This window comes from Actinomadura sp. K4S16 (genome assembly GCF_008327685.1).
Classification (GTDB): Bacteria; Actinomycetota; Actinomycetes; order Streptosporangiales; family Streptosporangiaceae; genus Spirillospora.
This window is the reverse complement of the sequence record NZ_BDDE01000017.1, coordinates 1-57,671: the sequence shown is the minus strand read 5'-3', so window position 1 is coordinate 57,671 and position 57,671 is coordinate 1. Positions and strand designations below refer to the sequence as shown.

General features: G+C 70.1%; 46 protein-coding genes, 1 tRNA gene and 4 pseudogenes (1 of these 51 running past the window's edge). 26 read left to right on the top strand and 25 right to left on the bottom strand.

Features of this window, described 5'->3' with window-relative positions; translation table 11 throughout:
- From K4S16_RS26300 to K4S16_RS26290, 3 genes are all read left to right on the top strand, one after another.
- Positions 1-435 carry the 3' portion of a helix-turn-helix domain-containing protein gene (locus tag K4S16_RS26300; RefSeq protein ID WP_200842129.1) on the top strand. Its footprint begins 309 nt before the window's first position, so the window shows 435 of its 744 coding nt (coding positions 310-744); its start codon lies beyond the left edge, outside the window; the stop codon is at positions 433-435.
- Between the two features lie 257 nt (positions 436-692).
- Positions 693-1,094, top strand: a complete 402-nt coding sequence (locus K4S16_RS26295; RefSeq protein ID WP_149261717.1) for a hypothetical protein — start codon at positions 693-695, stop codon at positions 1,092-1,094.
- 21 nt (positions 1,095-1,115) lie between these two features.
- Complete coding sequence (locus K4S16_RS26290) at positions 1,116-1,559, top strand: carboxypeptidase-like regulatory domain-containing protein (RefSeq protein ID WP_149261716.1); 444 nt, start codon at positions 1,116-1,118, stop codon at positions 1,557-1,559.
- Between the two features lie 707 nt (positions 1,560-2,266).
- Here the strand turns inward: K4S16_RS26290 and K4S16_RS26280 are convergent.
- The 5 genes and pseudogenes from K4S16_RS26280 to K4S16_RS46970 all read right to left on the bottom strand — a co-directional run bounded on the left by K4S16_RS26280 (position 2,267) and on the right by K4S16_RS46970 (position 10,800).
- Positions 2,267-3,463 (bottom strand): VWA-like domain-containing protein, encoded by a 1,197-nt coding sequence (locus K4S16_RS26280; protein WP_235037089.1) that lies wholly within the window; start codon positions 3,461-3,463, stop codon positions 2,267-2,269.
- Between the two features lie 128 nt (positions 3,464-3,591).
- Positions 3,592-4,893 (bottom strand): AAA family ATPase, encoded by a 1,302-nt coding sequence (locus K4S16_RS26275; protein WP_149261715.1) that lies wholly within the window; start codon positions 4,891-4,893, stop codon positions 3,592-3,594.
- Between the two features lie 74 nt (positions 4,894-4,967).
- Positions 4,968-6,377: a hypothetical protein gene (locus tag K4S16_RS26270; protein WP_149261714.1), complete on the bottom strand. Its 1,410-nt coding sequence runs from the start codon at positions 6,375-6,377 to the stop codon at positions 4,968-4,970.
- A 1,094-nt stretch (positions 6,378-7,471) separates the two neighbouring features.
- Entirely contained in the window at positions 7,472-9,925 is a 2,454-nt protein-coding gene (locus K4S16_RS26265; RefSeq protein ID WP_160161036.1) for an ABC transporter permease, read from the bottom strand.
- Positions 9,912-10,800: pseudogene (locus K4S16_RS46970) on the bottom strand (ABC transporter ATP-binding protein). Before K4S16_RS46970 ends, K4S16_RS26265 begins: the two are co-directional and overlap by 14 nt.
- 339 nt (positions 10,801-11,139) lie before the next feature.
- Between K4S16_RS46970 and K4S16_RS26255 the strand changes: the two are divergent.
- From K4S16_RS26255 to K4S16_RS26215, 8 genes and pseudogenes are all read left to right on the top strand, one after another.
- Positions 11,140-11,430, top strand: a complete 291-nt coding sequence (locus K4S16_RS26255; RefSeq protein ID WP_149261712.1) for a hypothetical protein — start codon at positions 11,140-11,142, stop codon at positions 11,428-11,430.
- Positions 11,427-12,017 carry an RNA polymerase sigma factor gene (locus tag K4S16_RS26250; protein WP_160161035.1) on the top strand — a complete coding sequence of 197 codons (591 nt, stop codon included), beginning with the start codon at positions 11,427-11,429 and terminating at the stop codon, positions 12,015-12,017. The genes K4S16_RS26255 and K4S16_RS26250 overlap by 4 nt, the downstream gene beginning before the upstream one ends.
- Positions 12,018-12,388: 371 nt before the next feature.
- Positions 12,389-12,802 (top strand): annotated as a pseudogene (locus K4S16_RS26245) (heat shock protein transcriptional repressor HspR); the annotation flags it as partial.
- Between the two features lie 576 nt (positions 12,803-13,378).
- Positions 13,379-14,275 carry an RNA polymerase sigma-70 factor gene (locus K4S16_RS26240; protein ID WP_149261710.1) on the top strand — a complete coding sequence of 299 codons (897 nt, stop codon included), beginning with the start codon at positions 13,379-13,381 and terminating at the stop codon, positions 14,273-14,275.
- 69 nt (positions 14,276-14,344) lie between these two features.
- Positions 14,345-16,099, top strand: a complete 1,755-nt coding sequence (locus tag K4S16_RS26235; RefSeq protein ID WP_200842127.1) for an MFS transporter — start codon at positions 14,345-14,347, stop codon at positions 16,097-16,099.
- Between the two features lie 424 nt (positions 16,100-16,523).
- Positions 16,524-17,864 (top strand): cytochrome bc complex cytochrome b subunit, encoded by a 1,341-nt coding sequence (locus tag K4S16_RS26230; RefSeq protein ID WP_149261709.1) that lies wholly within the window; start codon positions 16,524-16,526, stop codon positions 17,862-17,864.
- 556 nt (positions 17,865-18,420) lie between these two features.
- Positions 18,421-18,975, top strand: a complete 555-nt coding sequence (locus K4S16_RS46820) for a sigma factor-like helix-turn-helix DNA-binding protein (RefSeq protein WP_200842126.1) — start codon at positions 18,421-18,423, stop codon at positions 18,973-18,975.
- A gap of 188 nt (positions 18,976-19,163) precedes the next feature.
- Positions 19,164-19,550, top strand: coding sequence for a DoxX family protein (locus K4S16_RS26215; RefSeq protein WP_149261708.1), 387 nt, complete (start codon positions 19,164-19,166; stop codon positions 19,548-19,550).
- A 20-nt stretch (positions 19,551-19,570) separates the two neighbouring features.
- Here K4S16_RS26215 and K4S16_RS44480 read toward each other — a convergent pair whose 3' ends face one another.
- The 3 genes from K4S16_RS44480 to K4S16_RS26205 form a co-directional block, all read right to left on the bottom strand.
- Entirely contained in the window at positions 19,571-19,735 is a 165-nt protein-coding gene (locus K4S16_RS44480; protein ID WP_160161034.1) for a hypothetical protein, read from the bottom strand.
- A 158-nt stretch (positions 19,736-19,893) separates the two neighbouring features.
- Positions 19,894-21,975, bottom strand: a complete 2,082-nt coding sequence (locus tag K4S16_RS26210; RefSeq protein WP_149261707.1) for a phosphocholine-specific phospholipase C — start codon at positions 21,973-21,975, stop codon at positions 19,894-19,896.
- A 477-nt stretch (positions 21,976-22,452) separates the two neighbouring features.
- Positions 22,453-23,052: a hypothetical protein gene (locus K4S16_RS26205; RefSeq protein WP_149261706.1), complete on the bottom strand. Its 600-nt coding sequence runs from the start codon at positions 23,050-23,052 to the stop codon at positions 22,453-22,455.
- 231 nt (positions 23,053-23,283) lie between these two features.
- Here K4S16_RS26205 and K4S16_RS46525 point away from each other — a divergent pair, with 231 nt between their 5' ends.
- A complete protein-coding gene (locus K4S16_RS46525; RefSeq protein WP_268843273.1) occupies positions 23,284-23,415 on the top strand; it encodes a hypothetical protein in 132 nt (43 codons plus the stop codon).
- A 582-nt stretch (positions 23,416-23,997) separates the two neighbouring features.
- Here the strand turns inward: K4S16_RS46525 and K4S16_RS26200 are convergent.
- Positions 23,998-24,480 (bottom strand): hypothetical protein, encoded by a 483-nt coding sequence (locus tag K4S16_RS26200; protein ID WP_149261705.1) that lies wholly within the window; start codon positions 24,478-24,480, stop codon positions 23,998-24,000.
- A gap of 169 nt (positions 24,481-24,649) precedes the next feature.
- Between K4S16_RS26200 and K4S16_RS26195 the strand changes: the two genes are divergently transcribed.
- Complete coding sequence (locus K4S16_RS26195; protein WP_200842125.1) at positions 24,650-26,539, top strand: N-6 DNA methylase; 1,890 nt, start codon at positions 24,650-24,652, stop codon at positions 26,537-26,539.
- Positions 26,540-26,642: 103 nt separating this feature from the next.
- Positions 26,643-28,052, top strand: a complete 1,410-nt coding sequence (locus K4S16_RS26190) for a serine/threonine-protein kinase (RefSeq protein ID WP_200842163.1) — start codon at positions 26,643-26,645, stop codon at positions 28,050-28,052.
- Positions 28,053-28,426: 374 nt separating this feature from the next.
- Here K4S16_RS26190 and K4S16_RS26185 read toward each other — a convergent pair whose 3' ends face one another.
- The 5 genes and pseudogenes from K4S16_RS26185 to K4S16_RS26165 form a co-directional block, all read right to left on the bottom strand.
- Positions 28,427-29,647, bottom strand: coding sequence for a hypothetical protein (locus K4S16_RS26185; protein WP_149261703.1), 1,221 nt, complete (start codon positions 29,645-29,647; stop codon positions 28,427-28,429).
- A gap of 136 nt (positions 29,648-29,783) precedes the next feature.
- Positions 29,784-30,086 (bottom strand): hypothetical protein, encoded by a 303-nt coding sequence (locus K4S16_RS45915; protein ID WP_235037088.1) that lies wholly within the window; start codon positions 30,084-30,086, stop codon positions 29,784-29,786.
- Positions 30,087-30,099: 13 nt separating this feature from the next.
- A pseudogene (locus tag K4S16_RS46965) lies at positions 30,100-30,378 on the bottom strand (sigma factor-like helix-turn-helix DNA-binding protein); the annotation flags it as partial.
- Between the two features lie 986 nt (positions 30,379-31,364).
- A complete protein-coding gene (locus K4S16_RS26170) occupies positions 31,365-32,042 on the bottom strand; it encodes a response regulator transcription factor (RefSeq protein ID WP_149261701.1) in 678 nt (225 codons plus the stop codon).
- Positions 32,039-33,271: a sensor histidine kinase gene (locus K4S16_RS26165; RefSeq protein WP_200842124.1), complete on the bottom strand. Its 1,233-nt coding sequence runs from the start codon at positions 33,269-33,271 to the stop codon at positions 32,039-32,041. The genes K4S16_RS26170 and K4S16_RS26165 overlap by 4 nt, the downstream gene beginning before the upstream one ends.
- A gap of 234 nt (positions 33,272-33,505) precedes the next feature.
- On the opposite strand from K4S16_RS26165, the gene K4S16_RS26160 reads away from it, so the two are divergent.
- Together K4S16_RS26160 and K4S16_RS26155 are read left to right on the top strand one after the other, a co-directional pair.
- The gene (locus K4S16_RS26160) at positions 33,506-35,665 is read left to right on the top strand and encodes an MMPL family transporter (protein WP_149261700.1); all 2,160 of its coding nucleotides are present in this window, start codon (positions 33,506-33,508) and stop codon (positions 35,663-35,665) included.
- A 140-nt stretch (positions 35,666-35,805) separates the two neighbouring features.
- Positions 35,806-35,922 (top strand): annotated as a pseudogene (locus K4S16_RS26155) (transposase); the annotation flags it as partial.
- 387 nt (positions 35,923-36,309) lie between these two features.
- Here K4S16_RS26155 and K4S16_RS26150 read toward each other — a convergent pair.
- The 3 genes from K4S16_RS26150 to K4S16_RS26140 all read right to left on the bottom strand — a co-directional run bounded on the left by K4S16_RS26150 (position 36,310) and on the right by K4S16_RS26140 (position 39,178).
- Positions 36,310-36,801 carry a nuclear transport factor 2 family protein gene (locus tag K4S16_RS26150; RefSeq protein ID WP_149261699.1) on the bottom strand — a complete coding sequence of 164 codons (492 nt, stop codon included), beginning with the start codon at positions 36,799-36,801 and terminating at the stop codon, positions 36,310-36,312.
- Between the two features lie 1,087 nt (positions 36,802-37,888).
- Positions 37,889-38,326 (bottom strand): nuclear transport factor 2 family protein, encoded by a 438-nt coding sequence (locus K4S16_RS26145; protein ID WP_149261698.1) that lies wholly within the window; start codon positions 38,324-38,326, stop codon positions 37,889-37,891.
- Positions 38,327-38,620: 294 nt separating this feature from the next.
- Complete coding sequence (locus K4S16_RS26140) at positions 38,621-39,178, bottom strand: helix-turn-helix transcriptional regulator (protein WP_149261697.1); 558 nt, start codon at positions 39,176-39,178, stop codon at positions 38,621-38,623.
- Between the two features lie 114 nt (positions 39,179-39,292).
- Between K4S16_RS26140 and K4S16_RS26135 the strand changes: the two genes are divergently transcribed.
- Complete coding sequence (locus tag K4S16_RS26135) at positions 39,293-39,523, top strand: hypothetical protein (RefSeq protein ID WP_160161031.1); 231 nt, start codon at positions 39,293-39,295, stop codon at positions 39,521-39,523.
- A 784-nt stretch (positions 39,524-40,307) separates the two neighbouring features.
- Here K4S16_RS26135 and K4S16_RS26130 read toward each other — a convergent pair.
- A tRNA-Lys gene (locus K4S16_RS26130) sits at positions 40,308-40,383 on the bottom strand.
- Between the two features lie 44 nt (positions 40,384-40,427).
- Entirely contained in the window at positions 40,428-41,732 is a 1,305-nt protein-coding gene (locus K4S16_RS26125; protein ID WP_235037087.1) for a cytochrome P450, read from the bottom strand.
- A 6-nt stretch (positions 41,733-41,738) separates the two neighbouring features.
- Here K4S16_RS26125 and K4S16_RS26120 point away from each other — a divergent pair, with 6 nt between their 5' ends.
- Both K4S16_RS26120 and K4S16_RS26115 read left to right on the top strand, forming a co-directional pair.
- Positions 41,739-42,137, top strand: coding sequence for a PaaI family thioesterase (locus K4S16_RS26120; protein WP_149261695.1), 399 nt, complete (start codon positions 41,739-41,741; stop codon positions 42,135-42,137).
- A 1-nt stretch (position 42,138) separates the two neighbouring features.
- On the top strand, positions 42,139-42,828 hold the full coding sequence (locus K4S16_RS26115; RefSeq protein WP_149261694.1) for a dienelactone hydrolase family protein: 690 nt from the start codon (positions 42,139-42,141) through the stop codon (positions 42,826-42,828).
- Positions 42,829-42,888: 60 nt separating this feature from the next.
- Here the strand turns inward: K4S16_RS26115 and K4S16_RS26110 are convergent, their stop codons facing one another.
- Positions 42,889-45,552 (bottom strand): helix-turn-helix transcriptional regulator, encoded by a 2,664-nt coding sequence (locus tag K4S16_RS26110; RefSeq protein WP_149261693.1) that lies wholly within the window; start codon positions 45,550-45,552, stop codon positions 42,889-42,891.
- Positions 45,553-45,654: 102 nt separating this feature from the next.
- Between K4S16_RS26110 and K4S16_RS26105 the strand changes: the two genes are divergently transcribed.
- The gene (locus K4S16_RS26105; RefSeq protein ID WP_200842123.1) at positions 45,655-46,725 is read left to right on the top strand and encodes an alkene reductase; all 1,071 of its coding nucleotides are present in this window, start codon (positions 45,655-45,657) and stop codon (positions 46,723-46,725) included.
- Between the two features lie 115 nt (positions 46,726-46,840).
- Here the strand turns inward: K4S16_RS26105 and K4S16_RS26100 are convergent, their stop codons facing one another.
- The gene (locus K4S16_RS26100) at positions 46,841-47,368 is read right to left on the bottom strand and encodes a C40 family peptidase (RefSeq protein ID WP_235037086.1); all 528 of its coding nucleotides are present in this window, start codon (positions 47,366-47,368) and stop codon (positions 46,841-46,843) included.
- 651 nt (positions 47,369-48,019) lie between these two features.
- Here K4S16_RS26100 and K4S16_RS26095 point away from each other — a divergent pair.
- Complete coding sequence (locus tag K4S16_RS26095; RefSeq protein WP_200842122.1) at positions 48,020-49,393, top strand: glycoside hydrolase family 1 protein; 1,374 nt, start codon at positions 48,020-48,022, stop codon at positions 49,391-49,393.
- Between the two features lie 30 nt (positions 49,394-49,423).
- On the opposite strand, the gene K4S16_RS26090 is transcribed toward K4S16_RS26095, so the two are convergent.
- Together K4S16_RS26090 and K4S16_RS26085 are read right to left on the bottom strand one after the other, a co-directional pair.
- Positions 49,424-50,443, bottom strand: coding sequence for a DNA topoisomerase IB (locus K4S16_RS26090; RefSeq protein WP_200842121.1), 1,020 nt, complete (start codon positions 50,441-50,443; stop codon positions 49,424-49,426).
- A 25-nt stretch (positions 50,444-50,468) separates the two neighbouring features.
- Entirely contained in the window at positions 50,469-51,317 is an 849-nt protein-coding gene (locus tag K4S16_RS26085) for an SDR family oxidoreductase (RefSeq protein ID WP_149261690.1), read from the bottom strand.
- Positions 51,318-51,478: 161 nt separating this feature from the next.
- Between K4S16_RS26085 and K4S16_RS26080 the strand changes: the two genes are divergently transcribed.
- The 3 genes from K4S16_RS26080 (at position 51,479) to K4S16_RS44475 (ending at position 54,297) form a co-directional block, all read left to right on the top strand.
- Positions 51,479-52,252 (top strand): SDR family oxidoreductase, encoded by a 774-nt coding sequence (locus tag K4S16_RS26080; RefSeq protein ID WP_149261689.1) that lies wholly within the window; start codon positions 51,479-51,481, stop codon positions 52,250-52,252.
- 8 nt (positions 52,253-52,260) lie between these two features.
- Entirely contained in the window at positions 52,261-53,025 is a 765-nt protein-coding gene (locus tag K4S16_RS26075; RefSeq protein WP_149261688.1) for a crotonase/enoyl-CoA hydratase family protein, read from the top strand.
- A gap of 195 nt (positions 53,026-53,220) precedes the next feature.
- Positions 53,221-54,297 carry a hypothetical protein gene (locus K4S16_RS44475; protein ID WP_160161030.1) on the top strand — a complete coding sequence of 359 codons (1,077 nt, stop codon included), beginning with the start codon at positions 53,221-53,223 and terminating at the stop codon, positions 54,295-54,297.
- Positions 54,298-54,360: 63 nt separating this feature from the next.
- On the opposite strand, the gene K4S16_RS26065 is transcribed toward K4S16_RS44475, so the two are convergent.
- Positions 54,361-54,810, bottom strand: a complete 450-nt coding sequence (locus K4S16_RS26065) for a PASTA domain-containing protein (RefSeq protein ID WP_149261687.1) — start codon at positions 54,808-54,810, stop codon at positions 54,361-54,363.
- A gap of 278 nt (positions 54,811-55,088) precedes the next feature.
- Positions 55,089-55,790, bottom strand: coding sequence for a hypothetical protein (locus tag K4S16_RS26060; RefSeq protein WP_149261686.1), 702 nt, complete (start codon positions 55,788-55,790; stop codon positions 55,089-55,091).
- A 401-nt stretch (positions 55,791-56,191) separates the two neighbouring features.
- On the opposite strand from K4S16_RS26060, the gene K4S16_RS26055 reads away from it, so the two are divergent.
- Both K4S16_RS26055 and K4S16_RS26050 read left to right on the top strand, forming a co-directional pair.
- Complete coding sequence (locus K4S16_RS26055) at positions 56,192-56,818, top strand: L,D-transpeptidase family protein (protein WP_149261685.1); 627 nt, start codon at positions 56,192-56,194, stop codon at positions 56,816-56,818.
- Between the two features lie 85 nt (positions 56,819-56,903).
- On the top strand, positions 56,904-57,671 hold a 768-nt coding region (locus K4S16_RS26050), incomplete at its 3' end, for a transposase (RefSeq protein ID WP_200842120.1).

The following is a 57,671-nucleotide window of genomic DNA, read 5'->3' as shown; positions in this document are numbered from 1 at the left end:
ACGATCACCGACCGCATCGTCCCGGCGACCGAGGTGTTCGGCCCGGACCTGCCCACGACGCTCGACGTGCCGACCGTGGAAGCCTTCCTGCTGAGACACCTGCCGGACGACGACCCCCGGGTGCGCCAGGCGGCGGCCGCGGTCGAGCTGATCGCCAAGGACAAGGCCGTGACCAGGGTCGAGCACCTCGCCGGCGAGCTGAAGCTGAGCGTGCGGGGGCTGCAACGGCTGTTCGCGGAGTACGTCGGCATCGTGCCCAAGTGGGTGATCCGCCGCTACCGCCTGCGCGAGGTGACCGCACGCATGGCCGCCGGCGGGGCGATCGACTGGGCCGCGCTGGCGGCAGACCTCGGCTACGCCGACCAGGGCCACTTCATCCGCGACTTCAAGGGCATGTTCGGCGAGCAACCGACCAGGTACGCGCAGCGGTATTAGGGTTCCGGGGCCGGGACCGCCCCTGCGATCTTGGAGACTCACATCGTCGGCTCTCAGCCGGTCCGGCGCGCATTCACCTCACCTGTATCCATGAACACGCCTGTGTCAGACGTTCACTCCTGAGGCCGGACCCAGCCCAGCGTTTCGCCTCGAAGAGATCCGAGCGACCTGCACGACCGCCTGGCCGAGGCCGAACGCGAAGGCCGGCTCGGCCATCACCCGCCGCGATGACACAGGTGGTCGCTAAGGTCCGGCGCATGGCTACTCGTCCCACCGAATACTGGCGCGAATCTGTCGCCGAAGAAGCCCGGCAGGTCGCCGCGGGTGAGCTCGACGCCGAGGATGCGTCGACAGCAGAGCTCTTCCCGGAAGACATGCTCATCCGCACTGACGAAGTCCTGCAGCCCTTTGAGCGCGAACTCGCCGCCCTGATCGATCCAACCGACGAGGAGATCTTCGCCGTCATCCAGCACGTGGTGCTCGCCCTCAACAAGGTGAACGAGGACTACGATGGCGCCGCTTACGAGACCGACGAACGCGAACAGCTATGCGAGTACATTGAAAATTCGCTCACTGACAACGGCATCGACGTTGACGCCTTCGCCGGACGCCATGGCCTGACCCGCCATGAGATCACAGACGAATGGCGCGACTGGTAACAGCGCACGGCCAAGGCGGCGTTGTTCACGGTGGCCGGCGGTGACGTCATCAAGACCGAGGTGCGGCTGGACGGGACGGGATCCATCGCCGGTACCGTCACCGACGCCCGCACCGGCAAGGCTGTCGAGGACGTGTGCGCCTGGGTGCTGCCTGCCGGCCCATCCGGCCCGGAAGCACGGGGCAGGAACTGCACCGACTCCGGCGGGCGCTACACCATCGACGGCCTCGGCCCCTACGACTGGCGTGTCCAGTACCCGGACTTCCGCGGCCGCTATGCGTGGCAATGGTCCGGTGACGCCCCCGACCGCTTCGCCGCCCGGCCGATCAGGGTCCAGGCCGGAGGCACGGTGACCGCCGATGCCCGGTTGCCGGAGAGCGGCAAGCTGAGCGGCAAGGTCATCGGCTCGGTGGTTCCCAACGAGTATGTGAGCTCGGTCGTCCATTCGTCCGTGTCGAACCGCTGACCCCCGTAATGCGCGGTGTTGGTCACGCGCGCATTGAGGACCGCGGTATCACCCTAGATCCGGGTCCTGGCCTCGCCGACGCCTGCGCTACGTCGCCAGGATTTACTGGCTAGGATCGATGCCTGGCCCAGCGGGAAGGCCTCCCTCCGGGGCGGCGCCTGACAGCCGACCCCCCAGCCGCCCCGCCGAGAAAGGAACCCAATGCCATCAGCAGCGCCGACGCTCGTTGAGATCCTCATCCTGATCGGAGTGGTCGCCGTCATCTTCTCGGCAGGCACGGTCTTCTTCAAGTACACCGCCAAGCGTCGCCAAGGAAAGTGACGCTCTGACTGGGACGCCATCGCCCTCTGGTCCCGGCGCTCCGGGGGGTGGGGCGATGACACCTTCTCAGATCAGGCGCCCGGCGTTATCGCTTTGTTTTCGAGGGAAGGTCTGCGCCGATTCTTTGGGGCCGCCCTTGAGCCGCCATGGGGACGAAGCGGGGAAGACGTGGTGGCGGACAAGCCTGGCACTCTCACGTTTGCCCTGGTCAGAGGTTGGGTCGCGTGGGACTCGAACCCACGCATGGCGTCCGTCCACAGAACCCACCCGTCCTCGACCACCGACCGCAACGGCTCGTACCAGTCTGAGGTGGACACGTCGGCGATGAACCCGCCTCCGAGCACCCGGCTCGCATCGGGGCTGAACATCGGCGTCATCGCGCTTCCTCAGCTGATCGTGACAACGCGGGCCCAGTGCGGCGGGTTGTTCGGGGCGTAGTCGGGGTCTTCCTCGTCCACCGCGCTCGCCTGGCGAGGAAAGAGACCCACCACGGTGCGGCAAGGGGGCTGCTCGGCGGGCCAGGGGGTCTGGCCGTCCGTCAGGGCGACGATCACGTCCGGGCGGGGCCGGGAGCGGAGCGCCCGGGTGAAACCCGAGCGCAGATCCGTTCCTCCGCCACCGATCAGCTCGAGGTTCTCAGCTCGGCAAAGTGGAACGGCGACCCCGGCCGCCGCGTCGCAGGAGATCACCGACACCAGGTCGCGCCGTCCGCCCACCGCCCGCGAGATCGCCACCACCTCCAGCAGCGCGCTGCCCAGTTCGGCGTCGCTGACCGATCCGGATGTGTCGATCACCACGCAGACCTGGGGCGGTTTACGGCGCAGGCTCGGCAGGAGCACGCCGGGGACGGCGGCCGCGCGCCGGGATGGACGCCGATAGCTGTGATCTTCTCCTGCCCCAGAGGCTCCCGCTGCCGAGTGGACCGCCGCCCCCAGCAACTGCCGCCACGGCTGAGGCGGATGGAACGCCTCGTCCGCCCAGCGGCGCCAGCCTTCCGGCGCGTCGCCCGGCCGGCCCTTGATTCCCTCGGCGACCCGGAAGCGCACCGCGTCCCGCTGCTGTCTGCTCAGGCCGTGTGCCCCGTCGGGCCCCAACTCCCACGGACGGCCCTGTCCGTCGGCTCCGCTGCCGCAGTCCAGCCAGGCCAGGTCCGGCGTGAGCCCGGATAGAGAGGTCGTCCGCAGGTACTCCTCCATGAGCATCCCGTCGGGCAGCCTCAGCATCGACGGCAGGACCGCCCCGGCGGGCAGGGGAAGACCGTCACCGTAGATGTCGTCGTTGATCTCGAAGTCGGCGGCGATGTTCCGCCGCAGCCGCTCGCCCGGCCCGTTCTGCCCGTGCTCTTTCGCGTACCGATCCCCCCGCCCGTGATGGTCTCGCAGCAGATGGGAGACCTCGTGCACCCAGACGCCTGCCAGCTCCTCCACCGGGGTGCGCGCGACGAAGCCGGGGGAGACATAGCAGCGCCAGTGCGCATCCACCGCCATCGTCGGCACTGAACGGTCCTCAACGACGTGCAGCGCGAAGAGCGCGCTCGCCAGATAGGGACGGACCCTTACCGCGTGCAGTCGAGCGGCCAGCAACTTCTCCAGGTCCAGCGGAAGGCCAGGCGGTCCATACGGCTCCTCGGAGCCGGCCGGGCGTGCCGGGACGGCGGCCCGCACTCGGCGCGGCGGTGCGGGCCGGGCCATCGGGAACTTCGAGGTCCTCGTCATCGGCCCACCCCCGCCGTACGCTCGGCATCAGCCGACCCCGTGGTACGCAGTACCGACTGATCGGCCCGCTGGGCGATACCGATCACTCCGGCCAGCCGTTCCACCGACTCCGGCACTTCCCAGTCGTCACGCCGCAGCGAGGCCAAGACCATTGCCGGTGCGACCAGCAGGTCAGCGGCACCGGTCTCCAGCGCCCGGACCAGTACCGTCCAGCCCGCCTCCCAGCGCTCCCGCTGTGGCCGTGCACCCACGGCGGCCACTACCGCCTCCAAGGTCGCCTGACGTAGATCTCCCCGCATCGGCAGCTCGGCGGATGCGGGATCGGCCAGCAGCGCCTCGGGGTCCGGCAGGTCCATCCGGTCCAGATGGGCGAGAAGTTCGAGCCCTGGCCCGTCCCCCACCGCGCCCCGTACCAGCAACGCCAGCACCTCCCGGGAGACGGACGCCGCCGTGCCGAAGGCCAGCAGTGTCAGCGCGGCCTCCCAGCTCCGGGGTGACGGCCAGGCGCCGCCGCGTCGTGTCTCAGTGCTCGGCAGCCGGTGGATCAGTGTCGGCCGTGCCCGCAGGAATCCGCAGACCGCCCGCCGGGCGTACGCCACCGCCTCCGGTAGCTCCTCCGGCACCAGCCGGGGCAGCTGTGCCCGGGGCCAGACCCCGCCCAGCCCGCGCACCACTGTGTCCTGGTCGTGGACCCAGTTCAGGTGCACGAATCGATTGGCCAGCGGCGGGCTCAGCTCCCATCCGTCCGCTGCTGATGCGCGCGGATTGGCGGCGGCCACGATCCGTATCGCCGGCGGCAGTTGCAACGCACCGACTCTGCGCTCCAGAACGACTCTGAGCAGCGCTGCCTGGACGGCCGGAGTGGCGGTGGAGAGTTCGTCCAGGAAGAGCAATCCCCGTCCGGTGCGTACGAGGTCCACTGCCCACTGCGGCGGCGCCATGGGCACTCCTTGCGTCGCCGCATCATCGCCGACGATGGGCAACCCGGAGAAGTCCGTCGGCTCGTGGACGCTGGCGATCACGGTCGTCAGCGGCAGGTCGAGCGACGCGGCGAGCTGCGTCAGAGCCGCGGTCTTGCCGATGCCCGGTTCGCCCCACAGCAGCACGGGCAGGTCGGCTGCCACGGCCAGGGTGAGCGCTTCGAGCTGCTCGGAGGGACGTGTCTCGGTTGTGGTGGCTCGCAGCAGGGCCAGGAGGTCGTCAGCGAGAACGAGTTGCGGGTCGGTTCCGGATGCGTCGGTGGACATCCCGGTCGTCAGGACCGAGCTGGGCGGAAGGGCGCTGGAGATCAAGAGCATCACCTGGGGGTAGTCGAAATGGACGGCATGGCCGGGCCAGGCCGTGCGGAATTCGCGGCGCGGGCGCGGGACGGTCAGCTTGCCCGTGCCGGACTGGTACGGAGTCGCGCCCGACTGCGTTGTGCGGGGCGCGTTGCGGGAGTGTGTACGGGGCGCAGCCCGGAGCGGAAGAGCCCGTCATCGAGACGGCGGGCCGCAGACGACTCCAGCGCCTCTCGCAGCGGCCCGTCGCGGAGGACTGCACCAGGACCGAGCAGGCCTTCGACCACGGCCAGCGCGCCGGAGACATCGCCGTGGCCGAGCCGCTCCCGGACGGCGGGCAGTGCCTGTGGGGCGCGGTGCACCGCGTCGATCGCGCGAAGGCACGGCAGCGCGGGGCCACCGAGTGCCACCAGCAACTCCTCCCGGCGCAGTTGTGCCGGGTCGTGGTCGACCGCCGTCAGTACCCCGTCCCGCAGCGCGATTCGGTGGACGTCGCCCCGGCACTCCACGCTGTGGGGGTCGCCGGGCTGATGCTCAGGGCTGGGCGCGGGTTCTGCTCCGTACGCCGACAGCGCTTTGGCCACAAGCGGATGCAGCCGATCGGCAGTGACGAGCCCGGCCCGCAGCAACGCCAGATCCGGAAGGATCCGGGCCGCCGCTTCCGGTAGCACCGGCAGCGCTGCGTACACCTGAGGCGGCAGTGCCTTTCGAAGCGACCGGAACGTCGGGACATGGTGGCCATCGGGGGAGACGAGTTCGAACGCCCTGCGGTCACGTGCGCCGAGCCGCACGGTGAAAATCCCGCTGGAGTCGCCCTCCGCCCCCAGCAACAACTCTGCCTCGGCGGCCCACCGTGCCGACGCCCACGGGTAATCGCTGACGTCGGAGGGATTGGGCCGGACCGGCCCGTTCAGCCGGGCGAGCGGGTGGGGACGGTCGGGGGGTGCCGGGACCGGCGCGGCGTCCGCACCGCAGCGCGACGTCAGTTCGCCGCACCGACTGGAGTCCCACAGATGCCGATGCAGGTCGAGCCGGAAACGCCGGGCGGGATGTGGGTGCGGATGGTGCCTCGGTGCGCAGCCACCGTGCTCGTCCCAGAGGGCCAGGGACATCCGTTGGCCGACGTCCGCCCAAGCCGGCGGTGTTCGCACCACCAACTGCACCGGCGTGGTGCCAGAACTGCCATAACGGCTGAGGGAGATCGTCAGCCCGGGCCGGAGCCGCCCGTGGGGAGCGATTCGGGGCATGTGCCAGCGAAGCAGATCCGGTGCCAGCCGACGCAGATCCGCTCTGAGGCGGGTGACGAACTCGGTGCCGTAGCGGTCGCGCACGGCGCGCAGACCGAAATCGATGTCGATCCGAGCGGAGGCGCAGGCCCCCGCCCAGTCACCGACCACACGCCGTGCGGTCGCAGTCTCGATCATGGACAGTGGTACGGCGTACTCACGCACGCGCTGCCACATCAGCAGACGGGCCGGAATGTTCGCGAAGTGGTGTGCCATCAGCACTCACCTTGCGCGAACGATTCCCCCGATCTGTAAGAGGAGTTGTTCTTCATCCCGGACATCATAAGCACCTGAATGTGGATCTGTCAGTCTGGCCGCTGCTCGATCGACTCCATAGAGCCGTCAATCCCTCAGAACATGCGTCCCCTGCCACCCGGTGCCGACCTCGAACACGCCGTCGGACGTCTCCCCGCCGACGTGGCCGGGCAGCGCCCCCCTGGGCTTCCGGATGGCCTGACTTCGCACCTGTCGTGAACGAGATGGGTTCTCCACAGGCGGCGGGGAGGTCGTGGATCTTGCCGGGCATCGCCCCCGAGGTCCACAGGCGTGCCGAGAGCAGCACGACGATCTCCTCGACACAGCGGCAGGCGGGGCCACCGACACCCGGCCCCCCGGCGAACTCGGCGAACGTCTCGTCCTCGCGCAGGTGCACCAGCACCGGCAGAGCCTGCTGGCCCGGGTTCAGCAGCCGCCACCGCGACCTGACCGTCCGGCGGCGGCGCCGGACGATCCCCGGCCACGTAGTTCAGCGTGAAATCCGTCAGCAGGCTCGATGGTGCCGCCTGCGCCGGGATGCGGGCCTGCGGATCCGGTGCCCGCCGCCGAACCGAAACCCGGCATGTGGCTCCGTACCAGTGCCGGGACCCACGTGCAGATCACCGCCACGGGGCGTATCTGAATCGCGTGCTCCAAAGGTGCAGTGCCTCCTGCTCAATGCTGAGACCGACGGCGGTTTTGTAGCCTGTGGAAATTTCAGCGTCTGGGCTTATCCCCGGGATGCGCAGTATGATCCGTCGGGTATCGCGCATGGGGAGCCCAGGCTGATATTCCGTAGTTGAGCGGGTGAGTCGCCTCGTCATGATCGACCCGGTGAGCAGCGCTCGGCCCCGCACGCGCGGAGATGGTCCGCCGATCAGCACGTTCACCCGCGTGCGAATGGGCCGACTTCTCGGACGTTCATCGCCGACTTGCGATGTCAGTCCCCTCGGTGCCGAGGGGGCCGTCCAGTTGACTGACACCTCTCTGCTCGCCGCCGCTCTGACACAGAGAGGTGCCGAAGACCGTACAGCCCCTTGCTGGTCACCGGTGCGTTACTCGCTTGTGGGTGTGGTCTCGAAGCGTGCGAGGGTGCGCCAGACGGCGACGAAGGCAGCGAGCGCGGCTGTCGCGGTGCATAGTGTGACGATCTGCCAGAGACTGGTCCAGGGCAATGCCAGAGGTGGATGGTCAATGATGCGGCTCAGCGTGACGTGCTGCAGTCCGAGCATCGCTCCCGCGGAGAGGATCGAGACCAAGGTGCCGACGACCACGGCCAGCACTGCCTCGCTGACGACGATGCTCACGATCTGCCGGTAGGTGGCCCCGGTGAGGCTGAGGGCACCCATCTCTCGCCGTCGCGCAGAGACGCTCGTCACGAGGGTGTTGACGAGGGCCAGAAGGGCGTAAGCCATCACGATGCCCAGGATGACGACGTTCGCGAGATGTGAGTCCTCCTTCTCGGCCTGGCTCGCTCGGGCCACGTACGTCGACACAGGCTCGATTCGCATGCCGGCAGCGCGCAGTTCTCTCAACTGCGGTGTCACGCTCTTGCCGGGGAGGGTGCGTAGGAACGCTGTGCCGGGCGTCATGCTTCCTGGGAGCCCGTGGGACACATAGGCCGCACCGCCTCCGAGCACTGAGTCGACAACGGCGGCGACGTGTACGGTGACGCGATGACCGTTGCCGGTCCACGCCACGAGGGGCTGACCGATCCGCAGGTCGGCGGAGGAGGCCAGGTCGTGGCTGACCACGATGGCATCGGCGGGCAGCGCGTCGAGGGAGCCTTGCCGCACTTGTGGTGTCACCACGTCGCCGAGGGCGCTGAGGTCGAGGCCTCGCGCGTCGACCGCGTCGAGGACTTCGCCGCCTTTCGTGGCCAGGGTGACGACCTCGTCGGTCACCTCGACGCTCCGGATGCCGCCGGCGTGGCGCAGGGTGGAGACGGCTGGGAGATTGAAGGTACTGCCGAAGTTCGGAGTGGCGACGAAGTCGGCCTCGACCGCGGCGGTGCGCTGGCGGGCGGCCGCGTCACGGCCGACATTCTGCATGCCTATCATCCCGCCGAACATGCCGACGGCGAGGACGACCGGCGTCACGATGGCAGCTACCCTGCGTCCGCCATTGAGGGTGCTCTGCCGCAGCACCAGCGCGAGCGCGCCGAAGCGCATCAGCGGCCAAGTCACCACCCGTGCCACAGGGCGGACCAGCGCCGGCGAAAGAATCGCGAGACCCGCCGCACAAAGGATCGGCACCTCGAAATAGGTTCCGGGATTCGCGGCGCTTGAGGGGCTGATCACGGCGAACACGAGCGCGACCGTGCCGGCGACGATCAGGATCAGGCCACCGAGTATCCACCGCACCGGTGACATAATGCGGGGCGAGGCCATCGTCTCCCGCAGGGCGTCGAGTGGCTGGGCACGAGACGCGCGCCATGAGGCGGCGGCGGAGCCGAGCACCGCCGCTCCGATGCCGACCAGGAACGCGATCATCAACGCCACGGGGTGGAAACCGACGTGGAACCACTCTGGAGCCAGTCGGTTGGCCACCATCCAGGACCGCAGCAGCAGGCTGGCGGGGATTCCGAGCAGGCACCCCAGCAGTGCCGCGGCGGCGCCGACCACCACGGTCTCCGCACGGACCATCCTTCGAATCCGCGCGGGCGAGGCGCCCACCAGACTCAGCAGCGCCAGTTCGCGCGACCGCTGCTCGACGACGAAGGCGAATGTCGCGATCAGGACGAACACCACGACCAAGACCGACAGCCCGGTGGTCATCTGCACTACGGACCGGGCTCTGCCGATACCGCCGACGGTGGCCGGATCCGCCAACCGCCGCAGGTCGCCGGCGAGCACTTCGGCGGTCTCGCTGGACACACGAGCGCGAACCGCGGAGGCCGGCGCCTGGACGGTCACCGCGTTCACAGCCGGGGACAGGCGAGCGGCCTCCGCGTCAGTGAAGAAGACCGCGTCCTCGAACGACTTGCGCCCGGCCGCGCCGACGACGGTGTACCACGCCGTTCCCAGCGGTGTCACCACCCTGACCTTTTCGCCCAGGGGAGTGGAGTCGGTGTCCTCGGCCGTCACGACGATCTGGTGGTCATCGACCGGCCGATGCCCGGAGAGCAGCTTGTAGGAGGCAAGGGACGACGAGGACCATCCGTGCCCTACAGCCTCCATCCCGGGCCCGGCCAGGCTTCGAACGGCGAAGCTGCGATCCACCACGGCCGGGCCGGCGAGCTTTGCCCGATCCACGGTCTCTCGGGGCAGGCCTGCCGGTGCCGGCAACGGCGTCCCGAGGCCGTCGACCGGGACGACGACGCTCTGAGCCGCCGCGAAACGCTGTGGCCCTGGTGAGGGTGTACTCGCGGTCGCCGCCAGGACATGGATGCTGGCGGCCGTGATCAGCGTTCCGACCGCCAGGGCCACGAACGCTCCCACGAAGCTCGACCAGCGCTGCCGCACGCTGGCCAGTCCCAGCTCCCAGGTCAGCCGGTCAACCCCGCGCACCGACGGCTCCTTCCCCGTCGGAACGGGTCGGCTCGTGGCCACCCCGACCATCAGCCCATCGACCGGACTCCAGCAGCGTCATCCGCGCGGCGATCTTCTCCGCGCTCGCACCGACCAGCTCGCCGGCGAGACGTCCGTCGGCGAGGAACGCCACCCGCTGGGCGTGTGCCGCGGCCACGGGGTCGTGCGTCACCATGATCACGGCCGTTCCGCTCTGCGCCACGGTGTCACGCAGCAGGCCGAGGACCTCCCGTGACGAACGGATGTCCAGGGCCCCGGTGGGCTCGTCCGCGAACAGGACCCGAGGGCGGGCGACCAGCGCACGCGCGACCGCCACCCGCTGCTGCTGACCGCCTGAAAGCTGTGTCGGCAGGTGGTCGGCGCGGTCGGCGAGTCCCACACGGTCCAGTGAGCGTTCCAACCTGGTCCGGGTCGGGCTTGCGGCCTGCCAGCCGTACCGGCAGCTCCACGTTCTGCTTCGCCGTCAGCGTCGGGATCAGGTTGAACGCTTGGAAGACGAACCCGGTGTGGTCACGCCGCAGCTCGGTCAGGGTCCGCCGTGGCAGACGCGACGGATCCTGGCCGGCCAACCACACCCGGCCGTCGTCCACACGGTCCAACCCGGCGGCACAGTGCAGCAACGTCGACTTGCCGGAGCCCGAGGGCCCCATGATCGCGGTGAACGTCCCGGGCGCGAAGCCGAGCGATACGCCGTCCAGCGCAGCCACCTCGGCATGACCGGCCCCGTAACGGCGAATCACGTTGTCCAGCCGCACCACTACTGGGAGGGCGTCCGCCGGGGCCAGGCCGCCGCGGTTCCGGCGTCTTCCTACAAGGCGCACTGCAACTCGTTTCTCCCGCGTGGTGGGTGCCATTCATCGAGCTCGACGTGTCGGCGAACTCGCGAAGCTCATGTTTCAAGTCTTGAGGTCGGCGACACGCCACGCCATTAGGGAGCACCCCGAGCGATCCCCGATCTTCTCGGTCGTCCTTCTAAGGGTTGTCCCACAACAGCGGGACGCGTGGCCGGTCACGATGCACGAGGCCGACCTGAGCCGACATGGTCGGCAGGGACGGCAGGGTCGTGGCCGGCACCGGCCCAGGCGGCCTATCGGGTCCGCTGCGGGACTGCTCGGGCCGTCAGTGCGGGACCTCTTGATTCTGTGTTCAGCGCGTCGGCCGAACGGTTTTGTGGTTCTGTCCGACGTAAGGGTGTGACGGTACTGAAGCCCGCCGGTGGCGGGGCATGGTGGACAACGATGGTGGGCGGCGGGATGGCTGGGCTCATCTCTTGGCGGGCGGCCGGGATGGTGCTGGTGGTCTTGGCCGTGAGCGGGATCACCCGGATCTTCATCGAGTGGCAGCGGCGTCGGACCTTCACGGCGTTGGCGGCTGACGCGCCGCACGGCACCGTGATCGTGCAGCAGGACGGCCCTGACGGACAGATGATGAGGGTCACATTGGGCGGGCGGTCTCGTCTCCGGCCATCCGAGGACAGTGGGTGACGGCCCCGATCCCCCCAGAGGTCGCTGATCAAGTGGGGGAACTGTACGTCGAGACCGCATCGGATCTGCTCGGGTATGCCCGCACATTGCCGCAGGTGGATCGGGCGCACGCCGAGGACCTGGTGCACATGGCGTTTCAGGAGGCCGCGCTGTGCTGGCGCAAGCTCGCCGGACGGGACCTCGAAGGTCGACGGCGGTGGCTGTTCACGGTGCTGCGGAACAAGGCGATCGACGAATGGCGTAAGAACAGACGTCAGCACCCCAGTGCCGACCTCGCCGGGTTCGGCCGGCCGGCAGCGGAACCGTTCAATCAGGTTCTGTCCGCGTTGGCGTTGCAGAGGTGCTGGCTGGCCATCGAGCAGATGCCGCCGATGCGGCAGAAGGTCGCCTTCCTGCGTTGGAGCGAGGAGTGGAGTACCGGTGAGATCGCCGAGTGGTTAGGGATCGCTCCTGCTTCGGTGCGCGGGCACCTCAAGGTCGCGCGAGACGGACTGGTCGAGCAGGTGGGGTCCGACATCCCCTTCTTGGACGATCCTGAAGACATCGACGATAGTGGGGACGATCTTGGGAAGGAGGCGGCGTCGTGAGGAAGGAGAACCTCGATCTTCGTGCCGATGACGGAGCCGCTCTCGACGAAATCGAACTCTACGCTGAGCTGCTGTCAGCGGTGGCCCGGGCCGAGAGGCCACTGACGGTCGAAGAGATCGACTCGGTCCTGGGCGTCCATGCGCAACACCCGGAATCGGTGGAGCGCGGGACAGTTTCCGCAGCCGGCCGGGCAGGGAACCATGCCGGGGACCGCGCGGGAGGCCGTGTGGAGAGCCTGCGGCGGAGCCCTGGGACTGAGCGCGACATCGCCGTCGCGCCGGCAGATGTGTACCGGCAGGCACAGCAGCAGGCCGCTGCCGAGCGGTCGTCGCATGACCTGGGTGCCGGGCTCGAAAGACTCAACCGCTGGATGGGCCACCAGCCCGTGAGTGCCGGCGGTGCGGAAGCCGAATCACCCGGTTCGGACTCGCGGCCCTTCGGGGATGACATCCCTGTCTTCGTGATCTCGGTGGCGGCGCACTTGTCCGGCCTGCACCCTCAAGCGCTCCGCACCTACGACCGGATGGGGCTGGTCTGCCCCGTCCGAACGGCCGGGCGGGCCCGCCGCTACTCGATGCGCGACATCGTGATGCTCCGCGAGATCCAGAGGCTCTCGCAGGAGGAGGGCGTCAACCTGGCCGGCATCAAGCAGATCCTCGAACTGCAGCGCGAAACCGCATGGCTCCATGACGAGCTGGCTAGGCTGACCGCGCTGGTCGAGGAGCTGACCGACGAACTGGAATCCACCCGCGCCGTGGCCGCACGCCTTGCACAGCAGGGGCGCCGAGCATCTCGGGAGACCGCTCGATGATCTCGAGGCGCATGCGCTGGGCAGCGATCATGTTGCTCGTGCTCAGCCAGGACGTGAGGCGGCAGCGCGGGTAGCCGGGGGCACGGCCAGTTGCGGTTGTCGGTCAGGCCAGAGTTCGGGAGTCCAGGGCCGGCGGCGGGGCGGGTTCGGTCGCGATCCTGGATCGACCCCGACCCGTCCGCCCTGACGAACGGCCCGGTGTCAGATGCTTCACCGATGCCGGAACCGTACTTCGGCCAGCCGGTCGAACTCGCCGGGTACGGCGTGGATCCGCTGGTCGAGCCAATTGGACCTACCGCTCCCCGGCGATGGTCGCCACCGAGTTCGCCGCCATCGGCGGTGGCGGCATGCGGCCGTCGTCGGTCCTGTGAGCATCGAATCGCAGGCGGCTCGCTGTCACAGGCGTTCACCAGCCGGTGTCTTGATGTCGACTGCACTGACCCGTTGGGCCGGGCCCAATGGCCATCTCCGAAAGAGGACCGTGTCGTGGACGCACCGCGTGAGGGTCGTCGGCAGCCAGGGCCGCCGGATAAGGAGAAAGCTCGAGATGTGAGCGAGCACGCCACCGACCCGGAGACCGAGGCGTTCCTCGCCCACCGGAACATGCTGTTCACTGTCGCCTACGAGATGCTCGGATCGGCGGCCGACGCGGAGGACGTCCTGCAGGAGACCTGGCTGCGATGGGTGAAGGTCGACGTGGGGCAGGTGCGCGATCAGCGCGCCTACCTGGTCCAGATCACGACCCGCCAATCGATCAACCGATTGCGCAGCATGAAACGCCGCAAGGAGGCCTACGTCGGGCCCTGGCTGCCCGAACCGCTGCTCACCACGCCGGACGTGGCCGAGAACGTCGAGCTCGCCGAGAGCGTGTCCATGGCGCTGATGCTCGTTCTGGAGACGCTGTCGCCGACCGAACGGGCCGTGTTCGTGCTGCGCGAGGCCTTCGGGCTCGGCTATGACGAGATCGCGGCCGCCGTCGGGAAGACCTCCGCAGCCGTCCGGCAGATCGCGCACCGCGCGCGCAGGCACGTGGGCGCTCGCCGCCCCCGCGAAGCGGTGTCCCCACGCCAGGCCCGGGCGGCCGTGGAAGCGTTCCGGCGGGCGTTGGTCACTCGGGACCTGCAGGCGCTGTTCGATGTGCTCGCCCCCCAGGTCGTGGCCATCAGCGACGGCGGTGGCGTGAAGCAGGCCGCGCCTTATCCGATCGTCGGTGCCGAGAAGGTGGCCCGTTTCATCATTGGGGGCCTGACCAAGACCGATGCCGCTCTCACTGTTGGGCCGACCGTGGTCAACGGCAACCCGGCACTGATTCTGCGTGTGGACGGCGAGTTCGATGGTGTCTTGGCGGTGCGCGTCGAGGACGTCCGCATCACCGGTCTCTACTACGTCCGCAACCCCGACAAGCTGACCCATGTAGAGACCGAGACCCCACTGACCCTGCGATGAACACGGTCGCGGAGCAGGAGCGGGCGCCTCACTGAGGCACCGTCCCTCGGCTGATGCTGCGCCGATCAGGTGACCCGGCAGGCTTCGGTCATCGCCCCCATCCCAGGCGACGGCCATCCGAGGGGTCTGCTCGGCACGGCGGTCGGGTTCCACTTCCCCTTCAGTCGGCGACAGACCGGCCGATCCTGCTTCGGCGTTGATGCCGCATGCCTAATTCGAGAGGAATCCATGAGTACGAAACCTTCACGGGCCGCGCTCTCCGACGGCGGCGGGGACGTGCCGGACGCGCGTCGGCTGCGCGTGATCCTGATCGCCGTCTCGATGGCGCTGATGGCCGTCATTGCTTCGGTGTCCGGGCTGACCGTCGCCCAGACGCAGATGGCCGTCGACTTCGACACCTCGCAGAACACGGTCCTGTGGATCATCAACGTCTACACCCTCACCCTGGCCGCACTACTGCTGCCGCTCGGCGCGATCGGTGACCGCCTGGGCCGCAAGCCCACGCTGATCGCCGGGCTGGCCGTCTTCGGCATCGCGAGCATCGCGGCGGGCCTGGCCCCGACCGCCGAAGTCATGATCGCCGCGCGTGCGGCCGGCGGTGTCGGCGCAGCGACGATCATGCCCATCACCCTGGCCGTCATCACCTCCACCTTCCCCGAGGAGCAGCGCGGGAAGGCGATCGGCGTGTGGACCGGGGTCGCCGGAGGAGGCGGCATCCTGGGCATGTTCCTGTCCGCTCTTCTGGTCGACGTTGCCGACTGGCGCTGGATGTTCGTCCTGCCCGTGGCCCTGGTCGTCATGGCCCAGGCCATGACGTTGAAGTCGGTTCCCAACTCCCGCGAACGCTCCGCTCACGCCTTCGACACCGTCGGCGCAATGGTGTCCGTCGTCGCCGTGGCCGCCCTCACCTTCGTCCTGCAAGAGGGACCCCATCGCGGCTGGACCGCACCCGCGACGCTGATCGGCCTCGCTGCCGGCCTCATCGCCGCGGCCGGTTTCGTGTCCTGGGAGCTGCGCCGCCGGGACGCCTCGCTGCTGGACGTGCGCCTGTTCGGTGAGCGCGGCCTGGCCGGCGGCTCGATCACGCTCCTGGTGGTCTTCGGCGTCCAGTCGGGCATCTTCGTTGTCCTCTTCCCGTTCTTCCAGGCCGTGCTCGGCTGGTCGGCGCTGCTGTCCGCGGCGGCGCTGATGCCCATGGCGGCCGCGATGATGACGGCCTCCGGCCTGGCCCCCAGGGTGGCCGCGCGGGTCGGCTCCCGCCTGACCATGAGCTCGGGAATCGCTTTGACCGGCGTCGGTCTGGCGCTCCTGGCCCTGCTCGTCTCCATCGACGGCGGCTACCTGTCGATCTTGCCCGGCATCGTCGTCATGGGCGTCGGTATGGCCCTCTCCATGGTGCCCTCCACCGAAGCGATCACCCGTTCCCTGCCCCAGGAGAAACAAGGCGTCGCCTCCGCCCTCAACGACGTCACCCGCGAATTCGGCACCGCACTCGGCGTCGCCATGCTCGGTGCGATCCTGACGGCCGGCTACCGCAACGCCATCGACGACAGGCTGGACGGCATCCCGCGGGGGACCGCCGGCACCGCACGCGAGGGCATCGCCAACGCACTCCAGGCCTCGAACAGCGCAGGCTCGCAGGCTCAGACCCTGGTCGACGCCGCTAAGCAGTCCTACCTCGACGGATGGCAGCAGTCCATGTGGGCAGGTGTCGCCCTCATGGGCCTGCTGCTCGTCTACATTACCCTCCGCGGCCCAAAGAACGCCGCCCCCGCGGCCACACCGGATGAGGCAGAGCACACCGAGACCGTCGCCGCCCAGTGACCGCACGAGCGGCCGCTGTCATCCCGAATCCGCAGTTAGCGTTCTTGCAGGTCAGGCATGGGTCTGTGATCCGTGGCGCCTCACTGTCGGAGCTCTGCGCCTTCCGCGTCGGTCGCTCCCCTGGCCTGCTTCTCAGGGGTGTTGAATGATCAGGAACGCTCGGAAATGCGTCCTTTCGGCGGTGGTTCGGCGGGGATGATGGCCGCCGTCGCGCTGGCGCTTCCGATGCCGCGGTCACGCCTCCGGCCGCCATGCCACCAAGATCCGCAACTCGACTCACCGGCCGTTGGCCGCCGTCGGCGAATGCGCGGGGGTGTCTTCCTGTCGGTTATGTCACATCTACCGGTTTTCTCTCTTCGGACGTCACATCTGCCGATCTCGGAGCGTCGCATGTGTACCAGAACCAGATCGGGGAGTGAAGCCGATGCACGGACAAGCCCGCTGGGTGGAACGGTGGTCATGGCGGGCACGGACCGATCATTGGTCGTTCCTGTTCGCCCAGCTCGCCATTTGCTCGTTCCTGGTGCTCATCGTCACGGGCGCGTTCCTGACCTTTTTCTTCGACCCCGACATGACGCAGGTCACTTATAACGGCTCGTACGGGCCGCTGCGGGGCGTCCCGGTCAGCGAGGCGTACGCGTCGACGCTGGACATCAGCCTCGACGTGCGCGGCGGACTGCTCATGCGGCAGATTCACCACTGGGCCGCGCTGGTCTTCGTCGCCGCGATCACCCTGCAGCTGCTGAGGCTGTTCTTCACCGGCGCGTTCCGCCGCCCACGCGGCCTCAACTGGCTGATCTGGGTGACCGTGCTGGTGCTGGGCATGGTGACGGCCTGGACCGGCACGATTCTGCCGGACGACATGCTGTCCGGCGGCAGCCTCGGGCTCCTCCAAGGCGTGACCCAAGCGATTCCGCTGGTCGGCACCGGCCTCACGTTCTTGATCTTCGGCGACGAGTTCCCGGGCGAAAAGATCATTCCTCGGCTCTACTGGCTGCACATCCTCGTGCTGCCAGCGGTCCTGGCCGCCCTGTTCGTCCTCCGCCACAGGCTCGTCCGCGAGCACGGCCACACCCGTTTTCCCGGAGCCTTCTCGGGACGCGCGTCGCGCGGCTCAGCGGTGGCGCTTCTGCTGACCACTGGCGGAGTTCTCGCGCTGCTCGGCACGTTCGCGCAGATCAACCCGGTCTGGCAGTACGGCCCGTACCGGCCAGGGGACATCACCGCCGGAGCGGTGCCCGGCTGGTACATGGGCTTCCTGGACGGGGCCGTGCGGATCATGCCGGGCTGGGAACTCAGCGTGGCCGGCCACCCGATCACCCTCGCGGTGCTCGTGCCCGCGCTTCTCATGCCGGGGGCGTTCTTCACCGTCCTGGCGGCCTATCCCTGGATCGAACGGCGGCTTACCGGCGATCGCGGCATTCGCCACGTTCTGGACCGTCCCCGCGACGCGGCGACCCGTACGGCAGTGGGCGCGGCCGGCATCGCCTTCTATGGATTGCTGTGGGCCGCGGCCGCCAACGACCAGATCGCACACAACTTCCACCTGTCCTTGTACGACGTCACCTGGTTCTTCCGGGTGGCCGTCTTCACCGGACCGCCGCTCGCCTACGCCGTCACCCGGTCGATCTGCCTCGGGCTGGCCTACAGGGATCAGAAGGAGTCCGAGCACGGCCGCGAGACCGGACGGATCCTGATGAGTCCGGACGGCGGTTTCAGCGAGATTCACGAAGCCCCAGAAAGGCCCCTCGAAATGACACATTGACCAAGAGGGGAACCTCCCGAAGCCGTAACGACTCCGCGAGCACGTCGCTCTGATGTTCCGGGGCGCCCCCGACCGTCCTGCCACCGACTCCGGCAACGACGGGGGCGCCGTCGATCCCTGGGACATCATCACCAGCTGCAACTGGGCTACCTGAACATCAGACCGCGTCCGGCACCGAGAGAGAGGGCCGGCTGCCGGATCGCCGTTGCCCCGGCCTCCGGTCGAACCGGAAGCTCCTTAGGAGCAGGTGAGACCTGGCCGGGGGCCGCCGTATGCGGCCTCGGGTCGGCCCCAGGCGGGCCTCAGGCATGACCCCCGGCGTCCACCAGGACGACTGTCCGCTCTGGTCAGGGGTGGTGGGTCGGGTGGGGCTCGAACCCACAACCTACGGATGAAAAGTCCGGAGCTCTCGTATCAGAGCAGCGCTCTCACTGTTGGACAGTGCCAGTCTGTCCACATCCAGCACCATCTCTATGTCGCTAGATGCCCCTCCGTGCCGCCTTGTTTCGAAACCGCCGAGCAGACAACGAGCACCAGAGCGCGTGGCTCCTTGGACATGGGCCGGGGGCTGGCGCGGCAGGACGCGGCCGCGATCGACAATCTGGCCGGCTGGCTGACCACCGTGGTCGGCCGGGTCTGCCTCGATGTGCTGCGTTCGCGCAGGACCCGGGCCGAGCTGTCTTACGAGGACCGGCTACCCGAGCTGGTGGTGACCGTGGACGGCGGGGCGGCACCCGAGGACGACGCGATGCTCGCCGAGTCGGTCGGGCTGGCACTGCTGGTGGTGCTCGACACCCTTACGCCCACCGAGCGGCTGGCGTTCGTCCTGCATGACATGTTCGCGGTGCCCTTCGTCGAGATCGGCGAGATCGTCGGCCGGTCCACCGACGCGACCAAGATGCTCGTCAGCCGGGCCCGCCGGAAGGTGCAGGGCACACCGCCGCCGGAGCAGGAGCCGAAGCGGCGGCGCGCCGTGGTCGACGCGTTCCTCACGCGGAGCGGGCCGCGCTGGAACTCACCGAGCAGGGCACCCGTCTCGCCGACTCCAGCGGCGTCACCGACGAGGCGTGGGCGAACGCGGCCAAGCACTTCGACGAGGACCAGCTCATAGCCCTGGTGGCCCTGATCTGCGTGATCAACGCCTTCAACCGGCTGAACGTGATCACCCGGACACCCGGCGGCGAATACCAGCCCGGACAGTTCGGCTGACCGGACGTTCAGGCACTCAGGCGGATCCGGGACGACCCCGGGTCCGCCCGTGGCCGCCACCCCCGGACGCTGTGCCAAAGGACAAGACTCATGAACACCGCACTGTGGATCGTCACCGGCCTGCTGACCGCCGTCTACCTGCTGTCCGGGTTCGGGAAGCTGTTCGTCCCGCGCGAGAAGATGGCGGCGATGGCCGACGCCGCGCGCTGGGTCCTCGACTTCAAGCCCGGCATCCTCAAGGCCATCGGAGCACTGGAGATACTCGGTGCCGTGGGCCTGATCCTGCCCGCCGTGCTCGACGTCGCGCCCGTACTCGTACCGCTGGCGGCCAGCGGCCTGGTACTGATCACGACCGGCGCCACGATCATGCGGATCCGCCGAGGCGAGACCAGAGCCGCGCTGGGAGACGCGGGGTACCTTGCCTTGGCCGCCTTCGTGGCGATCGGCCGCTTCGCGCTGGAACCCTTCACCGGCTGACCGGCCCGCAACCCGGGCGGTTACGCGGTGACCGGTTCGACCGAGGTGTGGCTGCCCGCCGAGGACTTCCCTCGCGGAGCGATCGTCACCGCCTCCGACGCTCCCGGCTCGTGGATGCAGACCTGGGACCCCGAGTCCCGGTCGCTGTCGATCTCCACACCGCGCACCGGCCGCGAGCACACCATGACGATCACCCCGGCCGCTGATCGATTCCAGTGCGGGGGCCGGAACGGCCGCTTCGGACGAAACCCCGGCAAGCGCCCGACGGCGCGCCCCGATGCGGGCGGAGCCCGCTCACCCGGGGGCAGCGAGTGCCGCCCCCGGGGCCCACGGCCTGCGCGGATCAGCCCGAGATGGACGGTCGGCCGTTCTCCAGGTGACCCATCAGACGGCGCCGGAACGTCTCGTCCTCGGCGGCTCTGATCTGCACGTCGTACCAGCCGTGATCAGTGGTCCAGCGGACGGTCGTCGCTCCGCCGCCGGGGACGGTCACCTCGCGGGTTGCGCCGCCGTAGGCGAGCGCGGTCAAGGAGAACGTCAGAGGGACGCCGCCGGGGTTCTCCACGGTGATCAAGAGTCGGCCGCCGGCGGCGCGGGACCTCACGTGGGCACGGGCCGCCGGGCCCGAGGCCGCGCCCGCGAACTCGCGCCGGAAGCCGTTCGGGCCCGTCAGTGTGAGGTGATAGCGGCCGTTCTTGACCGGGATCCGCTCGATGCGCTTCCCGGCCACGTCGAAATGGCGTGGTGTGCCGAACTCCCCGGCGTACGGGTAGAGAGCGAAGTGCGAGGCTCGTGTGCCCCTCTCGGTCATGGTGATGACGAGCGCGCCGTCGGCGAGGCGCGCGGAGGCGTCGGTCCGGTAGGGCAACGGCCGGGCCGGGCGTGTGCCCGGTTCGGGGACCGGACCTTTCTGGACGATCGGCGGCAGTGCGGGCCAGCGCAGATGGAACTTCGGCGGCGTGCCGGGTTTGGGCACCGGCCGCGGGCGGGCGGTGCCGTCGAAGTCGAAAGCCGAGGTGAGATCACCCGCGACGGTGCGGCGCCAGGCGCTGATATTAGGCTCGCGGACGCCCAGCCAGCGTTCCAGGAAGCGGATCGTCGAGGTGTGGTCGAAGACCTCCGAGCAAACGTAACCGCCGCTCGTCCAGGGCGACACGACGATCATCGGGACCCGAAAGCCCAGCCCGATCGGCTTGCCGTCGTAATACTCGTCGACTGCCTCCGCAGGAGGCAGGGGCGGGGGAACATGGTCGAAATAGCCGTCGTTCTCGTCGAAAAGAAGGAAGACCGCAGTAAACTCCCACACCTCCGGACGGGAGGCGATCGCGTCCAGCACCTGGTAGGTGATGCCCGCGCCCTGGATCGGGCTACCGGAGCCGGGATGCTCGGACTCCGCCGCCGAGGTGACGACGTAGGAGACCTCGGGGAGTTCCCCCGCGAGCACATCGGCCCTGAACGCCGCGCCCAGCGTGCCGCCGTCATTGCGGCGCAGGCCCCGTTCGAACAGGTCGCGCTCGGATGCCGGGAGTGCCGCGGCGCTCTCGTCCAATGAGTCCAGGAGGGCTTTCCGCGCATCAGGTGCGGCCGCGGCGACCGCGCCGTAGAACTCGGTCAGACTCTTATACGGGCCGACGGTCGCCAGAGCCCGGCGCATGATCTGCTTGAACGTGGTGAGGAACTCCAACGGGTTGTCGGTGAAGTTGTCCCACTCCTGGTACACCTTCCAGGTGCGTCCGGCCTTGGACAGCCGTTCGGCGTAGGAGGTCAGGGCGTAACCAGGATGGCCGGCCTCGTCGTAGGCGTCGTTCTCGACCGCGCGATGCCCGTTCGGCTCATAGCCGATGGTGCCGGTCCAGTGGAAGGTCCGGTTGGGATTGGTCGGCCCGAATACCGAACAATGGTAGGCGTCACAGACCGTGAAGGTGTCGGCCAGTTCGTACTGGAACGGCAGGTCACTGCGGTCGTAGTGGACCATCGTGGGCATCATCTTGGCCGCGATCCACGCGTTGTGCCAGCCGCCGCCGCGCGCTTTCTGGCCGCCCTCCCAGCCGTGGTCGAGCCCGGCGATGTAGTTCACGTCCGTGAACGGCCCGTGGCCGATCGCATCGCGGGCCAGGAACGGCTTCACGTGCCGCAGGAGACCGGGCTGCTCGAAGACTGGGCGGCCGTCGGGCAACTCGATCGCGTTGCGGTCCCCGTAGCCCCGGACGCCGCGCAGCGTCCCGAAGTAGTGGTCGAAGCTGCGGTTCTCCTGCATCAGGAAGACCACATGCTTGATCGCCTCGAGGCCCCCGGGCCTGACCGGACGGGCGAGCGCGGCGTGCACCGAGGGGGGTAGCAGCGAGGCGAACGTGGCACCGCCCACCACCCCGGCGCCGGAAGCGAGGAATCTGCGGCGGGAGGGGCCAGTGCTACTGGTACTCATGTCGACAAAGGGTGAGTTCCGCCGGTAACGGGACGATGGTGATCGGGTATCCACCAGGCAACAACATGAGAGCGATTCACGTATGTGACCGGCGCCCCTCGGCCGCAGGCGGCGGTGCGACGGCACCGCGAACGACGCGACCGGCGTTGCCCCCAGAGCACGGACACGGGCGGTCCGAGCACCCGCGCGTCTGCGCCTGCCATCTGCCCGAGGCGATCGAGTCGTTCGGCGGCACGGCTGACCCTGCCGGAGCCGTCCACCTCGTGCCGGTAATGGCGCATGAACGGCCAGGCCGTCCTGGGCCTGCGCTGGGCGGGGCGGCAGGCCGAGTAGGTGACGACCGGGAATCGGAGCGTGCCGCGCCGCCGCAGCCGCCCCAACGCCTGGCTCGCGAGGGGGTAGGTCGGCACAGTTGACGTCGTGGCGCTGCGGTGGCGGCGGGCGCCCGCCCCTGGGCGGGCGGCGCGTCCGTTGGTGTTATGTTCGCGAGCCCTCGCCCTGCCCTAGCACGGTCGTGGCGTGGTCTTCTGCGCGGGTGACGATATCCCGGTAGTCCGCAGGCCTGATCTTGCCATTCGGCGACAACGATAGGATGATCACGTAATTACCGCGTCTGCTGGTGAGTTGCAGGGCGCTACTGGTTGTTCCGCCGATTCGGTGGTCCCAGATCTGGATGCGTGTTGGTCCGCCGTCACGCCGATAGAATTCGTCGGCTCTCAGTGTGACATGGTGATTCTCTCCGTCGATTACGATGTCGTAGGCGTGGCATTCTTCTGGCGCCGGAGTCGCGACAAGCTGTTGGGCGTTCGCCTCCGTGAGCTTGATGACGGTCTCGGTCACGAGGAGGCCCCGGGCATCGTCGGTCCACATGGCCAGCGCTGCGGGCGAGAAGCGGGCCTGCTCGCCGAGCGCCTGGATACGGCCTGGCATCATCGTCCGGTCGGCGCAGGGCTCGGACGGCCACGTCTTACCGTTGACGATTCTGTCCGTGAGTTGCTGGTAGGTCCCCGAGATCGGTCCGTATCGGAACGACTCGCTCGACTGCGCCGCCGGGATCGGCAACAGCGCCCGCTTCATGCGATCCGTGTCGGCCGGCTCCGACGGCCGATTCGTCGGGGACGCGCTCCGATCGGGGGCCGACTCATTGTCGGTGGTACCGCATGCACACGCGACCACGAGAAGCGCCGCACAGGTGTAGAGGCGGAACAAGGGATGCGGCATCGAATGATCATAAGGGGAGCCGGCCGGCCTGCCCAGCCGGACCGGGGTGGCCGCAAAGTGTCCGAACACAGTGCGACCATCGGAGCCGTGCAGGAGTTTCCGGCCTTCCTGGAGCACGAAGGTGTCCTGCCGCGGCGGCCTACCGAGATCCGCCGCGCCGACGCTCCGCTGTCGTGGCGTGTCATCGAGGTGGTGAACGCCGCAGAGACGTGGTCATAGCGGCGCGGTCGGCGCGCAAGGCCCACCACCTACAGGTGTTCGGGCCGTTGCCATACGCGCCTGAACGGCACGGAAAGTTCGAGTTGATGGCAGTGGACTGCCTGAAGGTCCATAGAACCGACCGTGGTCCTCAGCGGCTTCCGGGGCTTGGAAGTGGCGACCACACCGGAACCGGGGTTCACCGAGCGGCACTGGGAGCACTGGTCGAGGCCGCGCCCGACCCGAGCGGCGGCCGCCGCTGACAGCCTGACCTTCGAGGTGCCGCCTGCGACGGGATGCGAGCCAATGGATTCACGCCTGCGGAGGTGCATCCTGACTGCTTTGGTGGCCCTGGCCGCCGGTGCTGTGGGGACATGACCGGCTAGGGCGGGCGAGGTGCCCCCGCTTTCGCGGTGCTACCAGGGCCGACGCGGGGCCCGGATCGAGCCGCCGAGCCGCCACCGAGCAGCCACGGGAACGAACCGGGCCGAGGTGCAGATCCCGATCCGGGAGCGGGGTAGGCGCCGGTACCGCAGGCTTGCCCGCCGACCGGGTCCGCTGCGCCCCGCTGAAGGAGTCGGGTGGGTTCGCCGCGCGTGGCGATCAGCAGGCCTTGACGACCTTGCCGCCGACCACCTGCTGGACGCGCTTGGTCGTGCCGTTGCTGAGCGTAGTGACCATCCAGTGCCGCCCCTCATCGGCGACGATGGTCGAGGAAGAGTTCATCTGGCAGATGACCTTCTTGACCTCCGTGAAGGCCTGGGGATCGTCGTAGAACTCGATGCTGATGTTGTCGGCGCCTCCGCAGATCACTTTCCCGCTGCCCAGCGACTCGGTCTTTGCGGGCTTGGCGCAGCCCAGGCGCGCCTTGCGGATCTTCTTGGCGATGTCCATCGGGTCCTGGTAGACGACTGCGGCGGCGGTGCTCTCAGGAGTTCCGGCGGGTCCGGCGCTCGTGGCCGCCGCGGACGCCGCGGCGCCGCCGTCCTTGGGCGCGGCGTCCCCCTCGTCTGCGTTGCACCCGGTCAGCATCAGGGCGGTCAGGGCGACGGTGGCGGCGAGAGGGATCGTCGAGCGGATTGACATGGCAGAACCTCCAAGAAGACATGTTCGTCACAGGTCGCGGACGCGGTCATCTGTGCGGCGCGTAGCCAAGTACAACATGCGTTAACCGAATAAACAACACCACTGGTTGTGTCGACATTCACGATCGACAGGTGTAGTGTTCGAGGTTGCCGGATGAGGAGGGGCGGACGTGCGCAAGGACGCCACCGTGACCGCGTCGGACATCGCCCGGCTCGCCCGGGTGAGCCGGGGAGCGGTGAGCAACTGGCGGCGCCGCCATCCCGACTTTCCGCAGCCCATCGGCGGCACTCCGACCAGCCCGGTGTTCTCGCTCGCCGAAGTCGAGACATGGCTTCGTCGGCAGGGCAAGCTCGCCGAGGTCCCGTCGGAGGAACGGGCATGGCAGCTCCTGTGCACGGTCGGCGACGAACGGGAGATCGGCGCCGTCCTGCGACAGGTGGGGGACTGGCAGCGCGCCGGCACGCCGATCACCGGGCTGAGCGACCGGGCGGCGGCGAAACGGCTGGGAGTCGACCAGCGGTCGGTGCCGCTGCTGAGGGCAGTGGACGAGTTGTCCGGCGAGTGGGACACCGCCCCTGCGTTCGAGTTCCTGGTCGAGCGCTACCTGGAGGTGAGGCTGCCCCGACTGACGTTGACGTCGCCGGAGCTCGCCGCGCTGATCGCAGGCCTGGTCGACCAGGACGCGCGGTCCGTGCTGGATCCGGCGTGCGGTACCGGTGAACTGCTGTCCGCGCTGTCGGCCGCGCGCGAAGGGGAACCGCGGCGGCTCTACGGGCAGGAACGCGACGAGGTGCTCGCACCGCTGGCTGAGAACCGGCTCGCCCTGCGCGGCATCCCGGCCGAGATCCGCGGCGGGGACTCGTTGCGGCACGATGCGTTCGTCGGCCTCACCGTTGACGCCGTGGTCTGCGACCCTCCGTTCAACGAGCGGTACTGGGGCTACGAGGATCTGGCCGCCGATCCGCGGTGGGAGTACGGGCTGCCGCCCCGCATGGAACCGGAAATGGCATGGATCCAGCACGCGCTCGCGCACCTCGTCCCCGGCGGGCTCGCGGTCCTGCTCGTGCCGCCCGCCGTGGCGGGGCGACGTTCGGGGCGGCGCATGCGCACGCAGTTGCTGCGCCGCGGCGCCCTCCAAGCCGTGGTCGCGCTTCCCGCCGGCCCCCATCTGTGGCTGCTGCGCAAGCCGGCGGGCGACCGGCCGACCGGCCTGCTCGTGATGGACGGCGCGGACGACGCGGAGATCTTCCGGACCTGGCGGGACTTCCAGGCGGGCCGCGACGTGGACCGGCCCGGGACGAGCCGGGTCGTGCCGATCATCGACCTGCTGGACGAGGAGGCCGACCTGACCCCGGCCCGGCATCTGGCCGCCTTCGAGGGGGACCGGACGGCCGAGCGGTTCGTCCAGACGCTCGACCGGCTGAGGGCGCTGCTCGACAGGATGTCCGGGCTTGTGCCCGAGCTCGAACCGGTGCGGCCGGACCGGGAGACGGCCGTCACCTCCGTCGCGGAGCTGGCCCGGATCGGCGCGTTGACCGTGCATCGGGCTCCGGCGCGCGGGGATGCGGGGAAGGCGGGCACGGAACGGCCGTTGCTCACCGCCGAGGATGTGCTTCAGTACCGCGAGCCGAGCGGCCGCGCGCTCATCGGAGCCGAGGACGACTGGATCGTCACGCGTACCGGAGACATCGCCGTGGCGGTGGCCTCCCGCCGGTTCGCCGCGCGGGTGGTGCAGCGAGACGGCCTGGTGCTCGGCCCGCACCTGTCCCTGGTCAGAGTCGATCCGCAGGCGCTCGACCCGTACTTCCTGGCGGGCGTCCTGCGCAGCACCGCCAACGTGCGATCGTCGTCCCTGTCGTCGACGGGCACCCGCGTGGACGTCCACCGCGCGCGTGTGCCGCGGTTGCCGATGGACGAGCAGCGCCGGTTCGGGGAGGCCTTCCGGCGGATGGAGCAGTTCGCCTCCGCGGCGCGCGAGAGCCTCGCCCTCAGCGAGCTGATGGACCGGCTGCTGGCGGACGGTGTCGCAGAAGGTGACCTGGGTGCGGTCGGCGGCTGAGGCCCGCCGGTCGGCGACGGTGACGGCCGGGCTGGTCCCGTACGTTCGGGCGAGCTGCGGCTACGCCAGACTGTTCCCCGTCTGAATGGAGGGGGCTTCCGTGATGCAGTTGCTCGGGGGACGTTACGAGCTGACCGCCCCGCTCGGTCGGGGCGGCATGGGCGAGGTGTGGGAGGCGGTCGACCGGCAGTTGGAGCGGCGAGTCGCGGTGAAGCTGCTCACCAACGAGGCGATCATGCGCAGGCCGGACCCCTCCGAGCTGGTGCGCCGCTTCGCCCGGGAGGCGGAGCTCACCGCAGGTCTGCAGCATCCCGGAGTGCCTGCGGTGCACGATGCCGGCTCCACCGAGGACGGCCTGTTCCTGGTGATGGAACTGGTGGACGGCTGCACGGTCGCGGACCTGGTCGCCGAGCAGGGACCGCTTCCGGTCGCGTGGGCGGCGGCGATCGCCGCGCAGGTCTGCTCGGTGCTCGCGATCGCGCACGGCCGCTCGCTCGTGCATCGCGACATCAAGCCGCAGAACCTGATGGTGACCCGGGACGGCACGGTCAAGGTCCTGGACTTCGGGGTGGCGACCGTCCTTGACGCCGTCGGGGTCGTCCGGATCACCCGCACGGGCGAGACCGTGGGCACGCCCGCGTACATGGCGCCGGAGCAACTGCGCAGCGAGCGTGCCACCCCGCGCACCGACCTCTACGCACTGGGCTGCGTCCTCTACGAGATACTCGCCGGGAAACCGGTGTTCACGGCGACGTCGCCGCATGCCCTCAGTTACAAGCACCTGGAGGAAGACCCGGCACCGCTGCACCGTGCCGACGTTCCGCTCCCCCTGGAGGACCTCGTGCGCCGGTTGCTCGCCAAAGACCCGCGGCAACGCCCGGGGGACGCCCGCGAGGTGTACGAGCGGCTTCTGGTGTTTGTGCAGGGTGTCCATCCGCTCGGCGACGTCGACCCGGCGTTGTCCATGTCGACAGGGATGCAACTGCATGCCCGTGTCCTGGTCCGCCTCGCCGGTGCCGACCGGCGAGTGCCCCTGGCGCATTCCGTGTCGCCGTCCGGCCCGCCCCCCATGCCCGCGGGCTTCGCGCCCTTCGTGACCTCGCCGTCCATCCCCTCGCAAGGGCCTGCGCACATGCCGGACCTGGGCCCCCCGCCGCCTTGGGAGCCGAGGATGGCGCGCCGCGGTTTCGGCTGGAAGCTCGGGCACAGTCTGTGGATGGTGCCGACCCTGGCGTTCGGCTTCCTGACCTGGCTGTCGTTCCTGTACATCGGAGTCCGGCACCGGCGTCGCGCCTGGCTGATCACGGCCGCGCTGTACGGGGTCTCGACGGTGGCGTCGGGCGCCTTCATCGTGACGACGACTGACGAGAAGGGTGTGACCTCGACGCCCGCCGCGCTGTTCTGGCTGGCCCTGTTCCTCGGCGGCGTCATGCACGCGGCCGGCGTGAACCCGGGCCGTCTGCGCCTCCGCGCGCACCTGGATGCGCGAGATTCGCGGCCCGCCGCCCCGTGACGCCAGGCTCCGCCAAGGCCGTGCCGAGCGGCTCGCCGGGACGGGACGAGCGGGAGGACCTGGGCGAGGAGCGACGGCGGGGCCCCGAGCCGTGGCGTCGTCGGGGGCGGCGAGATCAACACTGGCGACGGCGACGTCGCCGAGGGCATCGCGGGTCGCGTGAGGGAAGTGCGACGTTCATGATCGTGACCTCGAAGACACCTTCACCTACCCCGATGCCTTGGCGGCCGAACTCCCCATCGGCGGAAGAGCCAGGTGTCGCAGATGTCCAAGGTGCTGGACGTCCAGGGCGCCGCGTTCCGCAACCGGCCCTCCAGCGGCACGCCCTGACGGTGGTCGGGGATGCAGGCGGCGGCCGAGGCAGGGCTGAGGCGCTACTTCAGGCGTGCGATCAGGGGCTGATAATCACCCGATGTTGCTGTGATTGCGCCGACGCCCCACAGGCCTCCACCGGGAATCGGCGCCAACCCAGCCAGGGTTGCCATCCCGGTCACCGGGACCGGAGCGTTCTGCCAGCCGCTCGCGGTCCGGCGCAGCGCGAGCATCGTGTACGAGGGCTCGGACGGGGTGACGGTGTCGCCGCCGGCCAGTGCCTGCCGGCCGCTCACCGCCACGTCCATCAACTCGCCGCGCCCGTCCGGCACCTTCGCGCTGGCCCATTCTCGGCCGTTCCAGTGCAGGAGCATCGGGTGACGGAGCGCTTCCCGGCCGGGGGTTGTCTTGCCCCAGCCGGAGACCCAGACGTCGTTTCCGGTCACCATCCGTACCCTGGCGAGCCGTTGCGTCATATAGCCGGTGACCGGTTCGGGCAGCCGCTTCCACGTACGGCCGTTCCAGTGCAGGAGCAGCAGTCGCTCGGGGTGGACGTCGTCGCCCGGGTAGTCCGTCCCCACAGCCCACACGTCCCGCGGCCCCCGCGCGTCGATGCCGTCGAGTGAGAAACTGCCGTCGAGGTTGGGCAACGGCACGTTGCGCCAGTGTCGTCCGTCCCAATGCTGGACGAACCCACGCCCGACCCCTGTCCCGCCGTCGTACGTGCCGCCGGCGAGCCATGCATCCTCCGGACCGACGGCACTGATCGAACCGGCGGAGGTCTGCTCCGCGCCGGGAATCGGTGCGAACGGAACCGGCGTCCAGCTCTGGCCGTTCCAGTGCAGGAGACCACAGTCGGCGGAGGCCCACACGTCCTTAGGACTCGAGGCGCTGACCTGGTTGATGCGAGCGAAGTTGGGGATGGACACCTGCCGCCAGCTGCGCCCGTCCCAGCGCAGCATGACGGAGGTGAACATTCCCTTCGCGAAGTTGCAGTTCTCGTCGTCGGCCGGGGTCCTGGCAAGCCGTGGTGGCTTCCTCGGGTTGACGAGGAGCCCGCCGGCCCACGCGGCATTGCGTCCCGCCGCAGTTGCACTGAGCAAGCTGATACTTCCCTGAACAGGTGCATTGAACAACTGCCACTTCGGAGACCCCGGCGACGTGGCAGGAGGTGTCGCTTTCGTACCGGCCACCGCCGCCGTCGTCGGCGAGGCCGCTGCCAGGCCGGCCAACGTGATCGCGAGCGCACCAGATCGGATCGCGGTACTTCTTACCCCACGCATGCAAAACCTTCCCTTGGGGACTTTTGTCTGTTCCGGTGACCCGGCCCACGTCGACGCCGGTCGGTTCGCCGCCCGGTGGGCCGGGTGGGGACCGCAGGACGCCACGGAACGTGTGACGTCCTGCCCCCGTAACCGGTCAGGAGGCGGGGATATCGCCGATCTTGTTCACCCAGCCCTGGCGTTCGGTGGCCCCGTGGCCGCTGACGGCGTGCGCCCCTGGGGTGCCGGGGCGGTTGCCGGGCCGCGTCTCGTGGTCGAGAAGCCGGGCGGTCGCCGGGTCGATCACTAGCCGCTCGATCACGCCGTCGGGGTTCTGGGCGGTGATGGCCACGCCTGGCCTGCCCTTCCGGTCGCTGGTTCGCCCGGTGACGTGGACGGACGGGTAGTCCGCGAGGATCCGGTAGAGAGCCGCCCGGGTGCCGGGAGTGGTCGGTGCCATCCAGCCGGCGGCGTCCCCGGTGCAGGCGGACGATGAAGGCGGTGCGGGAGCAGCCGGCGACGCGGGCCGCCTCAGGGGGCTCAAGACCGTGCCAGGCGGTCAGAGTGACGGCCTCGGCCTCCTTGGCCGACAGGGTGCGCAGGGCGGCCGGCGCTTGGTCGCGGGCTATGACGTGGTCGGCGGCATCCCAGGCGTACCGGTCGGCGTCGGTGGTCAGGCCGGCCAGCCGGTCGATCAGGCCGCGCGCCTGACCGGCCGCACCGTGCGACTGGCGGGCCAGGTTCCTGGCCACGCCCAGCAGCCACGGCAGCGCCTGCTCGGGGACTTCACCGATCTTCCGCCATGCGATCGTGAAGACCTCACCGGTCAGGTCTTCGGCGGCCTGGGGCGCGACCCGCAGCACGATGTAGCTGAAGACGTTGCGGTAATACGCCTCATAGAGGCGGATGAATCGGGCCTCTTGCTCGTCCACGCCACCTCCTCTCTTCTCGGAGCCGATACGCCAAGAAGTCAGAGAAGGCGTCACTGGATTACACCCAAGGCCAAGGAATCTTCGCGGACCCTGCCCTACGGGCCTGCGAGGCGGTCGTCACGGATCGTGCCACGGACATCTGGAACCAACGGCACTCGCTTCATGCAAGGCGTCACTGGATTACACCCAAGGCCAAGGAATCTTCGCGGACCCTGCCCTACGGGCCTGCGAGGCGGTCGTCACGGATCGTGCCACGGACATCTGGAACCAACGGCACTCGCTTCATGCGCTGCGCGAGTGCGAGATCTCTTATAACCGCCATCGTCCTCGCCAGGGCATCGCGAACGCCCGACCATGCACCCCGCTGCCCCGCCGAACACCAACCCCGGCCAGATCGCCCGGCTGGACGTGCGAAGACGCAGACGCCTCGGCGGAGTCCTCAACGAGTACGAGCATGCGGCGTGACCTGAACGGATGTACTTTTCGGCAGAAGCAGGGCTGCTGGTGGGCCGCGCCGTCCCAGGGCTGGACGAGACGCTGTCGCGGCCGGCGAGCCGAAGACAGGGGCCGTTCTCCTGGGTCTGTCGCCCAGTGCGGTGGCCGTTCAAGGGCGGACGCGGGGTCGAGTTCACGAGGACGGCCCCCGACTTCCCGGCCTCGACGAGGACCTTGATCTCCTCGGCCTCGCCAGTCGGCGTTCCTGAGCGGTCGTGGCGGCGGGCGTGGCCGTCGGTCGTCCCCGGTACGGCTCACCGCCCCCCGACCGCCCAGCGGCTCGAAAGCCGGTGTAGGCCCGCCACCGCCGGTCAGTGGCCGATGTTGCGGTCGCCTGCCTCGACCAGGCCGCTCTCGTAGGCGAAGATGACGATCTGGGCGCGGTCACGTAGGCCTAGCTTGGTGAGGATGCCGGAGACGTGCGTCTTGACGGTCGCGGGTCCGATGAAGAGCTCTTTGGCGATCTCGGAGTTGCTCGATCCGCGGGCCACGGCGGCCATCACTTCGCGCTCGCGGTCGGTGAGGCGTTCCAGGCGTTCGGCCACGGCGTTGTTGACGCTCAGCCGCCGGGCGAACCGGCCGATCAGCCGGCGGGTGATCGAGGGGGCCAGCAGAGCGCCGCCGTCGGCGACGGTGCGCACGGCGGTGGCGAGCTGGTCGGGTGGGATGTCCTTGAGGACGAAGCCGCTGGCACCGGCGTGCATCGCCCGGTAGACGTACTCGTCCGGGTCGAACGTGGTCAGGATGAGCACCCTGACGTTCCAGTCGGATTCCGCCAGGATCCGCTCGGTGGCCTCCAGACCGTCCATGTCCGGCATCCGGATGTCCATGAGGATCACGTCGGGCCGGTGCCGGCGCGCCGCCTCGATCGCCTCGGTGCCGGTCCCGGCCTCGGCGACGACCTCGATGTCGTCGTGGATCTGCAAGATCATGGCGAAGCCGCCGCGGACGAGGGCCTGGTCGTCGACGATGGCGACACGGATGCTCACGCGGGCTCGCCTCCGGTGGGCAGGTGGGCGGTGACGTCGAACCCGCCGTCCGGGCGCGGCCCGGCGTCGAGTGTGCCGCCCAACAGTAGTGCCCGCTCCCGCATCCCCACGATGCCGTGGCCGCGCGTTCCGTCCTGGGCGTCTCCCGGCAGGGCGGCGGTGCCGCCGCCGTCGTCGCGCACCTCGATGACGATCTCGCCGCCGGCGGCCCCGAGCCGGACGTCGGCGTGGGCGCCGGGACCGGCGTGCTTGAGCACGTTGGTAAGCGCCTCCTGAACGATGCGGTAGGCGAACAGGTCCACGCGAGCGGGCAGTCCGGTCGGGAGCGTGGCGAGCGACAGGGTCACCGCGACGCCCGTTGCGCGGATCTGGTCGGCGAGGTGGGGAACGTCGGCCAGGCCGGGCTGGGGCTCGGGGCCCCCGGCATCGTTCTCAGGACGCAGGACGCCGAGCAGGTGGCGCAGCTCGGCCAGCGCCTGCCGTCCCTCCTCTTCGACCGCCCCCATCGCCCGCAGTGCCTGCTCCGGGATCGGGCCGTCGGCGGCGTGCGCGGCCATCGCCTTGGCCGCGCCCGCCTGAACGGTCATGACGCTCACCCGATGGGCCACCACGTCGTGCAGCTCGCGGGCGATGCGCGTCCGCTCCTCGGCCACGATGCGGACGGCCTCGGCGGCCTGTTCTGCGACGAGCCGGGCAGCGTGGCGATCGCGCAGCCGGAGACCGCGCCCCACGTACCACAGGCCGACCATGACGATGACCCCGAATACGACCTCACTCCACGGCGCGGATTCCGTGCGCAGGTCAACGGTGACCAGGGCGACGGCCGCCACGACGCCCGCGGGCCCCCACCGTGAATCCGGCGAGTACCGCCCGGCGCTGTACAGGGCGATGAGCACCGGAACGCCGACGAGGTTGCGCGTGGTCGGCAGCAACAGGGCCCAGGCGATCAAGGTGACGCTCAGCACGGCCAGAGGTGCCTGGCGTCGCCAGTACAACGCCGTACCGGCCGCGGCGAAGACCGGCAGGGCGGCGAGGTTGAGGTCGCGAAGGGGACGGAAGGCCAGGGCGTCTCCGGGCATGTCGTGCACGAACACCAGCACGAGGAGGACCAGCCCGGCGAGGACGGCGTCCATGGCGCGCGGCCAGCGGGCGAAGGGCCCCCGGAGCCTTCCGGGGCGGCCTGCCGCGGCCTCGGCGAGCGGGCGGGAAGGCGGTGTCGTGCGGTTCACCAGCGCTCCACGGTGCGAGATGCGGTGCACTCCGCGGCTTGTCGGCGGGCGCGGGACCACCGTATGCGGGAGCGGACACACCGGTCATCCGCCGCGAGGCGGAGCGGGCCTCCGCTGCGCGACGGGGATCGGCTCCGCCGGTGGACGGGCGACTGCGGCGGCCCCGGCGAGCACGGTTGGTACGACAGCTCACCCCGGCGCACTCGCCGCCGCATCCCCCGAAGGAGCACCGTCATGCATCGCGTCATCCGTCGCATCGGCGACACCAGCGCCCGCCGACCATGGCTGACGATCGGGCTCTGGACTCTCCTGGCCGTCCTGGTCATCGGGCTGGCGGGCACCGCAGGCGGCACGTTCGCCGACGACCTCGTCGCTCCGGGCAGCCAGAGCGAACGGGCGATGGAGCTTCTGGAGGAGCGCTTCCCGCAGGCGGCCGGTGGCAGCGCCAAGGCGGTCTTCGCCGCTCCGGAGGGTGAACGGCTCGACCGCTACCGACCTGCCATCCAGGCGGCCCTCGCCCGGATCGCCGATGCCGAGGACGTGGCCGCCGTCGCCGACCCGTTCGCCACCGGCACGGTGTCGCGCGATGGGCGCATCGGCTACGCCGAGGTCACCTTCGACCGGCCCTCGGCCGGGCTCGGCCCCGAGCCGGTGAAGGCGATCACCGGCGCGCTGGAGCCGGTACGGGCCGCCGGTGCCGTCGCGGAGGTCGGCGGCGACGCCGCGTTCGTCAACGCCGAGACCGAGACCTCGGGCACCGAGGTGGCCGGTCTGCTGGCCGCCCTGGTCGTGTTGCTCGTCGTCTTCGGAACGGTCGTCGCCGCCCTGGTGCCGATCGCGATCGCGATGGTCACGGTGGCCACCGGGCTGTCCGGCATCGCGCTGCTGGCCCATGTAATGGACGTCACGAGCGCCGCAACGAGCGTCGGAATGCTGATCGGTCTGGGCGTCGGCATCGACTACGCCCTGTTCATCGTGGCCCGCTACCGCCAGAACCGGACGGCCGGTCAGGACAACCGCACCGCACTGTCGAACGCCATGGCGTCGGCGGGCTCGGCGGTCCTGTTCGCCGGAGGCGCCGTCGTCGTCGCAATGTCGGCGCTGCTGCTGACCGGCTTGGGCCTGCTGGCCTCGATCGGGCTCGGCGCAGCGCTGGTCGTGCTCTTCGCCGTGGCCACCGCCCTCACCCTGCTGCCCGCACTGCTGTCCCTGCTGGGCGACCGCATCGACGCCGGACGCGTCGTCCGCCGCCGCTCCCCCGCCAAGCGCACCGAAGACGGGGCATGGTGGCGTCTGGCGCATCGTGTCTCGGGCCGCCCCTGGCCGTATCTGCTCGGCGCAACGGCGCTGCTGCTCACGCTCGCCGCCCCGGCGTTGTGGATGCAGACCGGCTACCCCGACGCCGGCGACGACAGGACGAGCACGACCCACCGCCGCGCGTACGACCTGCTGGCGGAGGGCTTCGGCCCCGGCCACAATGCCCCGCTGCTGCTCGTCGCCGACCTGCGCCGCCCGGGCGTGACCGCCCAGACCATCCCCGACCTCACCGAACGTCTCGCCGCCGACCCCGGCATCGCCGCGGTGGGCTCGCCGCGGACCTCTCCCCGGGGGGACGCGGTCGTCGTGCCCGCGATCCCCACCAGCGCCCCCGCGGACGCCGAGACCTCCCGGACGCTGGAACGCGTTCGCGACCTGGCCCCCGCCAACGTCGCCGTCTCCGGCATGACGGCCATGACCGACGACCTCACGCGGCAGCTCGACAAGACCCTCCCGATCTTCATCGCCGCGGTCCTGGCCGCGTCGTTCCTGCTGCTGATGGTGCTGTTCCGCGCCGTCGTCGTGCCGCTGAAGGCCGCCGTCATGAACCTGCTGTCGATCGGCGCCGCCTACGGCGTCGTGGTCGCGGTGTTCCAGTGGGGGTGGTGCGCGGACCTGTTCGGCCTGGACGGAACGTATGCGATCGCCTCACCGCTGCCCACGATCTTCTTCGCGGTCCTGTTCGGCCTGTCCATGGACTACGAGATGTTCCTGCTCTCCAGCATCCGCGAGAGCTACGACGCCACCGGCGACAGCACCGAGTCGGTCGCGCGCGGCTTGGCGGGCACCGGCCGGGTGATCACCTCCGCCGCTCTGATCATGACGGTGGTCTTCCTCGGCTTCGTCGCCCACCCGTCACCGCTGGTGAAGATGCTCGGCCTGGGCCTGTCCACGGCGATCCTGCTCGACGCCACGGTCGTCCGGATGCTCCTGGTGCCCGCGACCATGGCCCTGCTGGGCAAAGCCAACTGGTGGCTCCCCCGCTGGCTCGACCGCCGGCTCCCCCGCCTGACCGACCCGGCCACCAAGCCCTTCCCCGACACCCCCGCGCCGCCCCCGGTGCCCGCCGCCCGCTGAGAAGAACGCCCGGGTGACCAGCGCGCCCAGCGCGAGAGCAGTCCTGAGAACCGTGGGGCCGGGCCGGCCGGTGGCCCGTTGACCAATCGGCTGCGGGCCTCATCCATCGAGCCGCCGCGGATCCTGGACCGCCCCGGGTTCTGCTGGGCGTCAGCACCCGGCGGGTGGACAAGCTGGTCGAGCAGATGGGGATCAAGGGCATCTCCAAGAGCCAGGTCTCGGAGATGTCCAAGGTGCTGGACGCCCAGGTCGTGGCCTCACTGGAGGCCAAGCATCCCGACGCCGCCGAGCACCTGGACGCCGCCCGCGAGGACCTGCTGGCCTTCACCGGCTTCCCGAATCTGAAGGCCGAAAGGCCCGACTGGCTGGAACGCGAGCAAGCCGTCCAAGCCGAGGTCCGCAGGAGGAACTCCGCCTCAAGCAGCAGCGCGTCAAGTCCTGACTCACGTGATGCCTCTGGCCGCGCGCACCGCCGCTCGCAAGGTAGGCCGCGTGGGTCAAGGCGGGCAAGCGCAGGTCGCCTGGTCCTGACCGCCACCGATCTGGCCATGCCTCCACCGCCGACTCCACTGACGGCTACTTCCTCGTCCGCGGGGCGCTGGCGGCGGGCGACGGCACGCATCAAGTCTGACTCTTGATACTGGTCAGGTTCCCGGCTGCGGGGGCGAGGGCGCCCAGCGGTCTGCCAGCAGCCTGAAGCTGGGCACATCGTCGAGCGATATCGAGTATTCGTAGGTCCGTTCATAGCCGATGCCACTGATGCGCCATCCGCCGTCCGCGCAGCGTCGATACGTCTCCTCATAGAAGGCGGAACCGCGGATCAGCACCCGGAATGCCTTGGCGATGACGGTGTCCTCCAGGCACCAGGTGCCCTCGGCCCTGTCGCCGTCGACCCGGATCTCGGGTTGGCCCGCGAAGTGCACCGTGGTGATCTCGGGACCGAGATTGTCGCGCATGTAGTCGACGATGGCATCGCGGCCTTCCAGGCGCAGCGCCTCGCCGACCGCGCGGGTTCCGTAGGTGCCCAGGGCGTCATCGGTGAGGGTGTCGGCGAACCCGTCCCAGTCCTTCAGGTCCAGGCAGCGCAAGTAGCGGTACTTCACCTGGCGGATCTCTTCCAGGGCATTCAGGTCCATGCGACGTAGCTTGCTCGACACCGCCGCCGTTGACAAGAACGCGTTCTAATTCCCTGGGGGCCCCTCCCGCTCGGCGTTCGGCGCGGCGACCTGTGAGTGGGGTGTACCGGCGGTGCGGCTGTGAGGACCCGCTGACCGGCCGGGCCGTTGGCCGCAGTTGCACGCGGTGAAACGGGCGGCCGGGACCACCGGCCCGCGGACCGCGGTGAGCGCCGTCACGGGTCGCCGTCCGGTCCTGGCTGCCGAGCACCGCGCTCTCGCGCACCAGGTCGCCGGCCCCCTCGCACGGCCAGCACGACCTCGCGCCAGGCTGACGTTGCCGAGATCACGTTCGCCCAGCCCGCCGGGATGACGACGATGTGGTCGGAGTCCTTCCCCTGGTAGCACAGCGGCGCCCTGGCCGGGTAGTTGCACGCCCGCCCCATCTCGCCAGCGCCGTACGCTGCGCCGGATCGAGCTCGCCCCAGAGCCCTCCCTGTGGTGGAGAGGCTGACGGTGCTGGCTGTGTGCGGTTCCAGCCGGGTGCGGCGGTCTACATGCTTCCATCGGGGTCCATGACCGCGCCTGGGAGCGGGCGCCGGAGAAGGGACCCGTCACGGCACCTCGCCGACGGCCCACCAGCGCTCTGGGGTTGAACCTGGGCGACGCCGTCGAGCACGCCCTCGCCGAGCACCGCGACCACCTGCAGCACCTGACCACCGCGCCGAGTGCGCCACCAGATCCTTCACCACCACCGAAAGCGGCGGCGCAGCCCCAGACCCCCGCCGCCCGCGACGATCGGGTCGCACGTCGCACCCCCCAGGGGCGCACCCCCCGCTGCCTCCACCGATCAGCCAACCAGACCAGACCGCCCAGCTGAACGTCTGAAGAAGGCAACGTCTGGGGGAATTCTCAACGAGTACGAGCATTCTGCTTGACCTGCGCGGACGTAGTTCTAGGCATGCGCACCGTTGAGGGGGACGAAGACCGCGGTGAGCATGACCGCGAGCGCGACCGTCAGCTCGGCGGTGTACAGCACGGCCGCTAGCGTGGGGAGCCAGTACGGTGCTGGGGAGTGCGCATGGCCCTGAAGCCGCTTCCCTGCGTCTTAGGGGGAGGTCAGGGTGGCCATTACGCGGTCCGGTTCCCAATGGGCGCGGAACGAGGTGATCAGGCCGTCGTCATCGACGGTGTAGACGGTCAGGCAGTCGATCGTCGTGGTGGTCCCACCGTCCAGCGTCGCGGTGATGGTGACGACGTTGGCGCAGGCGGGGCCGTTGGCGAACGAGTCGCTCACCCGGAAGTGGAACTTGCGCACCCGGGCGATGTTCTCGTCCCAGAACCGCTCGATCCCGTCCGGCCCCCGGTGCCCCTTGCCCTCGGGATCGAGCATCGAGGGGCCGACGGGGTCCTCGATGACGGCGTCCGGACCGAACAGCGCGAGCCACTCCTGCTTGCGCCCGCCCGCGGCCGCGGCCATCGCCGCGCGCACCGCCCGGCGTGCGGGGTGGTCGCCGTCCGGCGCGTCCCAAGTGACTGTGCCCATGGCAGAAACTGTAACGTGTTCTCATTCCTGGTCCAACGGTCTCCATCGACCCTTCAGGCAGGTACGCGGCCGCGCCGAGTCTTCCCCTGAGCGTTCCTAGCGGGAGTCCACGGTGTCCGACCATCTGGCCGCCATCTGTAGCACCGTGCCCCCACGCCGCCCACAGCGCCAGCAATGCCGCGGCGGCGCCTGCGCGGGGACGTTCGGAAGGACCGGGCGGCTTGGACCTGGCGGCCTAACAGGCCCCTGTACGTCAAGCCCCAAGGCCTCGTGGGCAGGCCCGTCTGAGACATGTCACCTTGCTCTGTCCTCAAGCAACTTGCGAACTTTGCGTAGCGTGCTGTCGTCCGCTCGGGTCAGGAGAGATACCACCAGGCCGAGCTCGGTGGCCCGACTCTCAGTCGGGCCCTCATAGTCCGCCTGTTCCCAGTCCTCATCCTCGTCCGGAGGGGCACCGAGCGCCCTTCGTCGTGCTTCACGGATCCTGCTGGTGAACTCGATGATGACCGGATCGCCGTGGTCGCCGTCGAGCGGGTCGAAGACCAACAAGTCCTGCCGGTATCCCTGAGGCGAGATCTGCTCGACGGCACCCTTTGCACCGTAGACACGCAGCAGGTTTCGCATCTGCCCAAGGGCAGGCGTGCGCTTGCCTACCTCGATGAGGCGCAAGTACTCAGAGGAGAATCCGAGTTTGGTCGCTGCATCAGCGCGAGACAGGCCAGCCTTCCAGCGCAGACGCTCAAGCAGTTCCCCGAAGCGGCTGTTGTCCGACTCGCCTGGTCCGACGACCATAACCACGAACGGAGACGGGGCGCCGATGGAGGTCTCCGGCTGCCTATCGCCATCATCCACGCCAAGAGGGTATCCCAACAAGTAATCAGTTGGAAGTTGTTGCCTGAGCTGTCTGGGCTTCGGTAGCCTCCAACTACTGGCAACAAGGCCATTCAGTTGTTGGAGGTGATCGACGTGGAGATCGACAACTACGATGAGGGCGCCGCAACGGTCGAGGAGATCGGGCCGTCAGGTGGGATCTACTCGCTGCCGGCTGTCGGGGACGCCGCCGCAAAAGCACGCAAGTTCTACGACGAGATGGCTCCGAGGGAAACCGACTCAGCCGAGGTACGGGTTGCCAAGGAGCTCTTCCGTTGGTCGTCAGTGGTCGCCGGGTCGGCGGCTGTCGCGGTGGTCGTCCTGTAAGGGGGACTGAGGCGGCCCCGGCTTCTGTGGTGGGAAACAAGCCAGGGGAACTCGTGCCGCCCTGGCCCGAGGCTGCGCTGTCATGCTCGGTAGGCCGGTCTGTCGCCGTCCGTGATGGTCAAGGCAACGACAGGCCGCCCACCCTGACCTCATGAGGAGAGCGAGGAGTGCCGGCGGTGTGTACCGGCGATGCGGCTGTGAGGATCCGAGCGGCGGCCGCGCGTTGATGCCCCGTCGGTACACCGCGAGTGCGGAACCATCCCCGCGTGCGCGGGGCCGATACTTGCTGACCTGCGACGCTAGCAGTGAAGGCGTCGGGTTTCATTCGGTTGGTTTGCGATCACGATCCCGGGCAGAGATGTAATGATCTTGGTGAGCGTGATGGCCGGGTGTCTTGAGAGCCGTTGGTGTGGGGTTGCTGCCTTCGGGTGTATGAGTATCGAGGGGTAGAGGCGCGCTTTCGTCCGCGTCGTGCTCTGATCGCGGCGCCCTCTCTATGACCGCCTGATGGGAAGCGCTCGATGGCGCCGCCAGCGGGATGCGAGCCAGCGGATTCACTCCTGCGGGAGGGTGTTGCTGACTGCTCCTGTGGTCCTGCGGTCGGATCAGTGGGTGGTATGACCGGCTTAGGTGGGTGAAGAGTGCCTGGCTTTCGAGGCCTGACCAGGGTGGGCGCAGGGCCCGGATCGAGCCGCCGAGCCGACCTCGAGCCGGCATGGGGACGAAGCGGGGCAAACGCGGCGGCTCACAAGCCGGGCTTTCTCGCGTTTCCCCTGGTCGGGGGTGGTGGGTCGCGTGGGACTCGAACCCACAACCTACGGATTAAAAGTCCGGAGCTCTGCCAATTGAGCTAGCGACCCGTCCCGGCAAGGGTACCGAGATCGGCGGGGGGTTCGCGACGGGGTTAGGGGGCGGGGGCCAGGTGGACGGGGAGGTGCTTCAGGCCGTTCTGGAAGTTGGAGGCCAGGCGGACGGGGGTGCCGGTGAGGGTGACGCGGTGGGGGAGGAGTTCGCGGAAGACGGCGCGCATCTGGGTGCGGGCGAGGTGGGCGCCGAGGCAGAAGTGGGGGCCGAAGCCGAAGCTGACGTGGTCGTTGGGGGTGCGGGCGATGTCGAAGCGGTCGGGGGAGGGGAAGACGGTCTCGTCGCGGTTGGCGGAGGCGTGGTAGACGACGACCTTGTCGCCGGGTTCGATCTTCTGGCCGCCGAGTTCGAGGGGGGCCGTGGCGGTGCGGCGGAAGTCCATGACCGGGGGCCAGTAGCGGAGCATCTCCTCGACGGCGGACGGCAGGAGGGACGGGTCGTCGCGTAGGCGGGCGAGTTCGGCGGGGTGGTCCAGGAGGGTCAGGAGGCCGCCCGGGATGCCGTTGCGGAGGGTCTCGTTCCCGGCGACGGCGAAGAGGAAGAACATGTTCTCGAACTCGTGGGTGGTGAGCCCGCCTTCGAGCATGCGGGACATGATGTCGCCGGACGGGTGGGAGCGCTTCTCGGCGGCGAGGGCGTGGGCGTAGGCGAACATGTCGGCGAGGGCCGTGTAGGAGCGCGGGTTGATGGGGCGGCCGTCGGGGCGGACGGTCTCGGAGGTGCGGTACTTCATCGCCTCGCGGGCCATGGGGGTCATCGAGGCGGCGTCGGCGGTGGAGAGGCCGGCGTAGTCGGGGTCCTGGTAGCCGATGACGCGGGACGCCCAGTCGTAGAGGAGGCGGCGGTCGGAGTCGGGGACGCCCATGATGTGGGCCAGCGTCCAGACGGGGAGGTCCGCGGCGAGTTCGACGAAGTCGGTGTCCTCGCCGAGGGCGGACGCGACGAGGGTGCGCGCCCGCTCGTTGATCGTGTCCTCCAGCGCGCGGACCGCGCGGGGGGTGAACGCGGCGGCGACGATGCGGCGGAGGCGGGAGTGGTCCGGCGGGTCCTGGTTCAGCATCATCGCGCGGACGAAGGCGAGGTCCTCGGGCGTGTCGGGGTCGCGGATCTGGGTGGCGCCGAGGTTGGAGGAGAACAGCTCCGGGGAGCGCAGGACGTGCTTGACGTCGGCGTGCCGGAAGACCGCCCAGTAGCCGGGGCCGGCGGGCCAGGGGCCGACGGCCGGTTCGCCGATCCAGGCGACCGGCGACCCGGCGCGGAGCTCGGCGAAGGTCGCGTAGGGGACCCCGGCGGCGTAGGTGGCGGGCAGGAAGATCTCCTCGTGCATGCCCTCAGCGTGCATCATGTCGGGGTGACGTTGAAGCCTGAAGAGATCCTCCGTGACAACTTCGCGCCCTGGGTGCTCGATCTGGGCCTCGTGCCCGAGGAGGTGGGGGACGGGAGGGCGGTGCTGCGGCTGCCCTGGTCCGACCGGCTCGCCCGGGAGGGCGGCGCGCTGTCCGGGCAGGCGCTGATGGCCGCGGCCGACACGGCGGTGGTGCTGGCGGTGTCGGGGGCCAAGGGGGCCTTCGTGCCGATGACGACGGTGCAGCTGAGCACGACGTTCCAGCGGCCCGTCATCGGGCGGGACGTGCTCGTCGACGCGGAGCTGTCGAAGCTGGGCCGGACGCTGGCGTTCGCGGAGATCGACATGACGGCCGACGGGAAGACCGTCGCGCATGCCAGCGCGGTTTACGCCATCATCGGCTGACATGACGCGTATTGAGAAGGTTGTCGTTCCGGACGGCGAGTTCGACCTGCGGGTGTGGGGGACGCGCGGTCCCGGGATCCTGCTCCTCCAGGAGATCTTCGGCGTGGGCGACTACATGGAGGCCGTCGCCGAGGACCTGGTCGCGCTGGGGTACGTCGTGGCGGCGCCCGACATGTTCTGGCGGATCGAGCCCAACTGGACGACCGCGCACAACGAGGACGCCCTGCCCAAGGGGATGTCGATGGTCTCCCAGTTCGACTGGGAGAAGGGCGTGGGGGACGCCGTGGCGGCGCTGGGGGTCCTCAAGGGCCTGCCAGAGGTCGGCAAGGCGGGCGTCCTGGGGTTCTGCTTCGGCGGGACGCTCGCGTACCTGGTGGCCGCCAACGCCGAGGTCGATGCGGTGGTCTCGTTCTACGGGTCCGGTGTGCCGGACATGCTGGACCAGCTGGACGCCATCCAGGCGCCCACGCAGTTCCACTTCGGCGGCGACGACGCGTACATCCCCCGTGAGGAGGTCGCCGAGTTGGAGCGTGCCGTCGAGCAGAAGGACCACATGGAGATCCACGTCCAGGAGGACGGCGGGCACGCGTTCCACAACCGCAAGGCTCCGATGTTCTATCAGCCGGAGCCCGCCGCGCGCGCTTGGCGGCTCACAGAGGAGTTCCTCGCCCGGGCGCTCCCCGTCAGCTAGCGGGTCGGGCAGTGGGCGGCGTCTAGGGCGTCGCCCACTGCGAGGGCTGGGCCGGAAGGCTCATGCGGGCTCCGGGATCAGGCGGGACAGCTCCTTGCGCGAGGAGATGCCGAGCTTGGGATACGCCTTGTAGAGGTGGTACTCGACCGTGCGGGGGCTGAGGAACAGCTGGGCGGCGATGTCGCGGCTGCTGATCCCCTCCGCCGCGAGACGGACGACCTGCAGTTCCTGCGAGGTGAGGCGGTCGAGGAGGTGCGCGGCCGCCGGCGTCGCGGCCGCCCCGGCCTCGCCGGTGGCCCGCAGTTCGCCGCGCGCGCGGTCGAGCCAGGGGGCGGCGCTGAGCCGTTCGAAGGTCTCGGCGGCGGAGCGGAGCGGGTCGCGGGCCTGCGACCGGCGCCTGCAGCGGCGCAGCCACTCGCCGTAGAGGAGTTCCGTGCGTGCCCGCTCGAACGGGCGCATCGACTCCCGGTGGAGTTCCACGGCCTTCACGTAGGGCTCTTCGGCGTCGTCGAGGAGCGCCTCGCACCGGAGCGCGACGGCCAGGGCCCAGGGCTGCTTGCTCGCCTCGGCCCAGGCTGACAGGTCCTCGTACGCCGTGCGGGCCTGGTCGGGGCATCCCGCGCGGACGGCGGCCTCCACCAGGTCGGCCGCGTAGAGCACGGCGTCCGCGCCGTACCGGTGCGGGCGGGCGGCGGCGTCCAGGTGGCGCAGCGCGTCGTCGTAGCGGCCGAGGCCGAGATGGAGCAGGCCGCGCGCGGCGGTGAGCGGTCCCGCGTCCGGGGCGGGCGCGATGGCGGCCAGCTCGCGCAGCCGGTCCTCGTCGCCCTCGATCGCCGCGATCCTGGCCAGGACGGCGCCGTAGCGTCCCTCCGGGTTCGGCAGGCCGGTGGCGCGGGCGAGCGCGACGGCCTCGGCGGCGCTGGACGCGGCGTCGGCGTGCAGCCCGGCCGCGAGCCGGGCCCGCGCCTGGGTCCGCAGGACGGCGGGGAGCGCGCCGATGAGGCTCTGTCCGCGGCGGTGGGCGACCTCGGCGGCGGTCAGGTCGAGGGCGGCCTCGTCGTCGCCCAGCACGAGCGCGAGCTGCGCCGGCTCGAGGTCGTCGGGGCCAGGTCCGGTCGGAGCGGGCACGGCGGCGCGTGCCTCGGCGACCACCCCGGCGAGCAGCGGCAGGCCGCGCGCGTGGTCGCCGTCCGCCAGCAGGGCGAGGCCGCGCACCGCGTCGTCCTCGGGCAGCAGCTCGGCCGCGCGGCGCAGGGCGGGCGTCTCTCCGGCCGCCCAGGCGTAGGCGGCGCCGGTGCGGAGCATCGCGGGGCGGTCGGCGGGCGCCGCGCGGGACGCGTGCTCGACCAGCATGCGGGCGGCGACGCGCGGTTCGCCGCGCTCGTACTCGACGGCGGCGAGGACGCGGCCGAGCCGCGCGTGCTCGGCGGGGTCGGCGGTGAGCTTCGCGGCCTGGGCGGCGAGGTCGCCGGCCTGGTCGGGCTGCCCGGCCCGCAGCGTCATGGCGGCCGCGGCGCCGAGCCGCGCGGCGCGCGCGGCGGGGGCGGGCGACAGCTCCGCCGACTGCCGGTAGAGGGCGGCCGCGGTCGGGTGGGCGGCGCGGTCGCGGGCACGTGCGGCGGCGGCGGCGACATCGGCGGCCACGTCCTCGTCCGGGGCGAGCGCGGCGGCCGCCCGGTGCCGGGCGCGGCAGCCGGGCTCGTCGGAGGCTTCGGCGAGGGCCCGGTGGACGGTGACGCGCCGTGCGGTCGGCGCGCCCTGGTAGACCGCGGCCCGGATCAGCGGGTGGCGAAAGGCGATCATCCGGCCGGTCACCTCGACCAGCCGGGCGCGCTCGGCCTCGGCGAGGTCGTCGAGTCCGACGCCGAGCGCGTCCGCGGCGGCGAGCATGGCCGGCATGTACCCGCGGCCCTCGGACGCGGCGACCAGCAGCATCAGCCGGGCGCGGTCGGTGAGCCGCCCGATCCGGGCCTGGAAGGACACGACGACCCGGTCGGTGATCGGAAGCGGGCGCGGGCCGTCCGGCGCCCGGTCCGCGGTGGCGGCGAACTCCAGCAGGGCGAGGGGGTTGCCGGCCGATTCCAGGAGGACCCGCTCGCGGGCGGAGGACGGCAGGTCGCGGTCGGCGAGGACGCGTTCGGCGTCGTCGCGCTCCAGCCTGCCCACGGCCAGTTCCGGCAGTCCCGTGCCGGTGAACGCCTCGTCCCTGGTGGCGAACAGCATCACCACCCCTTCGGCGGCGAGCCGCCTGGCCGCGAACAGGAGCGCCTCCTGCGTCGCGGTGTCGAGCCATTGGGCGTCGTCGACCAGGCACAGCACCGGGCCGTCCTGGTCGGCGAGGTCGGCGAGGAGCGTCAGCACGCCCAAACCGATGGTGAACCGGTCCTGGACGGCGGCGCCCGACGCGGGGTCCACCTTGCCCAGCGCGACGCCGAGCGCGGACGCCTGCGGAGCGGGCAGCGCGCAGACCTCGTCGCGGACGGGCCAGAGCAACTGGTTGAGGCCGGCGAAGGCGATGCCCGTCTCCGCCTCTATCCCCACGACCCGGAGCAGGCGTCCTCCCGTCCCGTCCTCGGGGAGGAGCCCCGCGGCCTCGTCGAGGAGCGCGGACTTGCCGATGCCCGCCTCGCCGCGCAGCACGAGGACGCCGCTGCGCCGATGGTCGCGCGCGGCGGCGACGAGTGCGGCGATCCGCTCCTGTTCGGTCTTCCGCCCGTAGAGCACATGTCCAAACTACGGGGCCCACTACCGAAACCTTACGGATTCGCCCCGCACCTGCCGGCTCCTAGCGTCATGACCACTGTGGACAGCCGCTAGGAGGACGTGATGGACGAACTGTTCGAGCCGCTGCGGGCCGGGAAGCTGGAACTGCCGAACCGGCTGGTGATGTCGCCGATGACCCGCAGCCGGGCCGCGGCGGGCGGCCTGGTGACCGCGTCGACCGCCGAGTACTACGCGCAGCGGGCCGCCGCCGGGTTGATCGTCACGGAGGGGACGCAGCCGAGCGCCCGGGGGCAGGGGTACGTCGCCACGCCCGGGCTGCACTCGGACGAGCAGGTGGAGGCATGGCGGGCGGTGACGGACGCGGTGCACGCCGAGGGCGGCCGCATCTTCGCCCAGCTCATGCACGCGGGGAGGGTCGGGCACCCCGTCCTGTACCCGGACGGCGGGCTGCCGGTGGCCCCGTCGCCGATCGCCACCGGGGGCAAGATCTTCACCCCGGACGGGATGCTCGACCACCCGGTGCCCCGCGAGATGACCGCGGACGACATCGCGCAGGCCGTCCAGGAGTTCGCGGACGCGGCCCGCAACGCGTCCGAGGCCGGGTTCGACGGGGTGGAGCTGCACGGCGCCAACGGGTACCTGATCAATCAGTTCCTCGCGGACGGCAGCAACCGGCGGACGGACGAGTACGGCGGGACGGCCGAGAACCGCGCCCGGTTCGGGATCGAGGCCGCGCGGGCGGTCGCCGGGGCGGTCGGGCCGGAGCGGGTCGGCTTCCGGGTCTCGCCGGGCACGACCGTCAACGGCGTCCGCGAGAGCGACACGCCGGAGCTGTACTCGGCGCTGGTGGCGGGGCTGGCGCCGCTCGGGCTCGGATACCTCCACGTCATGGAGCTCGACCGGGAGCAGACCCGGCGGATCCGCGCCGAGTGGCCGGGGACGCTGATCGTCAACCCGCGCCCGCTGCCGGGGACGGACGCTGGGACGCCGGAGGCCGGCGTCGAGGTGCTGCGGGAGGGCGTGGCGGACGCCGTGGCGTTCGGGCGGCTGTGGCTGGCGAACCCGGACCTGCCCGCCCGCATCAGGGCCGGCGGCCCCTACAACGAGCCCGACCCGGCGACCTTCTTCGGCGGCGACCACCGCGGCTACACCGACTACCCCGTCCTCGGCTGACCGGCCCCCGCGGACGGACCCGGCGGGCATCCGGAGGCGGAGAGGCGAACAGCCGGGAGGGAAGGCGAAGGCCCCGCGCCGGGCGGGCGGCGCGGGGCCTGGCGTGCGTCCGGGGTCAGTAACCCGGCCGGACCGCGCCGTGGAAGTTGCGCTTGTAGTAGCCGTTCAGCTTGATCTTCTTGACCCGCTTGCCGGAGCTCGGCGCGTGGATCATGTAGCCGTGCCCGGCGTAGATGCCCATGTGGGTCCGGCCGCCGTAGAAGAACAGCAGGTCGCCCTTGACGGCGCCCTTCCACGAGACCTTCTTGTGGACGGCCTTGTAGATCTGCTGGGTGGTCCGGGGGAGCTTCACCCCGGCCTTGCGCCAGGAGCCTCCGGCGAGCCCGGAGCAGTCCCACGAGCCGGGGCCCGTGCCGCCGTAGCGGTAGGGGTCGCCGATCTGCTTGGCCGCGTACTTCACGGCGTAGGCCGCGCGCTTCTTCTGCTTCGCGATCCGGGCCTGCTTCGCGGTGACCGTGGTGCCGGTGACCGTCGAGGCCGGAGCAGCGGCGAGCGTCGCCCGCTGCGGAGCGGCCGACGCGGGGCCGGCCGCAAGGACGGACGCGCCGAGCGCGGTGGTCGTGGTGAGCACGAGCCCGCCCACGGTGAATCCGGCCTTCAGGGGGTTTCGAGGGGTATGCAGAATGTCTCCAGACCTCGCGGTTGATGCCTACCGGGCAGCCGTCACCCACCGGATTTCTTCGGTGGGTGGGGATGCCGCGACCGATTTCGCAGCGTCATTGGCGGAGGACGCAGGGAAATGGCGGCCGCTTCCGGTTCCGTGCCTCTCGGCTGCACGGATTCGGCGTCCGACGACGGCTTCCGGGCGAGGTCCCTGGGGGGACGACCTGGGGGGTCCGCGCCGGCCTCCCGTGGAGGCCGGCGCGCCGCCGCCGCGCGTCGGGGTGCGTGTTCTGTTGTCCCAGCGGCTCAGGTGCCGCATGAACCGGGCAGGAAGCTAGCCAGCGCCCGGCGCGGGTGGCAAATCACCAGGCCGTTGTCCATGGTGCCGGTGGTCCGTTTGAGACTGCGGTCCAGCGCCCTGCCAGCGGCGATCAATCGAGCCTTTCATGAATTGTGAACCGAGTCACACGCCATTGAGAAATGGGCAATTCCTTTATTGATCTGTGATTTGCAGCACGTTGGGGGAGTGTGCCGGAGTTGCCGGATCTGGCCGTGTCCGGCCATTGACGGGGCCCCGCGCGCCCCCTGTGATGCGAAGGAGATTCATGTCCGCCTCCGGAGGGAGCGCCCCGTGTTCGGCAGGTCCGGCAGAGCACGCCCCGTCCATCTCCTCTCGGCCCTCACCCTCTCGGTCGGCCTCGCGCTGACCGCCGCGTCCCCCGCCACCGCGTCCCCCGCCGCGTCCCCCGCCGAGCCCGCCACCGCCAAGTTCCCGCCGGGCTTCCTCTGGGGCGTCGCCACGTCCGGCTTCCAGAGCGAAGGCTCCTTCCCCGACAGCAACTGGACGAGGTACGCCGACCGCAAGGCCCCGGGCGTCACCGACCCGTACGAGAACTCCGTCGACTTCCGGAACCGCTACCCAGGCGACCTGAAGCTCGCCCAGGGCCTCGGCGCGAACGTCTTCCGGACGTCCATCGAGTGGGCCCGCGTCGAACCGCGCCGCGGCCACCGCGACCCCGAGGCGCTCGCCTACTACGACGACCTCGTCCGCCGGATCAAGGCGGACGGCATGCGCCCGATGCTGACGCTCGACCACTGGGTGTACCCCGGCTGGGTGGCCGACCAGGGCGCCTGGGACAACCCCAGGACGCAGGAGGACTGGCTCCGCAACGCCCGCTTCATCGTGGACAGGTACAAGCGCCAGGGCGTCGTCTGGATCACGTTCAACGAGGCGAGCTCCTACATCTACAAGGAGCTCGCGGCCCGCCCGATGGACCTCGGGCAGATGCTGAAGATGCGCGACGCCCTCATCAGGACGCACCGCGCCGCCTACGACATGATCCACGCGGTGGACCCGGGCGCCCCGGTGTCGAGCAACGTCGCCTACGGGTCCCCGGTCAACGGCATCTTCGACGCGGCCCTGTTCAACGACGTCACCGACAAGCTCGACTTCATCGGCATCGACTACTACTACGGCGCCAACCTGCAGAACGGCACCGCGGCCAACGCGCTCATGGGCGAGTTCTGGAAGATCGACCCCGAGCCCGAGGGCCTGTACTACGTGCTCAGGAACTACCAGCGGCGGCTGCCGAACCTGCCCGTCTACGTGGTCGAGAACGGCATGTCGACCGACAACGGCAAGCCGCGCGCGGACGGCTACACGCGCTCCGACCACCTGCGCGACCACGTCTACTGGATCCAGCGCGCGATGGCCGACGGCGTGAAGATGATGGGCTACAACTACTGGAGCCTCACCGACAACTACGAGTGGGGCAGCTACCGGCCGCGGTTCGGCCTCTACACGGTGGACGCGCTGACCGACCCGTCCCTGGCGCGCCGCCCGACCGACGCCGTCCCGACCTACCGGTCGATCATCGCGAACCGGGGCGTCCCCGCCGGATACGTGCCGGTGCGCAAGCCCGGCTGGTGCTCGGTCGAGGACCCCGTCGCCACCTGCCTCGGCACGACGCCCACCCCGCCCGCCGCCTACCGCCTCGCGGAATGACGATCCGGGCGCGGCGAGCCCGGACCCGGGTCAGGAGGCTGCGCGGAGCAGGTCGAGGACGGCCTGCTCCGCCGGCCCCTGCGTCGCCGGCTCGCCCTCGGCGACGTCCACGCCGAGCCGTCCGAGGGCGGGCGCGATCGTCGTGCCCTCCTCGTACAGCTCGATGATGCGCGCGTCGATGTAGGACGCCCGCGCGACGGCCGGGGTGTTGCCGAGGTAGGACGCGACCTCCTTGACGACGCGGACGACGGCGCGGTTGCGGGCGGCCTCGCTGTCCCCGGCGCGCACCGACACCGCGAGCCCCACGGCGGCGAGGACGGTGGCGTGCCACGTCCGGAAGTCCTTGGCGGTGAAGTCGCCCCCGGTGACCTCGCGGATGAACTCGTTGATGTCGGACGTGGTGACGTCGTGCCAGCCGGCCGGCGTCCGGTAGGCGAGCAGTTCGGGCGAGTCGTCGCCGCGCCGCCTGAGCCCGCTCACCACCTTGCAGACGTTCTCCTCCGCGACCGCCTGGTACCGGTCCTTCGACCCCTTTGCGGGGTACTCGAACGTCACCTGCCCGCGCCCGCAGCTGACGTGCTCGCGCAGGACGGTCGCGAGCCCGAAGGTGCCGTTCTCGGCCGCGTAGGCCTCCCCGCCGATCCGGAAGAAGCCGAGATCGATGAGGCGGACGGCCGCCGCGAGCACCCGCTCGCGCGTGTAGCCCCGTCCGGCCAGGTACTCGGTGAGCCGGTGGCGGACCTTGGGCAGGCGCTCCGCCAGCTCCAGGACGTGCTTGTGCTTCTCGCGGTCGCGCTGCTCCCGCCACGCGTCGTGGTACAGGTACTGGCGGCGCCCGGCCGCGTCCGTGCCCACGGCCTGGATGTGGCCGTCCGGATCGGGGCAGATCCAGACGTCCTTCCACGCGGGAGGGATGACGAGCGCCTTGATCCGCTCCTTCTCGGCGGGGTCGGGGAGGGGGCGGCCGTCGAGCCCGAGGTACACGAATCCCCTGCCGCACCTTCGGCGCCCGTAACCGGGTTCGTTCAGGTCGCTGCGCTGCAGTTTCACTTGTCGTTCCATCAGTGCCGTTCCGTCAGCCTGGATGGATCTCCCCGCCGGCGGGCACCAGGGTCTGCCCGGTGTAGTAGGACGACTGGCGGTTCGAGGCGAAGAACACGTAGGACGGCGCGATCTCGTCGGGGTCGGCGGCGCGTCCCATCGGGGCCTGCTGCCCGAAGCCCTCGACCTTCTCCTCGTCGAAGGTGGCGGGGATGAGCGGCGTCCAGACCGGGCCGGGGGCGACGCAGTTGACCCGGATCTCGCGGTCCATGAGGTTCTGGGCGAGGCAGGTGGTCAGCGCCATCGCCGCCGCCTTGCTGGCGGAGTAGTCGATGAGCGACTTGTTGCCGCGCAGCCCGTTGATGGACCCGGTGATGATGATGTTCGACCCGGGCCCCATGTGGTCGAGGGCCTCCTGGACCGTCCAGAACAGCGAGAACACGTTCACCTCGAACGTCCGCCGCAGCTGCGCGTCGTCGATCTCGCGGACGTCCTTCACCGGCGTCTGGGTGCCGTGGTGCAGGACGAGCACGTCGAGGCCGCCGAGGTCGCGGACGGTGTGCGTGACGATCTCGCGCGCGTGCCGCTCCTCGGCCAGGTCGCCGCCGAGGGTGACGCAGCGCCGCCCGGCCGCCTCGACGAGGCCCGCGGTGTGCCGGGCGTCGTCGTCCTCTTCCAGGTAGGTGATCGCGACGTCCGCGCCCTCCTTGGCGAACGCGACGGCCGTCGCGCGGCCGATGCCGGAGTCGCCGCCGGTGATCAGCGCGCGGCGCCCGGCCAGCAGGCCGCTGCCGGTGTGGTCGCGCATCTCGTCGCGGGGCTCGGGCGTCATGTCCTTCGTCCGCCCGGGGTAGGACTGGCTCTGTGCAGGACGCTCGCTCATGGGGGTCGGGTGCCCCTGTCGGGGAAGAGCAAACGTTCTCTATTGTGACTCCCGAGTAACATCGCGGCTCCGCAATCCGCAGGGGTGTGAGCAGAGCGCGCGACGACGTCTGGATAGCATCACCCCGAACCACATTCGGTCCCTCACGTAAGGTGTCGCTTATGGACCTGAACGGAGTTTCCGCCGTCGTATCCGGTGGCGCGAGCGGCCTCGGTGAGGCCACCGTCCGCGCGCTGGCCGCCGAAGGCGCCAAGGTCGTCATCGCCGACCTGAACGAGGACAAGGGCAAGGCGCTCGCCGACGAGGTCGGCGGCGTCTTCGTCAAGACGGACGTGTCGAGCGAGGAGCAGGCGCAGGCCGCGGTGCAGGCCGCCGTCGACACCGGCGCCCCGCTGCGCGTCATCGTCAACAGCGCCGGCATCGGCTGGGCCTCGCGGACGGTGAACCGCGACGGCAGCCCGCACGACCTGGCCTCCTACGAGACCGTCATCCGGGTCAACCTGATCGGCACCTTCAACCTCATGCGGCTCGGCGCCGCGGCCATCTCCAAGACCGAGCCCGCCGACGAGGACGGCCTGCGCGGCGTGGTGATCAACACCGCGTCCATCGCCGGCATCGAGGGCCAGACCGGGCAGATCGCCTACTCCGCCTCCAAGGGCGGCATCATCGGCATGACGCTGCCCGCCGCGCGCGACCTCGCCGCGATCGGCGTCCGGGTCAACACCATCTGCCCGGGCATCATCGACACCCCGATCTACGGCGAGGGCGAGGCCGCGGACGCGTTCAAGGCCAAGCTCGCCGCGCCCGTCCCGTTCCCGAAGCGGATGGGCAAGGCGTCGGAGTTCGCCCACCTCGTCAAGTCCCTGATCGAGAACGACTACATGAACGGCGAGACGATCCGCTTCGACGGCGGTATCCGCTTCCAGCCGAAGTGAGGCACTGAATGACCGACGCTGTCCTTACCGAAGAAGACGGCGCCGTCCTCGTCATCACCATCAACCGTCCCGAGGCCCGCAACGCGGTCAACGGCGAGGTGGCGAAGGGGATCGCGGCGGCCGTCGACGAGCTCGACTCCCGCAAGGACCTGTCCATCGGCATCCTCACCGGCGCGGGCGGGACGTTCTGCGCCGGCATGGACCTCAAGGGCTTCCTGACGGGCGACAACCCGACCGTCGAGGGGCGCGGGTTCGCCGGCATCACCGAGCGTCCGGCGGCCAAGCCGCTGATCGCCGCCATCGAGGGCTACGCCCTGGCCGGCGGCTGCGAGGTGGCGCTGTCCTGCGACATGATCGTCGCGGCCAGGGACGCCCAGTTCGGGCTGCCCGAGCCGAAGCGCGGTCTGGTCGCCGCGGGCGGCGGGCTGCTGCGGCTGCCGCAGCGCATCCCGTTCCACATCGCCATGGAGATCGCCCTCACCGGCGACAAGTACCCGGCGGAGCGGATGGCCGAGCTCGGGTTCGTCAACCGGCTCGCCGAGCCGGGCGGCGCGCTCGCCGCGGCCAAGGAGCTGGCCCTGAAGGTCGCCGAGAACGCCCCGCTGGCGCTCGCGGCCACCAAGAAGGTCATCGTCGAGTCCGCCGACTGGACGTCCGCCGAGGCGTGGAAGAAGCAGCAGGACATCACCCTGCCGGTCTTCATGTCCAAGGACGCCCAGGAGGGCCCGGCGGCCTTCGCCGAGAAGCGCAAGCCGAACTGGAAGGGCGAGTAGTCCTCCGGCCCGAGTAGCGCTCCGGCATCGCGTCGGCACGCAGAGCGCCCGGAACTTCACAGTTCCGGGCGTTTTGCGGTTTCCGTGGCGTCCTGATCCGGTCGCCCAGTAAGTTCCACTTACTCAACAGTAAGTAATGCCGTACTCTTTTGCGCACGCTTGCTGTGATCTTGGGAGCTGTGGATCTTGCGACAGATGAGACGGAACGCGGTGCCGGCGACGATCGCCGCCCTCGCCTGCGCCGCCGGGACGGTCGCGCTGGCGGCCCCCGCGCAGGCCGCCGGCTGGAAGAACATCGGCAGTACGGCGCTCGCCTACAACGGCAGCCTCGACCGGGTCGACTTCGGCGCCAAGAACGCCGGATGGGCCGTCGGCGCCGCCGGCTCCTTCTTCGGCCCGGAGGCCAAGCTCGTCAAGTGGAACGGCTCGGCGTGGGTCGCCGACAAGAGCCCGGTCGGCTTCACCCCGACCGACGTCGCCGTCTCCAGCGCCACCAAGGCGTGGGTCATCGGCTACAACATGAGCGGCACCCTCGGCCTCTACTGGAACGGCACCAAGTGGAGCCAGGTCGCCTACCCGATGGTGGGCTTCCCGACCGCCGTCTCCGCCGCCCCTGACGGCACCGCCTACTCCGTCGCGGGCGTCGACGCCGCGTCCGGCGGCCCGAGCGCGATCCTGCGCTGGACGGGCACCGCGTGGGTCGACCCCAAGGTCCCGCTGCCGGCCTCCACGTCCATCACCGCCGTGGACGTCCGGGCCAAGAACGACGTGTGGCTCGCGGGCACGACGTCCGCCACCGGCACCTCCGTGACCGGCCTGGTGATGCACTTCGACGGCACGTCCTGGAAGAAGATCGACGTCCCCGGCTCCCTGGGCGTCCCCGGCTACCAGGGCACCCTGCACCGCATCGTCGCCAACTCGGCGACGAACGTGTACGTCCTGCGCGTCCGGCAGAACGCCCAGATCACCAACGCGATCCAGCGCTACAACGGCAAGACCTGGACGACGGTGAACACGCCGCTGAACGCCGCGGGCATCGGCCTGTCCTCCGACGGCGCGTCCGGCGTCGTCATGCTCCCGATCACCACCGGGACCAAGACCCAGTACATGCACTACAACGGCACCGCGTGGACGACCCTCAACGGCCCCTCCCGCACCGGCACCGTCCAGGCGTCCGACATCGACGCCCGCCCCGGCACCACCGGCATCATCAGCACCGGCACGGCCTCCACGCCGGACAAGAAGACCCCGTTCATCGAGTACTTCTCGTAGCCTCCGCCGGCCGCTGTTCCGTCCGGGCGAGCAACCCGGACGGAACAGCGCCCGCCCGGCGGCCTATTCGCCGATCTTCTTCGAGTAGAGGGTGATCGTCGTCCCGGTGCCGACCTTCGCACCGGCTTTCGGATACTGCCGGACGACGACCCAGTTCCGATCCCACAGCAGCATCCGCCCCTGCCCCGTCGCGTCTTTTTCCGCGAGCATGAAGAACCCGGCGGCCTGCAGTTCGTTCTGCGCGGTCTGGTGGTTGTGACCGACGACCTTCGGGACACGGACCTTCACCGGCGACTTCGGCGAGGCCGCAGTGGTGGAGCCGGCCGATGGAGCGCGGCTCACCTCCGGGGTGCCGGGTGCGGACGCAGGGGACGTGGACGGCGGGGGCGCCGTGCCCGGCTGCTTGGCCGCGGCGGGCTCCCCGGCACCGCTGTTTCCGTTCCCCGCTGCGCAGCCGACGAGCGCGCCGGACAAGCAGAGCATCGCGACGACCGCGACAACCGGTCCTGGCACGCCCGTGCGCCGATGCGGTGGCGAAGAAGACATATGGATTCCCGTCATTGGTGGCTGTCATATCGATGAGGCGTGTGTGGGACGGACGCGCCACCGACTCCGTTCACACACAGTCAGTTCTCTGTCACCACTCGGCCACAGGGAAGCCCGCCCGGCGGGCGATCTGATAGCCCTTCGGCGCGTGCGGCCTTGGGGTGGCCTTACGTGCGTTGCCGTTGTTGAAGACGGCGACAACCGGTCCCATCAGGACGTTCCCGGCGTTTAAGGAGAGCCATCGCTCACGGAGACGGGCACTGAGGTAGTCGGTACATGGTGGCTGTGCGCGTCCTCTGTCCTTGGACGATGTTGAACTGGGCACATTCGGCCGCTTCGACTTCGCCGGCGGGGGTGAGGGAGATGTAGTCGGCGACGATGATGGTCTCGGTCCCGTTCCGCTTGAAGGACCAGAGCGAGCTCAGGTCCCCGCTGACCATCGGCCGGACCTGTGGCTCGGTGAGGTGGCCGGCGGCCGCCGCGGTGTGGAGTTCGGCGCGGGTGGCTTCAGCGGTCTCGCGGATCTGCTCGATGGCCCGGGGACGGGTGCTGGGAGGGCGCGGGCACCGGTCGAGTCTGGACGTTTCGATACGCGGTGGTCGCCGAGTAGGAGCGCGGTCGACGGTGAAGCGGTAGCAGAAGTCGTCGACGCCCTTGCCGAACATGCCGCCGTAGCCGATCTGCAGGACGACGATCTCAGTGCGAGTCCCAGTGGTCGTGAAGCGCACCAGCTGGGAGTGTGACGCGGTGGCGGCGTGCAACGCCGCATGCTGATCGATGCCGCCGCGGCGGGCCGCCGCGGCCAGAGCAGTGGCGACCTGGTCTTTGACCCTGCCCTCGGCGTCGCGTTGGGGTTCGTCCAACCACCAGGGCAGCCCGAACCACAGCAGGAACGGGACGCCGGCGACCGCGACCAGGCCGAGGAAGCAGCCGAGTCGGGCGAGCATTCGCCAGCCCCGGTCTGGTTCCGGATGGTCGGCACGTGGGCCCTGAGTCACGATCGAGACTCTCCTAGCGTCGCGGAATGCGCCGAACGAGGATGCACTGAGGCGATCTTTGATGGGGCGGCTTTCGGCAGTCTGAGCGCTCTCTTCGGCGGCGTCCAGGGGGACGTCCCGTGCCGGACAGTTCGCCGCTCGACGCGAATGCTCGGGTGAGATGACCTTGGTCGGGGTACAGGACGAAGTGTGCTGGGCTGGGCACGCTCCGTTCGGATGGGAAAGCAGAGGTGCCGCAAATGGGTTCGGGTGCTGGGCGGGTCATGGTTCTGTCCGCTGCCTCGGTTCTCTCTGTTGCTGCGGTGCTCGCTGCGGGTCCTGCGCCGCCGGCGTCCGCTCAGGAGAGGGCGTTGGAGCCCTGCCAGGCGCTCGGCCAAGGGAAGGCGCGCTACGGGGCGGGTGCGGCCCGGCATGTGGTCTTCGCCGTGGCGGCCGGGTACGGGACGACCGAGGTGACCGTCACCGAATGCGTCCGGAAGGGGCGCTCGTGGAAGACACTTCTGAGCGCTCCCGGGCACATTGGGCGGAACGGTTACGCCGAACCGGGGGCCAAGCGGGAGGGCGACGGCAAGTCGCCGACCGGCTCGTACAGCCTCACCGAGGCGTTCGGTGAAGGGGACCCGGGTACCCGCCTTCCCTACCGCCGGCTGCGGGAGAGCGGCGACTGCTGGGGGTCGACGATCGGGGACCGGCGGTACAACCGCTACTACCGGGGCGCCTGCCTGCCCGCCGACGAGGACCTATCGAAGATCATGCGGAACGGGCCCTACCGGCAGGCCGTGGTGATCAACTACAACCGGCCTCCGGACTCGCGGATCGTCCAGGGGAACGGTTCGGCGATCTTCATGCACATCGGCACGGGGCAGACCGCGGGCTGCGTCTCGATGGAGCGGCCCGTCCTGGAGTCCGTCATGCGGACCCTGCGGCCGCATGACCGGATCATGATGGGGACGAGCCGGTCCCTGTTCCGCGACTGACAGAGATGATGTAGGTGAGCGCCTCCCGGCGGGGGTCTGACCCAGCGACTGACTGACCTTGGGTCCTGAACGGGATCTGTCGGCCTTGGCCGGGAGGCGACCCGCCGATGCGGCCGGGTACGCCGCGCTGCTGGACTGGATGCGCCGGTTCGGGCAGGTGGGGCCGGTCGGGGTCGAGGGCACCGGCGCTTATGGGGCGGGGCTGGCCCGCCTGCTGCGCGACCAGGGCGTCGATGTCGTCGAGGTCGACCGCCCCGACCGCAGGACCCGCCGGTTCCAGGGCAAGTCCGACCCCATCGACGCCGTCCACGCGGCCAAGACCGCCCTGGTCGGCGAGCGGACCGGCGTCCCCGAACGGCGTGACGGCCGCGTTGAGGCGCTGCGCAATCTGCGGGTGGCCCGCCGCTCGGCGGTCGACCAGCGGGCCGACGCCCAGCGCCAGATCAAGGCACTGATCGTCACCGCCCCCGACGAACTGCGTGAACGCCTGCGCGGCCTGCCGGTCAAGGAGCTGATCAGCCTTTGCGCGGGCCTGCGGCCCGACCGGGCCGACGCCGCGTCACCGGCCACCGCCGCCAAGATCGCCCTGCGCTCACTGGCCCGCCGCCACCAGCAGCTGTCGGCCGAGATCACCGATCTGGACGAGATCCTGGCCCCACTGGTGGCCGCGATCAACCCCCGCCTGGTCGCCGCCAACGGGGTCGGCACCGACGTCGCCGGCCAGCTCCTGGTCACCGCCGGCCACAACCACGACCGGCTCACCTGCGAGGCGGCGTTCGCCATGCTCTGCGGCGCCGCCCCGATCCCGGCCTCCTCCGGCAAGACCACCCGGCACCGCCTCAACCGCGGCGGT

Coding starts and splice junctions, on each gene's coding strand:
- K4S16_RS26295 (WP_149261717.1), top strand. CDS start 693: ATGGCTACTCGTCCCACCGAATACTGGCGCGAATCTGTCGCCGAAGAA.
- K4S16_RS26275 (WP_149261715.1), bottom strand. CDS start 4,893: ATGCTCTTGATCTCCAGCGCCCTTCCGCCCAGCTCGGTCCTGACGACC.
- K4S16_RS26270 (WP_149261714.1), bottom strand. CDS start 6,377: ATGGCACACCACTTCGCGAACATTCCGGCCCGTCTGCTGATGTGGCAG.
- K4S16_RS26230 (WP_149261709.1), top strand. CDS start 16,524: ATGCACGGACAAGCCCGCTGGGTGGAACGGTGGTCATGGCGGGCACGG.
- K4S16_RS46820 (WP_200842126.1), top strand. CDS start 18,421: ATGGGCCGGGGGCTGGCGCGGCAGGACGCGGCCGCGATCGACAATCTG.
- K4S16_RS26215 (WP_149261708.1), top strand. CDS start 19,164: ATGAACACCGCACTGTGGATCGTCACCGGCCTGCTGACCGCCGTCTAC.
- K4S16_RS44480 (WP_160161034.1), bottom strand. CDS start 19,735: ATGGTGTGCTCGCGGCCGGTGCGCGGTGTGGAGATCGACAGCGACCGG.
- K4S16_RS26210 (WP_149261707.1), bottom strand. CDS start 21,975: ATGAGTACCAGTAGCACTGGCCCCTCCCGCCGCAGATTCCTCGCTTCC.
- K4S16_RS26205 (WP_149261706.1), bottom strand. CDS start 23,052: ATGAAGCGGGCGCTGTTGCCGATCCCGGCGGCGCAGTCGAGCGAGTCG.
- K4S16_RS26200 (WP_149261705.1), bottom strand. CDS start 24,480: ATGTCAATCCGCTCGACGATCCCTCTCGCCGCCACCGTCGCCCTGACC.
- K4S16_RS26190 (WP_200842163.1), top strand. CDS start 26,643: ATGCAGTTGCTCGGGGGACGTTACGAGCTGACCGCCCCGCTCGGTCGG.
- K4S16_RS26185 (WP_149261703.1), bottom strand. CDS start 29,647: ATGCGTGGGGTAAGAAGTACCGCGATCCGATCTGGTGCGCTCGCGATC.
- K4S16_RS45915 (WP_235037088.1), bottom strand. CDS start 30,086: ATGGCACCGACCACTCCCGGCACCCGGGCGGCTCTCTACCGGATCCTC.
- K4S16_RS26160 (WP_149261700.1), top strand. CDS start 33,506: ATGCATCGCGTCATCCGTCGCATCGGCGACACCAGCGCCCGCCGACCA.
- K4S16_RS26150 (WP_149261699.1), bottom strand. CDS start 36,801: ATGGACCTGAATGCCCTGGAAGAGATCCGCCAGGTGAAGTACCGCTAC.
- K4S16_RS26145 (WP_149261698.1), bottom strand. CDS start 38,326: ATGGGCACAGTCACTTGGGACGCGCCGGACGGCGACCACCCCGCACGC.
- K4S16_RS26125 (WP_235037087.1), bottom strand. CDS start 41,732: ATGATGCACGCTGAGGGCATGCACGAGGAGATCTTCCTGCCCGCCACC.
- K4S16_RS26115 (WP_149261694.1), top strand. CDS start 42,139: ATGACGCGTATTGAGAAGGTTGTCGTTCCGGACGGCGAGTTCGACCTG.
- K4S16_RS26105 (WP_200842123.1), top strand. CDS start 45,655: ATGGACGAACTGTTCGAGCCGCTGCGGGCCGGGAAGCTGGAACTGCCG.
- K4S16_RS26085 (WP_149261690.1), bottom strand. CDS start 51,317: ATGAGCGAGCGTCCTGCACAGAGCCAGTCCTACCCCGGGCGGACGAAG.
- K4S16_RS26080 (WP_149261689.1), top strand. CDS start 51,479: ATGGACCTGAACGGAGTTTCCGCCGTCGTATCCGGTGGCGCGAGCGGC.
- K4S16_RS26075 (WP_149261688.1), top strand. CDS start 52,261: ATGACCGACGCTGTCCTTACCGAAGAAGACGGCGCCGTCCTCGTCATC.
- K4S16_RS44475 (WP_160161030.1), top strand. CDS start 53,221: ATGAGACGGAACGCGGTGCCGGCGACGATCGCCGCCCTCGCCTGCGCC.
- K4S16_RS26060 (WP_149261686.1), bottom strand. CDS start 55,790: ATGCTCGCCCGACTCGGCTGCTTCCTCGGCCTGGTCGCGGTCGCCGGC.